The organism is Sphingobium sp. FW305-3-2-15-F-TSA7, assembly GCF_058787155.1.
Genome location: NZ_JBYSZM010000022.1, coordinates 54,598 through 108,997, shown reverse-complemented (window position 1 = coordinate 108,997; position 54,400 = coordinate 54,598). Strand labels below are relative to the sequence as shown.

Here is a 54,400-nt window from a genome sequence, read left to right as displayed (position 1 = left end):
GACGCCGGTATCGCCGCCGACGTCGCGCACCGTGGTGAAGCCCGCGTCGAGCGTCCGCCGCGCATAGGCGACCGACTGATAGGCGGTATCGAGCTCGCTGGTGGTGAAGCGTTCGGCGATCGGATTCTTGCCGCTATATTGGCCGGTGATGTGATCGTGCATGTCGATCAGGCCGGGCAGCACGGTGGCCGACGACAGATCGACGATTTCCGCGCCCGCTGGCGTGACGAAGCCCGCCTGCACGTCGACGATGCGATCGTCCTTGATGACGATCGAGACCTTTTCGCGCGGCTGGGTCGAGGCGCCGTCGATCAGGCGGCCGGCATGGATGACGACATCGCGCGCCAGCGCCGGAGCGGTGATCGTGCACAGCGCAAGCGCCGCGGCGCCGAACCGGAAGGTCTTGGAAACGGTCATGGGAACTCCAGGAAATGGGGGCATCCGGAGATGCCCCCTTATTCGATTGCCGATGATCAGAAGCGGGTACGGAAATTCGCACCGATCGTGCGCGGCGTCGCGCTGTTGACCAAGGTGCGGCTGACCGCGATCGCGCTCGACGTGGCACGGGTGATCGCCGTGCTGTCGAAGAGATTGGTCACGAACAGATAGGCGCCCCAGCGATTGTCCGGCCCCTCGACGCCCAGGCGCAGATTGGCGAGCTGGTAATTGTCGATATAGCGCGTGAAATTGACCGTGGGCTGGCCGCTCGGGCGGAAGTCCGAATAGGATCCGCCGACGGTGTTGGCGTCGATCCGGGCGAAACCCGACAGCGTGTCGCTGAGCGCCCATTGATATTGCGCGGCGATGCCCGCCGAGAATTTGGGCACATAGGGAATACGATCGCCCTTCAGGCCCGGCGCGCTGACATTGGCATTGGCCTGGTTCTCGCGCAGCTTGGCATCGATATAGGATGCGTTGCCGGTGATCGAGAAACCCTCGGCCGGCCGGATCGTCGCTTCGACCTCCAGACCGCGCACACGCGCCTTGCCGGCATTGGTGATGAACGCGAAGGCGCCATTGGGCGTACGTCCGGTGATCTGCATGTCGCTCCAGTCGATCTGGAAAGCGTCGATGTTGAGGGTCAGGCGCCGGTCGAACAGCGTGTTCTTCAGGCCGATCTCGTAGTTCCACAGGCTGTCCGACGTATAGGGCGTCAGTTCCTGCGCCAGACCGATGACCTGGTTGGCGCCGCCCGGGCGGAAGCCCTGCGCGGCCTCCGCATAGAGCATCACGTCGGGCGTGATCTTGTACGAGGCGTTGAACTTGAACGCGGTGCCGTCCTCGGAGGAATCGACGAAGGAAAGCGGGCGAACCACCGCACCCACCAGGATCGACCCGATCGTCGTCTGGCCGCTGATGTCCTTGTCGTACTTGAAGTAGCGCGCACCGGCGGTCAGGTTCAGCTTGTCGGTGACGTCATACGAGAATTCGCCGAACACCGCGACCTGGCGCAGGCTGTCGTCGATGAAGCGGATCGTCGCGATCTGCTGCGGCTCGATGACCCGCCCGGTGACCGGATCGGTATTGACCTGCGGATTGGCGACATGGGTGTCGCGATCCGAGAAGAAGCCGCCGACCGTCCAGTTGAACGGGCCGCTGCCGTCGGAGCTGAGGCGCAACTCGGCCGTCCAGCTCGACATGGTCTGCTGCGGATAGAGCGCCGAGCTCGATTGCGAATCGACCAGCGCGAAATAGTTGGTGAGCTGGGTTGGCGTACAGGCCGCACCGCCGCCGACGCGCGCCGCGCAACCCGCCGCCGTCCGCGTCGAGCGGATGAAGCGCGACACGTCGGATATGGCATCGAGGTCACGCTCGAGATAGGAGACGATGCCGGTCAGCGTCACACCGCCGAAATCGTAATTGGCGGTGAGGCTGTAGAGTTCCAGATCGTCGCGGACCGGCTGGCGGGTCAGCGCGTCCGACTTGAACTTGCCCGAAGTGAGCGTCCAGGCATTGGTGTCGGTGCGCGAGCGGTTGATATAGGCGGCCGCGTCGATCGTCAGATCCTCAGTCGGCCGCAGACGCACGAGCAGGCGCCCGCCATAGCTCTTCTGATCGTTGATATTCTCGATGTTGAGCGTGGTGTTGTCGATATAGCCTTCGGCGTTGCGATAGAAACCGACCGCACGAACCGCGATCTTGTCCTCGACGACCGGCAGGTTGACCATCGCGCTGCCTTCGTAGTTCACGCCGCCGCCGCGCGTGCTCGACAGGCTGACATCGGCCGCCACCTCGGTATCGAATTTCGGCTTTTCGTAGATCACGCGCAGCGTGCCGCCCATCGATCCGGAGCCATAGAGCGTGCCCTGCGGCCCGCGCAGCACTTCGACGCGCTCGACGTCGAACAGGCGCAGTTCGGGGGTCGATCCGCCCGCGTCATTGCCCGCACCGATCGCGCCGGTGACCGGGGTTTCGTCATAATAGGTGCCGACGGTCGGCTCGCCCGCGGCCTGGATGCCGCGGATGACGACGCGGCGGCTCGACGGGCCGCCATCGACGAAGGTCAGACTGGGCACCGACGCGTTCAGATCCGCGATGCTCTGCACACCCGAATTCGCGATCGTGTCTCCGGTCACCGCCGAGATCGAGATCGGCGTTTCCTGGAGATTGGTGCTGCGCTTCAAGGCGGTGACGACGATCTCGTCCTCATAGCCGGTGGTCGCGGTCGCCGTTTCCTGCGCGAATGCCGTGCCGCTCGCACCGGCCATTGCCGTGGCGGCAAGCAGCATGACGCGATAGCGGCCGACACTCACCGATTTGAATCCGATACCCACCATTTGTCTTCTCCCTGTTATCCCATCTTCCGACGGCGGATCGCTCCACCGTCACCTATTCAACCGAGACCGGCACGGCATTGCGCATCGGAGGCGACTGCCCCCAATGGCTCATGATCCGAAACTGTCTGGATTCCCCTCCGGTCGACGACTGCCCAATTCGGACGCCCCATATTGTTCCGACTGAAGACGATGTTCGACCCAGCGCGCCCACGCCCCTGCTGCATCGAGCCTGTCGCAGCCCGATTGGAGGGTCAATATAAATCATGCGGCATCGGCCGCCGATCGATGCCCGGATTGCGCTTTCCGGTTTGTTGAGGACATTTAAGTGCATTCGGGCAACAGTTTTTGCGCCAAACGCAACGGTCCGTGACATGTAACGCAATATCCGCTGCAACATATGCGCACTTGTCTCATTTGTGACGAAAACAAGTTGCGCTCCACGACGGAAACGGGAAACCATCGGACGCCTGACCGATCCCGCGCGGCAGCGTTGCAGCGTGGTGGCCGGCCGGGATCTTCACCGAACGGGTGCCGCCGGCAAAAGGCGCATCATCACGAAAAAAGGGGCAGCGGGTGGCAGGAAAGACAGTGCTGGGTGCAGCAATCGGAGCATTGCTGATGACGACCGCGTCGGCACAGACGGCTTCGGCTCAGACGATGGATCCGGACTTCGCGAAAGCCGTGAAGGACTGGACGACCAAGCCGGAATTCATGAGCCCGCTGGTCGACCATCTGCCCGCATCGACGACCATCCCGTCGCCCAAGGCCGTGCTGGGCAATCATGTCGGCGCGCCGAACACGCTGCATTATTACGACCAGATCATCGGCTATTACCGCGCGCTCGCCGCCAAATCGCCGCGCGTGAAGATCATCGAGATCGGCAAGTCCGAGGAAGGCCGCGAAAATGTGGTCGTGATGATCTCGTCGGAGGAGAATCTGGCGAAGCTCGACAGCTACAAGAAGAATCTCGCGCTGCTCGCCGATCCGCGCAAGCTGAGCGCGGCCGATGCGCCGGGCGTGATCGCGGCGACCAAGCCGATCTATCATCTGTCCGGCGGCCTCCACAGCGCGGAGACCGGCCCGCCCGAAATGTTGATGGAGCTGGCCTATCGCCTGCTGACCGAGGACAGCCCGATGATCCAGGGCATCCGCGACAATCTGGTGGTGGCGATCAGCCCGGTGCTCGAGGCCGATGGCCGCGACCGCTATGTCGACTGGTATTACCGCAACCTGATCGACGAGAAGGACGACCGCAACAAGCCCGGCGGCCCGCCCTATTGGGGCAAATACATTTATCACGACAATAATCGCGACATCAATTTCTCTGACGTCAGCGCCCGCCACCTGATCAAATATTATCTCGAATGGCACCCGCCGATCATGCACGAGCTGCATGAATCGGTGCCCTTCATGTACACCTATAGCGGGCAGGCGCCGCAGAACCCCGACCTCGATCCGATCCTGTTCGGCGAACTGCCCTGGTTCTCCAATTTCGAGATGGCGCAGCTCACCAAATACGGCATGCCGGGCGTTTGGACGCACGGCTTCGTCGATGCGTGGACGCCGGGCTATCTCGCCTTCATGGCATCCAACCATAACGGCATGCTGCGCATGTACGAGACCTTCGGCAATGGCGGCGCCACCACCATGCTGCGCCACGTCGCCCCCGAAGTGCAGAGCAGCGTGCGCGGCGGCGACTGGACCAAGCGCGACTGGTACCGGCCCTCCCCTCCGTACAAGGAGGTCGTCTGGTCGATGCGCAACAACACCAATTACATGCAGACCGGCGTACTCACCGCGCTCGATCTGGCGGCACGCTTTCCAGGCACGATCCTCGAGAATTTCTACAAGAAGAGCGCCAACGGCATCGAGGCCGGCAAGACGAAGGCGCCCTATGCCTATATCATCCCGGCCGGCCAGGCGGATCCGAGCCGCATCGCCTTCGTCACCAATGTGCTGCAGCTCCAGGGTATCGAGATCGGCCGCGCGACCCAGCCGGTGAAGGTGAAGGAAGGCAGCTATCCCGCCGGATCGCTCGTCATCAAGCTCGACCAGCCCTATGGCCGGCTGGCGAAGATGCTGCTCAAGAAGCAGGACGATTACCCGGATGAAAACCTGACCACTTACGACGACGCGGCGTGGACGATGGGCATGATGACCCATACCGACATCGTCGAAGTGGCGGACAAGGCGGCGCTCGATCTGCCGGTGACCCCGGTCGAACGTTTCGTGCCGCAGGGCCGGATGCCCGCGGCCGGCGCACGCACCTATGCCGTGCTCGATCATGGCTCGGTCGGCATGGCGACCTTGCGCTTCCGGTTGAAGGACGCCGGTGTGCGGATCGCCGAGACCGAATTCAAGGCGGGCGGCAAGACCGTGCCCGCCGGATCCTTCCTGGTCGATGGCGCGGCCTATGCCACGCTGAAGCCGGCGGTGGAACAGTTCGGGCTCGAAGCGATCGCGGTTTCGGGAACGCCCGACGTCAAGGCGCATGACAGCGTGTTGCCGCGCACCGCGGTGTTCAGCACCTGGGGATCGAGCGAGAAAGTGGGCTGGCTGCGCTATGCGTTCGACCAGCATGAGACGCCCTATGACCTGATCTACAAGGAACAGGTGCGTGCCGGCGATCTGCGCGCCAAATACGACGTGATCATCCTGCCGACCCAGGGACGCTCGACCAAGGATATCGTGTTCGACGTGCCGGTGAAGGGCAAGCCGCTGGCCTATACCAAGACCGACAAGTTCCGGTATTCGGGCGATTACGGATCGAGCGAGGATATCCGCGGCGGCATGGGCCTGGAAGGCATGGTGGAGCTGCGCAAGTTCGTCGAACAGGGCGGCACGCTGATCACCACCGGCGACGCAAGCGCGGTGCCGGTTGAGTTCGGATTGCTCGATGACGTCACCGTCACCCGGACCGCCGGCAATTTCTATGCGCCCGGCCCGATCGTCACCGCCAAGATACTGCGTCCCGCGAACCCGGTCTTTTACGGCTATGACGAAACGACGATGCCGGTGCGCTGGGCGTCGAACGCCCTGCTGGGGGTGCCGGTGCGGCTGAAGGACCGCGTGCTGATGCAGTTTCCCGGCGGCAAGGAAGGCGTGCTGAGCGGCTTCATGCGCGGATCCGACCAGGTGAAGGACCGCCCGGCGATCATCAACGTGCCGCAGGGCCAGGGCCGCATCCTGATGTTCGCGACCAATCCGATCTGGCGCTGGCAGAATCTGGGCGAGTTCCGGATGCTCTACAACGCCGTGATCAACTGGAAGCAGCTTGGGCTGACCGATGTGGCGCCGCCGGGCCCGCCGCCGATCACCGCACCCTGACGCGAAGCGCGGGGGGGGGGAGGCAATGCTCCGCCCGCGCCCGACGATTGAGAGAGATGGAATGACGGACGATCGCTTCACATTAAACCGGCGCGGCTTCGCGCTGGCCACCGCCGGCCTGGCGGTTGGCGCGCTCGCCCCCGGCGCCGCGCGTGCCGCAGCGGCCGCAACGCCCGCCATTCCACCTGCGATCCGCGCGCTCTACGACAAGGCGATCGTGATCGATGCGCTGGCATCGCCCGACACATGGAACGTCCCCTTCCCGCCGCCCGGCGAGATGACCCAGGCCAAGCTCGACCAGGTGCGTGCATCGGGCATCACCGCGATCAACCTGACCGTGGGCAAACCCGGCAATCTTGCCGCCACGCTGCAGGAAATCGCGACGTGGCTGCAGCATATCGAGCGCCATCCCGATTATTTCCGGCTGGTGAAGACGCATGCCGACATCGCCGCCGCCAAGGCCGAGAAGAAACTCGGCATCATCTTCGGTTTTCAGGGCATGGGCATGATCGGCGACGATCTGAGCCTGATCGACAGCCTGGGCGGGCTGTGGGTGAAGATCATGCAGCTCACTTATAACGACCGCAACTTATTGGGCGCCGGCAGTTCGCTGCCCGACAGCGAGGGACTGACTCCGCTGGGCCGCGAGGCAGTGGCGCGGATGAATGCGCGCGGCATTCTGGTCGATACCGGCCATGCCAATGCGCGCACCGCGCTCGACGCCGTGGCCGCCTCCACCCGGCCGATCACCTGTTCGCACACCGGCGCGCGTGCCATATTCGCCAGCCAGCGCAATCAGCCCGACACGGTGCTGCGCGCGATCGCGGACAAGGGCGGAGTCGTCGGCCTGTATCTGATGCCTTTTCTGGGCAATGACCCCGTCGCGGCGTCACGCGCCCTGTTCGTCCGCCATCTGCGCCATGCGCTGGCCATATGCGGCGAGGATCATGTCGGCATCGGCACCGATCAGAGCATCACCCCGGTCGACATCTCCCCGGCCTATATGGAGATCGTCCGCAAGACCGCCGAGGCGCGGCAGAAAGCGGGCATCGGCGCACCGGGCGAAGGCGACAGTCCGATCGCGGTCCCTGATCTCAACAGCGCACGCCGGATCGAGATCATCGCCGCCGAACTCGACCGCGCCAAATATCCGCCGCGGGTGATCGAGAAAGTGATCGGCGGCAATTTCGATCGGCTGTTCAAGGATATCTGGCAGGCCTGACGCCATGACGCACCCGGCCGTTGCCGGCCGGGTTGCGCCGCGCGAAGCCGTCAGGCCCCGGCCTCAGTCGAGGAACTCGGCGGGCACCTTTCCGCCATTTGCGGCGAGTTCCTGAATCACGCGCCGGTGCAGCCAGATGTTCATTTCGGCACTGCCGTCGAGCGCGCCGGCATAGCAAAGTTCCTGGGCGAGCTCCTTGCGTTCGGCAAGGCTGGCATCCAGGCCGATCAGCTTCATCAGATCGACGATCGATGTTCGCCAGTTGAGCTGCTGGCTGGACTTTGCGGCAAGATCGTTGAGGATCGCCTCGACATCGACGACGCTGACCGCGGGGTTGGCGACGGGCGCGGCCTGGACCACGGGCGCTTCGGCGGGTGCCGCCTGGGGCGCCGGCACAGGTGCTGGCTCGGCCTTCTTTCCGAAAATCGCATCCTTGATCTTGCTGAAGATACCCATTGTCGGTCCTCTCGATAACACGCCCGAGTCTTCGGGCTGGACCAAGTGTGTCGCGCGATTTGATGACAAGCAATCTATCGTCGAAAAAAGACGATGCATGCGCGGCTATCGTCGATATGCTCGCCTCACCCTGATCGAGAGGATTGCCATGAACATCGCCGATATTCTGAAGCAGACCGGCGCGCTGGATTCGATTTCGCGCGAACTGGGTGTCGATACAGGCACCGCCCAGGCCGGCGCGGCGGCGCTGCTGCCGGCGATCCTGGGCGGATTCAAGAACAATGCGCAGGCGCAGCCCGACGGGCTCGGCGGACTGATCGGGATGATCGGCGGCATGGGCGGCGGCGGACTGCTCGAGTCGGTGCTGGGCCAGCAGGCGACTCCGGTCGACCAGGGCAACGACATTCTCGGCCAGATCTTCGGATCGAAGGATGTCAGCCGCCAGGTGGCGGGCAGTGCCGCGGCCTCGACCGGGATCGACCCGGGCATCCTCAAGAAGATGCTCCCGATCCTCGCCATGGCGGTCGCCGGCTATATGTTCCGCCAGAACAATGCGGGCCAGGGCGATGAGACCGCCCAAAGCGGCGGCCTTGGCGGCATGCTCGGCAATGTGCTGGGCGGAATGCTCGGTGGCGGACAGCAGGCGCCGCAGGCCGCACCTGCGGGCGGCGGGCTGGGCGGACTGACGTCGATGCTCGACCTGGACGGCGACGGCAATCCGCTCAACGACATCATCGGCATGGCGGGCAAGCTGCGCGGGTAATACCAAGATGCGATGAGCTTGACTCATCGCATCTTGGTGAAGCCCGCGCGGCGCCTGAGCGTTCCAAGGTGCGGATGCGTCAGCATCCCTGCACCTTGGTACAAGGCGGCGGGCCCGGCCGATGCCGGGCCCTACCGACCTCCGGTTCAGCCCGGCTTCTTCTTCCAGCGATAGAATTCGACGGTGTAGCCGCCGGGATCCTTGACGAGGAAGCCGTTGACGAACGGGTGGGTTCCCTTGGGATCGAAATGCTTGATGAAGTCGGCCTGTTTCGCCTTCATCCGCTCATACCATTGCTCGACCTGATCGGTCTCGATGCTGACCATCACCGCCTTGCCTTCGGTCGCCTTGTGGAAACCGTTCTTGCCGTCGACCAGGCCGACATAGGAATGCTCGGTCACCTGGTAGAATTTGACCCAGGGTTCGTCGAAGGTCTTTTTCAGCCCCAGCACATTGCCGTAAAATGCGTCGGCGGCCGCGACATCGGCATAATAGAGGAAAGTGACCTGGTTGTTGAGCGGCGGGTGCTGCGCTTCGGTGGCGGCGGCATCGCCCTGCGCCAGGGCCGCGGGCATCGCCATCGTCAGCAGCAGGCCGGCGGCGGCGAGTCGGGTAATCGTCTTCATAGCCATTGATCAGAACCTCTTGGTCAGGTTGACGCCAATTTCGCGTGGTCGATTGGTGAACACAATGTCCGAACGCTGCGAGCTCGTGGCGCGCGTGACCTCCGCGCGCTTGTCGAACAGGTTCGCGACGAACAGGGCGGCGCTCCAGTCGCCGCCGTCCAGCCCGGCGCGCAGATTGACCAGCGAGTAAGCGGGCTGGCGACGGTAGTTGACAAGATCGCGCGGATTGAACGCCGTGGTCGAGGATCCGACATAAGCATAGTCGAACCGCAACTGGCCGCGATAATCGGCACCGGGAATATCGAAGCCATATTGCGCCGCGAAATTGCCCGAGAAGCGCGGCTGTCCCGGAACCTTGTCACCCTTGACCCCCGGCACCGTGCCGGGCGGCGGCGTTTCGGTCTGGTTGCGGCTGATCTCGGCATCGGCATAGTTGAACCCGGCGGTGAGATCGAGGCCACGCGCCGGCTGGAAAGCCAGTTCGGCTTCGAGCCCCATCACCCGGATCGAGCCGGCATTGGCGACATAGCTGAAATTGCAAACATCGTCGCGGACGCGCAGCTGCGCATCGGTCCAGTCGGTATAATAAGGCGTGACGTTGAACGAGCCGCGACCATTGGCGAAACCGAGCTTCGCACCCGCCTCGTACGTCCACAGATTGTCCGAACCGAAAGCCCGCAGCTTGAGGCATGAGGGGTTGTTGCTGATCCCCAGCTCGTTATTGCCGCCCGCGCGAAAGCCCTGCGCCGCCTGCGCATAGAGCAGCAGGTCCTTCGATGGTTCATAGGACAGGTTGAACTTGTAATTGATCCCGGAATCGCGCGAGCGTGTCCTGGGGGCAAGGCCGCTGCCGGGCACATTGCCGTTGCAGCAACTGTACAGCAGATTGCTCTGTTCCTCGATCTCGAAGCGGAACCAGCGTGCGCCGCCCGTGACGGTGAGCGTGTCGGACAACGCGTAGGACAACTCGCCGAACGCCGAGTAATTCTCGATGACGCCGTCGATCGTGCGGCCGAGATAGACGATCCGCCCCGCCGAGAGATCGGGCTCGCCAAGCGGCGTCGCGCTTTCGACCACGCTGGTGAAATGGCTTTTCTCTTTCTGGTAATAGAGGCCGGAGATCAGGCTGAACGGTCCGTCCCATGCCGAGGAGAAACGCAGTTCGTTGCTCCAGATGCTGCGGCTCTGCGGCTGGGTCAGGATCGAGCGGACGCTTTCGCGCGGGCGTTTGAGCAGGTCGGCGATGATGATCGTCGCGTCGCTGTTATAATCGATGTCGCGATCGAAATAGGAGGAGGTCGCCAGGATCGATCCGAAGCCCAGGTCGTGATCGAGCGTGACGTTGAAGGCGGTGATCTTATCCTTCCACGGGATCTTCACATAGGACGGGAATTTCAGGTCGCCCACCAACGGATCGAAGCCCGACCGCCCATTCGATTTGGTCTGCTGATAGAGGCCGCTGGCGGTCAGCACCGTCGCCTCGCCCAGCTTGAGCCGCGCGGACAACCGGCCCCCCTGGGTCTTTTCGTCGTTGATGCCCTTGAGGCCCAGCAACGGATTGTCGACGAAGCCGGCTTCATCGCGCAGATAATAGACGCCGCGCAGCGCGAACCGGTCGGTCACGACGGGCAGGTTGATCATCGCATTCACCCGGAAGCTGGCACCGCCATGGCGCGTTCCCGAGACGGTGCCGTCAACCTCGCCTTCGAAACGGTCGAGCTTGGGCTTGTTGGTGATCATCCGGATCGTCCCGCTCATCGAGCTCGCGCCGTAGAGCGTGCCCTGCGGTCCGCGCAGCACCTCGATCCGCTCCATGTCGTAAAGCTTCGGGTCGGGCTGGCGGCCGCCGCCATCCTGCCGGTTGTTCCCGGTCATGACGATCTCGTCGAAATAGAGCGCGGTGGTCGCCGCCCCGACCGACTGGATGCCGCGGATGATGTATTTCTTGTCGCCGGGCCCCTGATCCTGCACCGCGAGGCCGGGCACCGAGCGCGACCAGCCGATAAAGCCGTCGGCGCCCATCTGCTTCAGCCTGTCGCTGCCGATCGCGGCGATGCTCATCGGCACGTCCTGGATCGACTGCTCGCCGCGCTTGGTGGCGGTGACGATGATTTCCTGCGGTTCCGCTTCCTCGGATTGCTGCGCGAACGCCGGCACAGGCGCGAGCATCGTCGAGGCGAGCAGCGCCAATATCGCGCTGCGCTCCGGCCGACAGGGCATGATTGAAGCCATCCTCGTCTCTCCCCTTTTGTATGTATTCTCATATGAATTAGTATGAGAAAAACGGAGAGTCAATTGGGCGGCGACGGCCATGCTCGGTGCCAGAGTCGATCCGGTTCAGATTGAACCGGATCGACTCTGAGTTTCCCTTGTTCGTCGCGATTTAGCTTCGCTGGCCTGCGGCTCCGAGCCGGCAGGTGATTCCACCTGTCTCGAAATCACTCTAGTAAAAGCGGGATTGGAAGGGGTTGCAGTTCGCGCCGCGTCAGGCGGGCTGATCGATCCAGCGAAAGAATTCGACGAAATAGCCGCCGGGATCGCGGACGCGGAACTCGGTGGTGCGTCCGCGGCATCCCGGCTGGAATCCGTCGTCCAGTCCGGCCGAGCCCGCGGCCTTGAGCCGGCTGTGCCATTGCTCGAGCTCTTGGGTCTCGATTGAGAGCGTCGCGCCCTTGTTCAGACCCTGGATGGGACGCTGGCTGCCGCTCACCGCATCGACCAGGCCGAGACTATGGCCGGGGCCGACGCGCATCAGCACCAGCCAGTCCTGGACCAGATAGGGCTCGAATCCGATGACGTCCCGATACCAGCGCACTGCGGCATCGAGATCGTCATAATAGAAGAAGGTGATGGCCCCGGCGATGTCGGGCCTGTCCACCGCCGGACGCGTCATCGCGCCGCTGCTGCGATCATTGGTAGAAATCGATATTCTGTTCGATGCGGTTGAGCGTGACGCGCAGCGTATCGAGTTCGGCGCGCGAGAGCCCGGCCAACGCCTCCTGCTGATGGCGATAGGCGGTCAGCAGGATCGCCTCGAGCTTTTCGATCCCCGCCGGGGTCAGCGTCACTTCGGTCGCGCGCGAATCCTCGGTCGAGACCTGGCGCATCGCGAGTCCGTCGGCCTCCAGCTGCATGATCACGCGGCTGACGGTGGGCTGTTCCATCAATGCCTGTTCGGCGATCTTGCCGATGGTGAGCGTTCCGTAGGAGCGCAGCACGCTCATCACCCGCCAGCGCGACGGCTTGATGCCCTGGCTGCGCAACCGCGTCTGCAATCGCTGGTCAAGCCGGTTGGTCAGCCGATAGAGATGATAAGGAAGATAGTCGTTGAGCCAGCTGTTGCCGGCCTGCGCGTCTTCCTCGATCGATCGCGTATTTTCGCGGGGCTTTTGCGGCTTCGTCACGGCGGGCAACTTATAGCAACTATTGCGCTGGTCAATCGTGCAAACTGTCCTTACAAATCATGAAACATATATAAATGCATATTTATCGGGAGGAATGATGTCGGACGGAACCCCCGCACGCGAACAATGGTCGTCACGCCTGTCGTTCATCTATTCGATCGGTGCCGCTGCCATCGGCCTGGGCACGCTCTGGCGCTTTCCCTATGTTGCCGGCGCCAATGGCGGCGGCGCGTTCGTCATCCTCTATGCACTGTTCGTGATCGCGCTCTGCGTGCCGTTGATGATCGCCGAAATGGCGATCGGCCGGCGTGGCCATGGCAGCGTGATCACCAGCGTCGACCGCGCGATCGCGGCAAGCGGCGGGTCTCGAGGCTGGCGGGTCGTCGGCATGCTCGCGCTGCTGATCCCGTTCTTCGGGCTCAGCTATTACAGCATCGTCGCGGGCTGGGCGATCGACTATAGCATCGTATCGGTAACGCAGGGCTTTGTCGGCTTCGATGCCGAGCGATCGCGCGCCACCTTCGAGGCGCTGACCGCGTCGCCCGTCCGCGGCGGACTGCTCCAGCTCGGCTTCATCATGGCGGCCGCCACAGTCGTGGCGCTGGGCGTGCAGCGCGGGATCGAGACCGTGTCACGGATCAAGATGATCGCGCTGTTCGCGATCCTGATCGGCCTGGTCATCTACAATGCGATCACGATCGGGTTGATGCCCAGCGCCCTGTTCCTGCTGAAACCCGATTTCGCGGCGCTGGGCGCGACCGGCGCACTCACCGCGTTCGGCCAGGCGCTGTTTTCGACCGCGATCGGCGCGGGCGTGCTGATGACCTATAGCGCCTATCTGCCGGCGGGCGCCTCACTGCCGCGCTCGTCCTTCGCGCTTTCGGGCGGCGTGATCGTCGTCGCGCTGCTCACCGGCTTCGCGATCTTCCCCGCCGTGCTCGCCTATGGCCTCAAGCCTGCCGAAGGCCCCAACCTGATCTTCGTCACGCTGCCGGTGGTGTTCGGCCAGATGGCGGGGGGACGGATCATCGCGATCTTCTTCTTCGGGCTCATCGCATTGGGCGCCTTCACCACCGCGGTCGGCATGCTCGAGCCCGTGGTCGCCTGGCTGCGCGAAAAGGTGAAGCTCGGCCGCACGCCGCTCGCCGTCGGCGCCGGGCTGGTGATCTGGCTGATCGGCCTACCGTCTCTGCTGTCGTTCAACATATTGGCGGATTTCCATCCGCTCGCGGCGTTCGGCGCAGAGGGCAAGACGGCGTTCGACCTGCTCGATTTCACCATCGCGAACCTGATGATGCCCGCCAGCGCGCTTCTGCTCGCGCTGTTCGTCGGCTGGCAGTGCAGGGCGATTGTGGGGCCTGAGGAGACCGATCTCGGGGTGAGCGGCTTCAGGCTCTGGGCGTTGATCGTGCGCTATGCCGCGCCCCTCGCCATTCTCGGCCTCGCCATACATCTGCTCGCGTAGAAGATGCTATACATATAGTCATCTTCATATATATATGCATGCATACTGTTCTGATGGAGCAAGAGCCGCATGACTGCTGAAGCCGATTTCGGCCATTTCCGCGCACAGTTTCCGACCACGGAGACGACGGTCTATTTCAACAGCGGATCCTATGGCCTGCTCGGCAACAGCGTCCGCGCGGCGATGGAGACCTATTTGTCGGACCGGATCGAACGGGGTGCCGACTGGGGCGCCTGGGTCGGGCTGGAGGATGATGTCCGCACGCGCGTGGCGCGGCTGCTCGGCGCGCATCCCGACGAAGTGGCGGTGACCGCATCGGCATCGGCCGGGATCAACGCGGTGGCGAGCAGCGTCGATTTCACCGCGCGGCGCAAGGCCGTCGTCAGCAATTACGAATTCCCGACCAGCGCGCAGATCTGGCACGCGCAGGAAAAGCGCGGCGCGCAAGTGGTCCATGTCGCGGAGGCCGAGGATCGCACGATTCCGCTCGCCCATTTCGATGCGGCGATCGATCGCGACACCGCGATCGTCGCGCTCTCGCACGTCTGCTACCGGCATGGCGGCAAGCTGCCCGCCGACCAGATCCGCGAGATCGTCCGGATCGCGCACGATCGCGGCGCGCTGGTGATCCTCGATTGCTATCAGTCGATCGGCACCGAGCCGATCGACGTACGCGCGCTGGGCGTCGATTTCTGCGTCGGCGGCATGCTCAAATATCTGCTCGGCTCGGCAGGCAGTGGCTTCCTGTGGGTCCGCGACACACTGACCTCGGCAATGGCGCCGAGCACCTCGGGCTGGTTCGCGCAGGCGGATACCAATGCGATGGATATCTTCGCGCACGATCCCAGCCCCGACGCGCGACGCTTCCAGGGCGGCACCCCGCCCGTCCCCAGCCTCTATGCCGCCAAGGCCGGGCTCGACCTGATCCTCGATCTGGGCGTCGAGGCGATCGAGGGCCGCGTGCGTGCGCTCACCCGCCTTGCGCTCGACCGGCTGGCGCAGGCGGATATCGCGGTGGCGACACCCGATGACGATGCGTTGCGCGGACCGATGATCGCGATCCCGGTGCGTGACGACGAAGCGCTCGTCACCCAGCTGATCGCGCAGAATATCGTGACGTCGAGCCGCGACGGGAATATCCGCGCCGGCTTCCACGCCTATAATGACGAGGCCGATGTCGAGCGCCTGGTCGAGGCACTCGTCCGCAGCGGCCAGTGCCTCGCGCGTCGGGAATTGGTGGGGTAGCAGGAGCTACTGGTTGATCTGCGACCCCACATACCGATACCACATCGCTCGGAGGTCGAAATGTGGATGCGGATCGGTGCCGGATTATTTGCCGCCCTGTTCTTCTACAGGGTCTGGCGGGCACTGAAGACTGGCGAAATCATCAAAAATGGTGACCCGACCCGCGCCGAACGCCCGGATCAATATTGGTTTGTAATGGGCATGTTCCTGACGATCGGGCTGGCCTCCGCCCTGCGTGCCGCCGGCCTTTAGGGCGACGCATAAGTTGCCGCCCAAAGTGGTTCCGAGGCCGCGGAGCTCACCTGGCGGGTCGGAAATCAAGGATATTCAAAAAATGGCGCGGCGGGCAGTCTTCTTTCCGCCCACCACGCATCACCCGTAACACCGTCTCAGTAGTTGATCCCCGGATTGTCGCCGGGATGGATCAGCCCGACCACGTCCATGCCGTCGGGATGCGTGCATTGCAGCGAATGGCGGTGCTTGCGCGGGAAGAAGATGACATCACCGGTGCGGACGCGCGCACGGACGCCCTCGTTCCAGATAACGCCTTCACCCGACAGGATGATCAGCGCCTCTTCATAGAGATGGCGGTGCATCTCCGCCTTGGACAGCGGGATATGGCCGATGAACTGCGTCGCGGTGGTCGATCCGACCCGTTTGTCGACGAGCATCTGGAAATAGCGCGGCCCCATGGCGTGGCGCTGGCTTTCGTCGACGCCAACGGTGCGATCGGGCCAACCGGCGTCGAAGCCGGTCGGCATCGCCGCCAGTTCGCTGAGCGCATCGGTGGCGGGACAGGCATGGATATGGACGGCGAGCGCATCGTCATCCTGTTGGGTGAAGCGGAATGCCTCGCCGCCGCGAACATAGACGCCCATATCCTTGGCCAAGGCGAAGCTTCGGCCCGAAATCTCGACGCTGCCTTGTCCCGCCATCGTCCAGAGCACGACATCGCCCGTGGGAGAGGCGAGTATGGGAGATTGGCCGCGCCGGAGTTCGCCATAGAATTGCGCCTGATGCTGCGCGCCCATCGCGCTCGACACGATCGTGCGGCACCACCAGTCGCCGGCCGCCTCGGGACGCGTCGCTTCCGCCGCGATCACATAGCAATGGCCATCGAGCGAGCGGATGCCGGCGGCGTCGCTTTCCGCCCAGGGCAGATCCTCGGCCGCCTCGGCTTCCTCGGCATAGCCGCCGGGCAGATTGCTGTGCGCCCCGTCGCAGAACGGGCCGGTCGCGGTCTGCTTGCAGCCGCAGAACAGCACTTCCTCGCCATCGACGGTGCAGTCGTAGCGGATCGGCTCGATGCCGGTGCCTTCATGGGAACGACCGTCGCAAAAGGGCTGGCGCTTCGATCGCCCGCAGGCGCACCAGAGATAGGAACGCCCGGCTTTCAATTCCTTGTAGAACGGCTTGCGGCTCGCCACGACGGCATCGCCCATCGATACTCTCCCTGAACACACGTCTTCGCCGCCCCCGGCCCGGCAGTCGGGATGAGGGCGGCGGTATCATTTCATCTGTTCCGCGATCATTCGAGCCAGAGCGGCCGATCGACCTCGTACCAGATCTCAACTTCCATGTTGCGATGATCCATCACGCCCAGGTGATAGGGATCGTTCTTCTTATATTCGGCATAGGGGCCCGGATAGTCGCCGCGGCGCTTCTTGTACGCCTCGAAGCTCGCCAGATCCTCATATTCCCAGACGATGAAATGGCGCCCGCTATTGGGGCCCGCGATTTCCTTCACATAATAGCGCAGGCTCTTCCATTCCTTGAACAAATGACGGTTGGCGCCCACCCATTTGAGGAAGTTCGTCATCGCGGCTTTGTGTTCGGCTTCCTTGCCCTGGATCGGAAACCAGCTTTCAGCTTCGAAGATCGCCATGTCAGCGTGCTCCCCTGCCGCCGCCGAGCTCGCCGGCGTAAAGGCGCGTGACGCGCGCAAGCTCGGCATCGGTGGGCCGGCGCGGATCGGCGCCCGTCACTGCCGTCGTCGCCGCTGCCGCGACGGCCGGCGCACCGACCGCAACGCCCGCCACCGCGAGCGAGGCAAGCCCCAGCGCCTGGCGGCGGCTGGTGACCAGTTTCTCGTCCATCTCCTGTCCTTTCATGGGGTGATCCAATGGCCCGGAAGTCTAGAATGTGCTGGATTTATGTCAAATCTTTTCATATGAAAACGCATATTAATTGGGAGATCGAGATGCGGAAATTCGGCTTGGCGCTTACTCTGTTGGGAACGGCCTGTGCCTTGCCGGCGGCCAATGCTGAGCGGCCGGCGCCACCGGCCGCGGCCCCGGTCAAAGGGCAGATGACCTTCCTTTATTATAACGACCTGCCGCGCGCCGCGGCCTTTTACGAGAGACTGCTCGGCCAGGCGCCCGAGGATACGCCGCCATGGGTGCGGCTGTTCAATCTGACCGACACCGCCACACTGGGGCTGGTCAATGCGAAGGACGGCACGCTGCGGCCCTCCGACAACAAGCCGGTGATGGTGACGGTTGTGGTCGATGGCGTCGCCGCCGTCGATGCCTGGTATGATCGCGTCCGCGCGCAGGGCATCGCGATCAGCGAAGAGCGCAAGACCACGCGGCTCGACGACACAAGATCGATCCACGCCTTCATCTTCAAGGATCCCGAAGGCTATGCGGTCGAGATATTGAGCTGGACGCCCAGCCAGCCGCGCTGATCGGTCTGCCCCGATCAAGGAAAACCCCCGCCGGCACCTTGCCGACGGGGGTTTTCCTTTGCCATGCAGAGATGGCTGGGATCAGTTCGCCCCGTGTCATCCCCGCGAAAGCGGGGATCCAGCTTTTCCGTGAAGCATCAAAAAGAAGAAGAAGCGGGATTCCCGCTTTCGCGGGAATGACATCGTAGGGCTGTTTCCATACGGATGGGTCAAACCCAACTCAGAATTTGATGCTGCCGCGAAGACCCCAGCGACGAAGCCCGGGCATCACCGCCGCGCCGTTCGCGAAACCGAAGTCGAACGAGGCCGTATAATATTTCTTGTCGAACAGATTCTCGACATAGGCGGCGATGCGGAAACGATCGTTTTCGAGGCCGAGGCGCAGATTGACCTTGCCATAGCTCTTGACGAGATAGGGAAAGAGCGGCTGCCCGGCCATCACCGCCGCGATGTTGTTCACCGTGGTATAGGCATCGTCGGTGTAGAAATATTCGCCGCGGACAAAGGCATCGATGTCGCCCGTCACCGGCGCGGTATATTGCGCGAAGGTCGACAGCGTCCATTCGGGCGCCTTGGGCAGCGGCTTGCCCGACAGGTCGAGCGTGCCGAAATTGGTGCGCGCATCGGTGAATTTGTCGAAGCGCGCCTTGAGATAGCCGATGTTCAGCCCGAGCTCGAGATTGTCGATCGGCGCGGCGAGCAGTTCGAGTTCGGCGCCCTTGCTGGTCGCGCTGGCGGCGTTCGAGATGCCGGCATAGTTGATGATGTTGCCGTTGGCATCACGCCCGACCACGCCCGAGCTGACCTGAACGTCGCTCCAGTCGATGTAGAACAATGCGAGATTGGCGCGCAGCCGGTTGTCGAGCAACGTGCTCTTCACCCCGATCTCGTAGTTCCACAGCGTCTCGGCACCGAAATCGCTGCGCGCACGCTGCGGGTCGAGTTCGAAACCGCCCGACTTCCACCCCTTGGAGATGCTGCCATAGATGTTCACATCGTCCGACGCGGCATATTTGATCGCGAAGCGGGGGGAGACGTCGCTGAAGCTGCGGCTGCCGCGCACGGACTGAAGCGGACCGCCAAATTCGATCTGGTCCTCGAACCGGTCGAGCTTGTCGTGCGAGTAGCGTGCGCCCGCGGTCAGCGACAGCGCGTCGGTGACGTCGAAGGTCGCTTCGGCGAACACCGCCTTGGACGTGATCTTCTGGTTGAAATGCGACAGCTCGATCGGGAAATCCTCGGGCAGGCCGATATCATTCTGCTTGCCCGCCGCGATGAACTCGCCCTCGCGATGCTTGTCGCGCGCATAGACCGCGCCGACGATCCATTTGAGCCGCCTGTTGCCCACCGACTGGACGCGCAACTCCTGCGAGAAGCTCTTGCGATTGTCGTAGTTGAAGCCTTCGCGGAGGAAATCGACGCTCGAGAAATCGAGCTCGCCGCTGCGATTGAACTTCGCCGAGCCATAGCCGGTGATGCTGGTGACGCCGACGGTCTCGCCCGTCCAGGCGATGCGGCCGACGGCGATGTGATATTCGTTGTTCACCACCAGCGGCGCATCATGCGCATAGTTGCGGCGATTGTTCGGATAATAGCCGAGATTGGAATCGACCGGGCACGAGAAGGTGACGCCCGGGCAGATCGACTTGATGAAGTCGCTCAGCACGCCGGTGTGGATCAGACCGAAATCGTCGTCATGCTCCTTGGCATAATTATACGACAGGTCGATCGTCAGCGAATCGGTGGGCGTCGCGCGCGCCGAAAGCCGTGCCGCCTTGTAGTCGCGGCCATTGCCGCCGCCGACGGGGTGCTTGTTGTTGAACTCGCCGTCGGAGGTTTCCCACTTGCCCGCGGCGCGGACGGCGATCGTGTCGCTCAGCGGCACGTTGATCATGCCGCCCAGTTCATAGGTACCGAAGCGGCCGACCATCGCATTGGCCTCTCCCGCGAAGCGCTTCGTATCCGGCTTCTGCGTGTTGAGGCTCATGACGCCACCCGACGCGTTGCGACCGAAATAGGTGCCCTGCGGCCCGCGCAGCACCTCGATCCGCTCCATGTCGATCAGATGCGGGTTGAGTGCGATATGCGAGATGTTGAAATCGTCGAGATAGATGCCGAAGGACGACGCGTTGCCGCCGACATTGGAGATGCCGCGCAGCGCGAGGCCGAGCGCACTGCTCGACACATTGTTGCCGCTGCGGATCGGGCTGTCGGTGATGAAGACGTTGGGCGTGTTCTGGAAATAGGCGCCGACATCCTGGATGTTCGCGCGCTGCAGTTCCTGCGCCCCGAATGCGGTGACCGCAACCGGCACGTCCTGGATGCTTTCGCTGCGGCGCTGGGCAGTGACGACGATATCGTCGAGCCCCTGCGACTCCCCGCCGGTTTCGGTGTCCTGCGCCCGGGCCGGGCCGCTCGTAGCGAGCAGAGCCGCGATCGCGGCGACGCTGCACCCCATCGTGCGCAGCATGTGATTGGTCATCGATTTCATTGATTTACCCTCCCTCTCATCGCCGTGTTCCAGCATCCTTGGGTCGAACTCTCCTGGCCCGTCGTCATCCATATAATTAGTTTATGCCTAAAATAAAATAGAAATCTGGATATGAAAATGAATGAATATCTCCAAATGTGACCGTTGGGACACACCGAACCGCCGCTATCGGCGCGGCGCCAGGATCGCGTCGAGCCGCGCGGGCACGCCAGCGTCGCGCTCGAGCCGGGGATAGCGCAGCCCATGGCACAGCCGACACGGACGTCACGCACGACATCGCTGCGCTTCACGGTCAGGGTCAGCTTTTCCGCCCCGCCCGTGCACGTCGCGATGGCGCGCTTGAGTCCCTCGGCATCATAGGCCCGGCCATTCACCGCAACGATCTGCGTGCCGATCGTCAGCTCCGCGGCAAAGGCCGGCCCGTCCCAGACGACATCGCCGATCCTGCCGCCGCCATCGACGGTCAGCCCGATCGACCAGCCCAGATCGGTGACGCCGCGCTGCGCCTCGTCGCTGCGGAAGAAATCGGTCGGAGTATCGGTAAAGACCAGGCGATAGCCGCCCCGCGCCAGGCCATCGAGCGGCGCGTCGCGCGTGACCTTTTCGACATGGTCGCGGAAATATGCGGCCCAGTCCCAGGGCGCGACCTGGTTCAATGCCGCCACGACGTCATCGAAGGTGTAAGCGACTGGCCGATAGGAACCATCTCCGATCGAGAAGAACGCGCGCACGAAATCGTCGAGGCTGCGCTTGCCGCCCGACAGCGCCCGGATCCGCGTATCGACGTCGAGCCAGATCAGCTGGCCTTCGAGATAATAGTCCGATCCGCGCTGCCAATTGGGCCAGGGCTGCGCGCCCTCGGCATAGATGGAATGATTGGTCGTATCGAGCAGCGGGCGCCATTGCCGGCCCGTGCGATTCTGCATCGTGGCGGCGGTCAGCGCGAAATTGTCGAGCCCCTCCTGCAGGCTGTGCAACCCCGACCGGACCGACAGCACCGCACCCAGATACCGGGTCAGCCCTTCATAGACCCAGAGCAGGCTGTTCTGCATCGGCGTGTCGAGCGTCGGCGTCAGCAGGTCCGCGCCGCGGCGGAATTTGCCGTTCCAGCTATGGACGAATTCGTGCGGCAGCAATTCCCGGCTCGGCGCGGTCGCGGCCCATCGGGTGAAATAATCGGGAACGGTGAAATTCTCGCTCGACCGGCTGTGCTCGGCGCCGAGACCGCCGATCCTGGAGGTCAGTCCGACCAGGAAATCGTAACGATCGAAATGGCGCGAGCCGAACAGCCTGAAGCTCTGATCGATCAACCGCCGATGCGCCTCGATCTGTTCGGGGCTGGCGACGAGGAGTTCCGGCCGGTCCGCGAAGATCGCCAGGGCGACGGGTGCGCCCGTGATCGTGCCGAGTTCATGTCGTTTCGAATAGCGTCCGGCCACGATCGGTGAATCGACCAAGATCTCGTAATCGACCGGCTTGAACCGGATCACGCCGTCGGCAACGGCGTCGGTCGCCAAGGCGGTCGCGAACTGCCAGTCTTCGGGCAGGCGCACCGACGCCTGCACCGTCATGCGGCGCGATGCATAGCCCGCCGGATAGGGCGCGATCGACGTCCATTGCAGGTCGATCATGTCGGGACTGATCTCGATCCGGCCCATCCTCGGATCGGTCGGCGAAAGATATTGGAAGGCGATTTCGACGGTGTCGGCGCCCTCGGGCACGGTGATATGGATCGCATGCATCATCACCGGATCGCGTTTCCATCCGATATCGGTGCCGCCGGCCCGCACGCTCAGCCCGGCGATCCGCGCAATCGGCCCCGACGGCGCGTGATGGCCCGGCACCCAGCGGGGAAAATAGATGGTCATCGGTCCCGCAGCCTGGACGGGCAACGTCATCGTGCCGCGAACGATCGCGCGCGCCACGTCGCGCGCATCGATCGCCAGCCCGATGACGCCCGGATAATCGGCATCGTGAAGCGGCGCGACCGGCTGTACCGGTTGCACGGGCTGTGCCGATACCGCATGCGGCGCCGCCAGGAGCAGCGCCAACGACGCCATCGCCAATCTGCCCATCATATATTCCCCTGCCAGATGCACTCTTAATCCATTATCATATGATAATGTATCAATATCAAGCATGATCGGGAAATGGCGAGGCAGATGATCCAGGTCAGGTGGCGCGGATCAGTCGACGGCAGCGACGCGGCAAGGCGAGGGCTCCGCCAGAAACGCCAGGATCTTGCGGGCAAGCCAGGCGGGCCGCTCGAGGAACAGATGATGGCTGCTGTCCGGAACCTCCACGGCGATGCCGCATCGCCGGCGTGCGAGGAATTCGGCTTGTTCGCGCAGCATCCAGGGTCTCAGCATCCTGATCGAATAATCGACAAAGGCGGTCCGCTGTTCGTTGCTCGCGTCCGGCGGCAATTGTTCGACGACGTCCTTGGACGAATAGAAAGCGAGCGAAGGTGCTGCGATCGCTTGCCATGGCTCCGGCGCGGCGATGTCGCCCGCGAGAATGGCGGCGGCCACCGCATCGCTGGTCCTTGGAACGGCGCCGGCCGTCCCCTGGCGGAGCGTGGCGACGATATCGGCCGCGACCGAAGTCGGCCGCACGCCCAGCGATCGCGCGCGCCATTGGATGAATTTCCGCACATCCGCGCGAATCTCGGCGGGCGGCCCCGGCATCGGAGGCATTGCCGCCATCAAGGCCGGGACCGCCGACCGGTCATATGCCGCGTCGATATAGATCAGGCGCTCGACGCGGCCGGGATGGTCGATACCCAGCGTCGCCAGTTCGCCGCCCGCAATGCTGTGGCCGACAAAGGAGGCGCGGCCGATATCCAGCCGGTCCATCAGGCCGATGACGTCACTCACCAGCGCCGCATTCGAATAATTCCCATCGGCCGCATCGCTGGACTGGCCATAGCCGCGGCGGGTGATCGCCAGGACGCGGTGGCCGCGCCGCAAAAGGGGGGCAAAGCTGTCGAAGATCCGCGCCGAACTTCCCAGCCCGGCAAGCAGGATCAGCGGTGGCCCTTCGCCGCCATAATCGACGAAATGCAGCCGCACGGGCCCGAGCGCGCAGAAACTGTCGCGGCCGATCCCGTCTTGCTCACACGGTGCCGGCGCCTGACCATAAGATGGCGTCAGCGACAGCAGGGCAGCGATCGTCGCCGCGAGCAGGCGCGTCGTCACAAACGATAGTCCAGCGTCAATCCGATGGTCCGCGGGCGGACGAGATACTGGATCGGCCCGCGCACCAGGCCGGAGGTCGATTGCGAGACGCCGCGCGCATCGGCGATATTGTCGACAAAGGCGGCGACGCCGAACGCGCCGATCTGCGCGCCAATGCGCAGATCGACGAGATGATATCCGCCTTGCATCCGGGGCAGGGGCCTGAGTTCTCCCGGTGCGCGCGAGACGTAGCGATGGCTGAGCGAAATGCTCGGCCGATAGGCAATCTCCGCCGCCTCATAGGTGATCGAATCCGAGAGCTGCCAGCGCGATGCCCCCGGCAGGCGAGATCCCGCACGGACAAGGCCGGCCGCGGAGGAGAAATCGCGCTGCAGCTCCCCATCGAGATATGTGACCGAACCCTGGATGGTGAGCCCCCGCGAGGGGCGCAGGCGCGCGCTCGCTTCGAAGCCGCGGTTGCGCGCCTGGCCGGCATTGGCGGTATAGGTGAATCCGCCCGGGCTCGACTGGGTGACCTGGATGTCGCTCCAGTCGATCCAATAGACCGTGCCGTCGAGCAGCAGACGGCCGTCCATGAGCGTGGCGCGTGCGCCGATCTCGTAATTCCACAGCGCATCCGAGTCGAACTGGGGCGGGATGGAGAATTGGGGGTCGGTGGCGATGTTCGGCCCGCCGAACCGGAAACCGCGCGATGCCAGCGCATAGATCATCAGGTCCGGATCGGGCGTCCAGGTCAGCGAAAGCTTGGGCGAGAAGCCGGTCTCGCGGGAATTCCCCCCGGCAATGGTCGTCGCACCGACGAGCGGCCCCGACGTGATCGTCGTCGACGCGAGCCGCGTGCGGAACAGGCGGCCGCCGGCGGTGAGCTTGATCGTGTCGCTAGGGCGCCAGCTTCCCTCTCCGAACAGGGCGCTTTCGCGGCCTTGGACGGGAACGATCGCATCGAGCAGGATCGGCGTTCCGAAATCGCCCGCGGCGGCGGGTGCGTCGAGCTGATTGACGATCCGTTGCCGTGTCCGGTCGTGGAAAAGGCCGACCAGATATTCGAAACGCTGGCCGGTCGGCGATGTCAGCCGCGCCTCGACCGTCTCGCCGCGGATCGTGCCCGGTTCGAGAAACGCGATCGGCGCATAGCCCGCCAGCGCGCCGCCTGCGAAGCTCGGGAAATCCTGCTGCCCGGAAAATATCTTGGCGCGGCGTGTCGCGGTCACGGTCAGCGACGCGAACCCCAGATCCTGATCGAGCCGCAGATTGTGGATGGTGGTGGCATAGCGGAAGGGTTCGGGAATCAGCGTCCGTTTTTCGTACGGACCGATCGCCGGTTCGGTCGATCCGATATCGCGGGTGCGCTGGACCTGGCGCAGGAAGAGATAGTTGATGGTGGTACCCTCTGCAGGTCGGAACGCCACCTGGACACGCCCGCCATTAATCGTCGTCCGATTGGAATCGTCTTCACCGGTACCGAGATTGTCGACGAAACCGCCGATCCGGCGGTGACCGAAAACGCCCCTGATCGCGAGCTTGTCCGAAATGACTGGCAGGTTCAGCATCGCATTGGCAGAATAACCGTCCTCGCCGCGGCGCACCGTTTCATAAGTGCCGCGGATATGGGCCTCGATCCCGGCAAGATTGGGACGACGCGCCTGATAGTTGATCGCGCCGCCGAGCGAGGCCGATCCGAACAAGGTGCCCTGCGGGCCGCGGAGGATGGCGACAGTGTCGACGTCGAACGTGTCGATGTCCGGGATGCCGCCCGAATAGAATGGATCGGTCATCGGCACGTCGTTGATGAAATAGCCGGTAGTGCCCTGGGCCTGGGCGATGCCGGTGGTGGTGGCGACGCCGCGAATGATCGCCGCCGAATTTCCGGGCACGGTCTGGTTGAAGACGACACCCGGCGTGCGGGTGAGATAGTCGGCGAGGCTGCGCGCACCGACGGTCTCGAGCGCGGCTTCGTCGAACGCGCTGACCGATCCGGAAATGTCGCGAACGCGTTCCGCGCGCTTCGCCGCCGTCACCACGATCTCGCTCCATTCGGCATCCGCGCCGGTTTCGGTTTGCGCCTGCGCAGGAACCGCAAGCGCTGCGACAATGGCGAAAGTGCCGCCCGCCAGCCCGGCGTGCACGCCGATTTTCCGCTTTTCCATCTCTTCCCCCTGGGTCGCTCCGCGCCACAAAATGAACTCATCAGTCATTTTGTCAACGGGCATTGCACCGGGAGGGGCAATGGCTAAACTTGGCGCCATGCCGAAAATCAGGCCAGAAACCGCCGCAAGACGTCGCTCCGAGATCCTTCAGGCCGCGCATCGTTCGCTCAATACGCATGGCATGACCGTGACGGTGGAACAGATCTGCGTGGAGGCGGGTGTCAGCAAAGGCACATTTTACGGCTATTTCGAGAGCAAGGACGCCGTGATCCTCGCCATCGCTGGCGAGCATGGCTCCGATATCCTTTCACTCGAGCAGATCGATCGAGCCGACGCGCTGGCGTCACGCCTGCTGTCCTACGGCCATCGCGGCAATGCCTCGTCGAGCCGGTTCGAACTGGAGGCATGGACCTACAGTCTTTCGCAACCCGAACTGCGTGCGATCTTTCAGAAGAATCTCGGTCAGCTCGACAGGTCGATCGCGCAGAGCCTGCTGCATCTGCAAGCATCGGACGAAGCGCTGCCGCAGGTCTCGACGGCGGATGCCGCCTATATATTGCGGATCTTCACGGCGGGCATGATGGCGACCACCGCGATCGGCGAGAAGGCCGATGTCCTGCAGCTCCAGAAAGCCACCGGCCTGCTGGTGCGGCTGCTCGCAGATGCCGGCATCCCCGCCACCGCGAAGGACGGCGAAGCGTCGCTGACGTCATAGCGCGTTGCATCAATGCCCGGGGAAGCGGGTCAGGCCTCGGCCCGGCGCCATCCCAGCACGCACAATGCGAGCATCACCGCATTGCCGAGCGCATCGAGCAGCCCGACCCAGGTGAAGACCGGGTCGACGAACGTGAACCAGGCATTGAACGCGAAGAAGGGAATGAGCGCGACGCCATAAGCGAGGAAGGTGGTGCGGGTGAAACGGCTGAAGGCCGCGAATAGCCCGGAGATCATCGCCTGCGCACCGAAACAGGCAATGGCGAAGGGCAGGATCGCCGTGCCCGTCCGATATTCGGGTAGGAAGCACAGGTCGATCACGCTGCGTGGCGCCAGCAATGCCCATCCGCCGAGGATGAAGAACACCGATGCGATGCCCAATTGTATCCGTTTTGGCGTCATGGCTGCCTCCCCCCGTCCAGCGCCATGCTATAGCCGCTGACGCGGCAGGGGATGCTTCGATGACCGAAGGTCTTTCTCCACCGAACGGATCCGCGCGACCTATCCGCCTGGTCTGATGCCTCACCGCTTGCGCACGAACTCCGCACGCAGCACCAGGCCCTTGATCCCGTCGTGGCGGCAGTCGATCTCCTGCGGGTCGCCAGTCAGGCGGATCGACTTGATCAGCGTGCCGCGCTTGAGCGTCTGGCCGGCGCCCTTCACCTTGAGGTCCTTGATCAGCGTCACCTGATCGCCATCGGCAAGCAGATTGCCGACGGCGTCGCGCACCTCGACGCCCTCGACCGGCGCACGCGCCGCCGCCTCGTCGGCACTGATCCATTCGCCGCTCGCCTCGTCATAGACGAACGCGTCTTCTTCCGCCGCCATAGCCGGCCCCTTCAGCTCTTGATCGTCACCAGGCCGACGGGGCCGGGCTTGGTCGAGGGATTGGACGCATTGAGCTTCTTGGGTTTCTCCGCCTTGGGTTTGCGGATTTCCTTGTTCGATTTCTTCTGGCTCTTCGCCATGACATGTTCCTTCGCGAGGCAGGCGCCTCTGTGTCGTCCATAGCGCGAAGCCCGGCCGATCCGGGCATCAATTCGCACGATTCGCTCAGAAGGAACCCGGTACTTCCCTTTGCGCGGTGGACGGCCGGTCAGGAGTCAACAGTTCGAACCGCGCGGGACCGCCACGGAATGCCTGGGCGCTCGGCCCCGGCGCGATCGGCGTGCAGCTTCGCCCGGCGAGGAAATCGAGCGCCCGCGCGACCGATTGTTCCTGCGGATCGCCGAGCGGGCGGGTGAGGTCGTCGGCCGCCTGGCAGCTTGCCTCCATCTTACCCGCCAACCCGTCATAATAATCGCCCTGGCGCGCGCTGTTCTGCGTCGCGAAGGCGATCACGCGCAGCCGATCGTCGCAGGCCGCACGGTCGAGCGCGATCTGGCCCACGGGTTTGCCATAGGTGTTGGTACCGATCAGCGCAGCGCGGGCGTGCAGATAGGGAATGAAGGCATTGATGACGAGTTCGCTGGCCGAGGCCGTCCCGCCCGTACCGATGAATGCGATCCGCGTCGGCGCGACCGATTGCGGCTGCGGCCGGAAATTGCGGGTCTCGTTCTCGGCCGATTTTTCGGGGCGGAAGACGGTGTAGGACATGACATCCGAGGTGAAGCGATCGCGCCCGAGCAGATCGCCGAACAGCTCGGCGATCGAGACCAGACCGCCGCCATTATAGCGCAGGTCGACGATGACGTCGGTGACGCCCTGCGCCCGGAAATCGGCAAAGGCGTTGCGCAGGGCCGGATCGGCAGTGGTGATGAAGGTGCGCAGATTGACATAGCCGACCTTGCGGCCGCCATCGTCGATGACCCTGGCGCCGTAGCGCGCGGAGACCGGCGTCAGCGAATAATCGGCCTTGGCCATCGTCACCGTCCGCGTGCCGGCGCCATCGACCACCCGGAAGGTCCGGCTGACGCCCGCGGTCGACGCGCCCAGAGCATTGGTGACGCCGGCGCTTCCTTCGGCGGCGATGATATCGCTGACCGTCCGCAACGATGCCGCGCTGGCGCCGATCGCGAGAATCTCGGTGCCGCGATCGATCCCGGCGGAGAGCGCCGGTGCGCCCTCGAACGCCTCGGCGATGATCACGCGGCGCTGCGCGGTATCGGTCGACAGGCGGAATCCGAAGCCCGCGCTGGCGCCCGATGCGTAATAGGCGTCCTCCTCCGCGATCGAGGTCAGATAGGTGAAGAAACGGTCGCGGCGCTGCGACCGCGCGGTCGCGGTCAGCGCATCGATATAGGCATCGACGGTCGGATAGGGGGCCGGATCGAGCGTGGCCGGCAAAGTCTCAGGAAACAGATACCATTCGCGCAATTGAGCCGCCGCCCAGGTCTGGCGGTCGCGTAGCGAACATGCGGTTGGGGTGGGAGTCGGGGTAGGCGTCGGTGTCGGTGTCGGCGTGACGCCGCCGCTCGCTCCGCCACCCCCACCGCCGCCACAGGCCGACAGCAGTGCGAGCACGCCCAACGCCGTTCCCAACCGCCGCTGTCTCATCGTCCTACTCCACGCTGCTTCAGATGCTAGACCAGCTTGGTGATCGGAACCAGCAGGTTCAGATCCATCCCGGCGCATGGACGACCTCCAGCTTCATCCCGTCGGGATCCTCAAAGAACACCGCATAATAATCGCCCCAATATTCGGGATAATGCGCCGGGGCATCGAGCACCGTCACGCCGTGTTCGACCAGCAGATCGTGCAGCGCGTCGACATCGGCCCGGCTCTGCGCGCGCCAGGCGAGATGGTGCAGCCCCGGTGCGTAGCGGCGATGGACATGGTCGCGCAGCGCCGGATCGCAGGCCTTGAGGCCCAGCGCGGCACCGTGCCCGTCGCCGGCAAGATCCCATTCGCAGCCATCGGCTTCGTCCTTCACCAGCCGATAGCCGAGAAATTCGAGCAGCAGGCCATAGACGCGCCGCGATGCCGCGAGGTCGCTGACGTTGAGGTCGATATGGTGGAATCCGCCTCGGATAATCTCGTTCATGATTGCGTTTCCTTGTTTGATCGGGGTTCAAATGTTCCTTATATGTTCTATAATGAAAAGCCCGCGCCCGACTCGTTGGACGCGGCTGGGTCAATCGTCGCGATGTGTATGCCGCCGGGTGGTCCCGCCCGACCTGACGTCGCTCCAGGGGTCTCCGCTATGAATCGGCATCGCCGTCATCGGGTGTATTTCTTCCTGCCGCCGCCGCCGGCCGTGCGACGCGAAATCGCGCATTGGTGCCTGCCGTCGATGGTAGGAACGCCCGTGACCGAGGACAGGCTCCATGTGACGATCGGGACCGGCGGCGGTTACGACGAGACGCCGCATGGCGTGATCGCGCTGATCGTCGACGCGCTTGCCGATCGGACGCTGCCGTCGTGCGCCCTGATATTCGACACGATCATTGCCGCGGGCAGTCGCGCACTGCTGAAACCGAGCGAGCCGTTGCGCGGATTCAACGTGCTGCAAGTGGAGATCGCGACCGCGATCGGCCTCAACCCGGCACTCTGGTCGCCTTTCAAGCCGCATGTCACGCTTGGCTATGGCGGCAAACGGGCACCAGCGCAGCCGATCGATCCGATCAGCTGGAGTGCCGACCAGCTCTGGCTGGTCGAGAGCCTCCATGGGCAGACGCGGCATATCATCCATAAATGCTGGCCGCTGACGGCCGGTCCGCAGCCTCACGGCCCGGGACATTCGCCCGCCAGCGGACAGCCCCGGCAATAGGGCGAACGGTGATGGCAGTGGCGCTGTCCGAGCCGCTTCATCGCGATATGGAGCAGGAGCAATTCCTCGCCCGACCAATGGGGCAGATCGGCGGTCACCGCCTCGCTCGCTTCGGGATAATCGGCGACGGATCGCACATAATGGAGGCGCCGAAGGACGCGCAGTACATGCGTATCGACGATGAAGACGGGGCGGCGCAGCGTGCTGGCATTGAGCACCGACGCCGCGACCTTGCGCCCGACGCCCGGCAATTTCTCGAGATAGGCAAGCGCGTCGGCCAGCGGCACGCCACCCAGAAACTCCAGCCGATAATCGGGCCGGTCGCGCCCGATGGCCTGCAATGCGCGGGAAAGCCAGTCCGCCTTGATCGCGGGATGGTTCACGCCGGCGATCACCGGTTCGATCTCGACGGCCGTCGCATTGGCCAATCGCCGGGGCGACCGAAACCAGCGTACGATATTCTCGTAGGCCGCAAGCGAGTCGGCATCGAGCGTCCGGCCGCTGATCATCGCCTTGATGAGTTCGCTTGTCGGGCGACGCGGCGGACGCAATGCCACGTCCACCAGAAACGGCGCCAGCTTTTGCCGCCAGCGCTCGAGATCGGATCCGCCGAAATCGAATCGAGTCTGCATGGCCCGAGATTAGAACAAACAGCGAACAAATGGGAAGACCGATTCGATGCCGCCGCCACCCGAAACCCGGCCAATACAGGCGATCGGGTTCGACCGCGGGCCGAGAGCCCGATTCACGCTTTCGCCGGGAACGCTTCGCGCTTCCACCTCAACCGATCAGGCTCTAAAGCATGCCGCTCGCGTATCGGGAGACGGGGTTTGCGCAAGACTGGAATGACCGCACGCTGGCTGGGCGCATTGGCGCTGGCGCACGCCGCCATGGGCACGGCGATGGCATGCGGCGCGACCTACACCATCGACGCCAGGGAACTGGCGCGGACGGTGAACAAACAGGGCAAGACCAAAAGCGTCACCTGGTCGCTCAGGGCCACCCACCCCTTCGGCCAGGCCGGACGGACACGGATGATCGGCGGGACGCCCGAAGCGAGCTGGGTCCGCTTTTCCAGCGACGGACGCTGGACCGCACGGATCGGGATGGAGAACGACCTGCGCGTCAGGCCGGTCGAGATGAAGGTGGCGTTCGGCTTCTCGGTCGGCGACACGGGCCGTTCGGGCCTCATCCCGACGGCATGGTCGGAAGAAATCATCGTGCCGAAACGCGGCGCCCGCTGGGTCGATGCGGGCGGCAAGCGCGGCCCCAAGGGCGTGACGTACGACATGATGCTCCAGGGCAATGTCGCACCGCTCTGGATGGTGAGCTGCGCCGTGCACGGCTGAACGAGGGAGACGGAATGATGAGCGCCGGACGCATCAGGGTCGGAATCGGTGGATGGACCTATGAGCCATGGCGCGGCACTTTCTATCCCGACAAGCTGCCGCATGCGCGCGAACTCGAGCACGCCGCCTCGCGCATGAGCGCGATCGAGATCAACGGCACCTATTACAGCAGCTTCAAGCCCGAGAGCTTCCGCAAATGGGCCGACGCCGCGCCCGAGGATTTCGTCTTCACGGTGAAGGCCTCGCGCTTCTGCACCAACCGGCGCGTGCTGGCCGATGCCGGCGAATCGATCGCCAAATTCGCCAATCAGGGGCTGTCGGCGCTTGGCGACAAGCTTGGCCCGATCCTCTGGCAGTTCATGCCGACCAAGAAGTTCGATCGCGAGGATTTCGGCGCCTTCCTGAAATTGCTGCCGGCCAGCGTCGATGGCGTGACGCTGCGCCACGCACTCGAGGTACGGCATGAAAGCTTCGAGGATACGGCGTTCGTCGATCTGGCGCGCGATGCCGGCGCCGCGATCGTCTTCGCCGACAAGGCGGGCTATCCGACCATCGACGAGGCCACCGCCGATTTCGCCTATGCCCGGCTGCAAAGTGCCGAGGAGGAGATCGAGACCGGCTATTCGGCCGCCGCGCTCGACGATTGGGCGCAGCGGGCAAGGGCATGGGCACAGGGCGATCGCGACACATTCGTCTTCATGATCAACGGCGCCAAGGTCCGCGCGCCCGCGGCCGCCGAGGCGCTGACCGCGCGGCTGGGCTGATGTTCGTCGCCGTCTATTGGTGGCGCGTCCATCCCGGCAAGGAAGAGCAGTTCCGCGAAGCCTGGCGTCGCGGCACGCACGCGATCACCCGCATCTATGGCAGCTATGGATCACGCCTTCACCGCGACCGCGATGGCCGTTTCGTCGGCTATGCGATGTGGCCCGACGAGGCGAGCTGGCAGGCGGCGATGGACGTGAAGATGGTCTATGACGACGCCGAGGCGCGCGCGATGTTCGTCGATGCCGTCGCCGAGACGCCACCGGACCACGTCCCCGTCTTCACCATGACGGTGACCGACGACCTGATCGTCGATACGCCCGGCGGGTGACGGCATGGCCGATGCCGACCATGCGCTGATCTTCGTCTATGGCACGTTGCGACCGGGCGGATCGGCCGAAGCGCGGATGACCGGGCATGGCCGCTGGCTTGGCCCCGCATCGGCACCGGGCAGGCTCTATCGCATCGCGCATTATCCCGGCCTCGTGGCGGATGCGGACGCCGGCGAGCCGGTGCACGGCGCCTTGTTCGAAGCGGCCGATCCCGACGCCCTGCTGGCGTCACTCGACATCTACGAACGCTGCAGCCGCGATGACGCGGAACCGCACGAATATCGCCGCGCACGCATCGCCGTAACGCATGACGGGCGGAGCCGCATGGCCTGGACCTATGTCTATGCATGGCCGGTCGATGCCGCGAAACGGATCGAAAGCGGCGACTTTCTCGCTGAGCTCGCCTGATGTTCTCTTTTTGTTCTTGATGGCGGCACCGGATCCCGTTAGGACGGGTGAGGTTGGAGGTGGATCATGACCAATCGCGGAAGCTGCCATTGCGGGAACGTCGCATTCGATGTCGACGCACCGCTCGACGAGGCGATGGAATGCAATTGCTCGCATTGCTCACGAAAGGGCTATCTGCTCGCCTTCGTGCCGCGCGGCGTGCTGACGCTCGATCCGGTCGAGGGTGAGCTGCACACCTATCGCTTCAACAAACACACCATCGCGCACCATTTCTGCGGCACCTGTGGTTGCGCGCCCTATGCCGAAGGCACCGGCCCCGACGGCTCGGAGATGGCGGCGGTCAATCTGCGCTGCATCGAGGGCATCGACCTGAGTGCCGTCAGAATCACCCAGGTCGACGGCCGCAGCTTCTAGCAATCGGCCCATGCTGAGTCGAAAATGGTGATCTCCGAGAACCGGCGCACAGCGTATTTCAGTACGTGAGCACCGGAAGCGCAGGGGAGCGCCATTTGCAGACCAGCATGGGCCGATTGACTGTACCTTCAGCGCTTGTGCTTGGCCTTCCAGGCCTGAACCGCGGCGAGCGTGTTCTTCACATGGTCGGCCGGGTTCATTTCCGAATGGGCGTAGAGGATCTTGCCGTTGGGCGCGATCACATAGGATGTGCGATCCGAAAATTCGGGCTTGGCGGCGAAGACGACGTCATAGGATTTGATCACCGCCGGGCTGGCGGAGGCGACCGCGAACTTGTCGCGGCATTCCTTGCGCGAGAATTCGTTGAGCACGTCGATCTTGTCGGCGGAGATCCCGATCACGGTCGCACCCGCCTTCGCGAAATCGGCGGTTGCCTCGGCGAACATGTTCGCTTCGATCGTGCAGCCCTTGGTGAAGGCCTTGGGATAGAAATAGAGCACCACCGGCCCCTTTTTGAGCGCGCGCGACAGGCTGAAGCTGAACGGCTTTCCGGCAAGCGAAGCCTGGGTGGTGAAATCGGGCGCCCTGGCACCGGGGGCGAGCGCGGCCTGGGCAGGGGCGAGCGCAAGCAACGCGGCGGCGACAATGGCAATGCGAAGCGTCTTCATGGAACGGCACCTTCTCCCCGGGGGCGGATGCGGCAACCTACGCGCAAATCATCCGGCTTTGAAGCGGCTAGCTGAAGGTCCTTATGATCGCATCGCCTGGTGCGAACGATTCGCGCTTCCTTAACGCTTGCCGCCCTAAGCAAGAATGGAAGTCGCGCAACCGCGTCGGGGGAAAGATTTGCTACGGGTTTATGCCTGTATCGTGGAACAGCACGATCATCGGCTGGTCATTTTAGCGGCGATCATCTGCGCGCTCTCAACCGTCCTTGCGATGCTCGTCGCCAGGCGCGCATCGGCGCTGCGCCATAGCCGGCGGCCGCAATGGATCGCGCTTGCCGGCCTCGCCACCGGCCTCGGCATCTGGTCCACCCATTTCATCGCGATGGTCGCCTATGAGCCGCGGTTGCCGGTCGGCTATGACGTCACGCTGACTCTGCTCTCGATCGTCGCGGCGGTCGCGATGAGCGGCCTCGGCTGGTGGCTGGAGCTGCGCACGCGGCGGCGTTCGCTTTCGCCATTGCCTGCGCTCGTGCTCGCCGCGGGCATCGCGACGATGCATTATGTCGGCATGGCCGCATTGCGCGTGCAGGGTCATGTCGGCTGGGACGCGCAGATCGTGCTTGCCTCGCTGATCGTCGGCGCAGGCTTTGCGTGGCTCGCGCTGATCGCCCGGCGCAGGCTGCGCCGCTGGTCGGTGCCGGCCAGCGCTCTCCTCTTCACCCTCGCCATTTGCGGGCTCCATTTCACCGCGATGTCCGCCGCCGGCATCACCCCCGACCCGCGCATCGCCGTGCCGGCCGACGCCATGCATTCCGACACGCTCGTCATGCTGATCGGTGCCGGCGCCTTCATGCTGATCCTGGTCGGCGGCATGCATTTGTGGTTCGACCATCGCCTCGCCCTGGGGCGCATCGCCGAACAGCAGCGCGTGACCGATTTCGCCAACGCCGCGATCGAGGGACTGGCGGTGGTCGAAGGCAGCCGGATCGTCGACGTCAACGCGGCATTCCGCACGCTCGCGGGCTGGCCCAGGATCGCGATCACGCCGCTTGCGGCCACGCTGCCCGCGCTCGCCGATCCGCGGTCGCTCACCCAGCTCATCGAATCGGGCCAGACCCGCGAAATGATGCTGAGCGCACAGGATGGCGAGACGATCGACGTCGAGGTGACGGCGCGGCCGATTTCCTGGCGCGGCAAACCGCACACCGTGCTCGTGATCAGCGATATCCGTGCCCGCAAGGAAGCGGAGCAGCGCATCCACCATCTCGCCTATCACGATCCGCTGACCGGCATCGCCAACCGTTCGCTGTTCAACGCCAGCGTCGCCACTGCCGCCACCGAGCGCGGCCCCGGGGACGAGGTCGCGATCTTCTGCTTCGACCTCGACCGCTTCAAGACGATCAACGACATTTACGGCCATCCGGTCGGAGACGAGCTGCTGCGCCATGTCGCCGACCAGCTCAGGGACCTGTCGATGCCGGGCATGCTGCCGGCGCGGCTGGGCGGCGACGAATTCGCGATGATGTGCAAGATGCGCGACATCGACATCGACGTCGCTTCGATCGCGCGGCGGGTCCTGGCACGGCTCAACCGGCCGGTCACCATCGACGGTCAGGTGCTGCGCATCTCCGCCAGCCTGGGCATCGCGATGATCCCGAGCGACGCGGAGGAAGGGGCTGTCGCGCTTCGCCATGCTGATCTGGCGCTCTATCGCGCCAAGGCCGACGGGCGCGGCGTTTTCCGCTTCTTCGAGCCTGCGATGGACGCGATGGCCCGCGGCCGTGCGGCGCTGGAGGCCGATCTTCGCATCGCCATCGCGCTTGGCGAACTGCATATCGACTATCAGCCGCTGGTCGGGATGGAGACCGGGCGTGTCGAGGGCTTCGAAGCGCTCGTACGCTGGAATCATGCGGAACGCGGGCTGATGATGCCCGACGATTTCATCCCGATCGCCGAGGATAGCGGCCTCATCATCGAGCTTGGCGAATGGGTGTTGCGGACGGCCTGCGCCGAAGCGGCGCGCTGGGATCCACCGCTCAAGCTGTCGGTGAATCTGTCGCCCGCGCAATTCGCCTATGCCGATCTCTGCGATACCGTCGCACACGCGCTCGCCGATGCCGGGCTGCCGCCCGAGCGGCTCGAACTCGAGATCACCGAAGGCGTTTTTGTCCAGGATGCCGAACGCGGGGTCGAGATCCTCGGCCGCCTGCGTGAAACCGGCGTGCAGATCGCGATGGACGATTTCGGAACGGGCTATTCCAGCCTGAGCTATTTCCGGCAATTCCCGTTCGACAAGGTCAAGATCGATCGATCCTTCATCGCGGACATGCTGCACAACAGCCATGCCCGCTCGATCGTCCAGGCGATCATCTCGCTCGGCCGCGGGCTCAATCTCGAGGTTGTGGCGGAAGGTGTGGAGACCGAAGAGCAGCTCGACCAGTTGCGGCTGCAGGGCTGTACCCAGGTCCAGGGCTATCTGATCAGCGAACCCCGCCCGATCGGTCAGTTCGAGGGTTCGGTGCTTGCGGATCCCGCGCGGTCCGAGGGATTGCGCGCGCGGTCGCGCTGAGCGGCGCGGCGCGAGGGCGTCAGGCGTTCGGCGCGATCATGCCGACGATCAGATAGAGGATGATCGTCGATCCAACGCCGAGCAGCGTCAACGCCACAGCCGCGATGCGGACGATCGTCGGGTCCATGCCCGTCCAGCGCGCGAAGCCGGCGCAGACGCCCATCACCTTGGCGTTGGTCTTGTCGAGAGCGAAGCGGCCGGTCATGTCTGCGGTTTCCTGTCAGAATATGATGTGATGCGTCCGGGGTCGGACGCCGGTCCTCAACGGACCGGCGTGACGACGACTGCAGCCTGGGCTTCGGACGGCGCCACAGCGGTGCCGACGAAGACGGTGGCGAGGAACAGAGCGCCAACCAGCGAAACCGCGGCGCGCTGGACGTTGGAAAGGTCGATGGACATTTGATCACTCCCTGAGTTTTCAGCGTTCCGCCCGACCATCGAGCGGAGATGCCAGCAACATTGCATGGAGCGTGCCAGTTTCGCGATTCCGCGGAATCACGGCGTTTTTCTCTTTAAATCCGAAAAATGGCGGCGAATATATCCACTAATATTGGCGGATTTTACCAATCCATGGCGCACGGCGCGCCCAATCCGGACGGTCCCGAGCGGTCGATCATTCTTTTGACCGATTCCGGACAGTCCCCCGCCTTCGAAGATCGCGTCAGCCGGGCCGGGTCACCGCGGCCGGCCGGATCGTCTTGCGGCAATCAACACGCAACAACGGATAATCGAGATCGGTATGTGCCATCAGCGCGGTTTCCGCCGCGGCACGGCAGGCCGCGGCGCTTGCATAACGCGTGGGCGGCGTCCGGACTGCCTGACAGCCGGTACCGGCATCGCCGCATCCCAGGATCGCCATCACATAGAAGATCGTCTGCATCGCGAATCGCCCCCTGCCGGCAATGCTGATGCCCGCTCGGCACCGGCCGCGCTGTGGTCTGGGTCACAGCCTCTGTTCGCACCGGATTCGAGTCGCTAGAGTCGATCCGGTTCAGGTTGAACCGGATCGACTCTAGACGTCCTTTGTTCTCCGTGATTTCCGAGTCGGCAGGTGATTCCACCTGCCTCGAAATCACTCTAGATTAAGGTCCGGACCCAAAGGGCCAAAGGATGACTTCCATGCTCGACACCCCCGCCTCCGCCGTCCCGCCGCTGTCGCTCGCCGACGAAGAGCGCGACCCCGAAGCGTTCGCGCGCGATTTCGGCGCCTCGTTCGAGCGTTACGGATTCGCGGTGATCGCCGATCATGGCATCGATCCGGCGCTGATCGATCGGGCCTGGGCATTGACCAAGGCGTTCTTCGACGAGCCCACCGCGTACAAGAAGCAATATTATCTGCCCGGAAAGGCCGGCGCGCGTGGCTATACCCCGTTCGGGACCGAGATCGCCAAGGATGCCAGCGAGCATGACCTGAAGGAATTCTGGCATGTCGGCCGCGACCTGCCCCCGGGCCATCGCTACCGCGCGACCATGCCCGACAATCTCTGGCCCGACCGGCCCGAGGGATTCCACGAAACCTTCACCGAACTTTATGCGGCGTTCGACCGGGTCGGTGCGCGGCTGCTTTCCGCGATCGCGCGGCACCTCGGCCTGGCTCCGGACTGGTTCGTCGATCCGGTCGACCTGGGCAACAGCGTGCTGCGCCTGCTCCATTATCCGCCGGTCTCCGCCGAAGCGCCTGGCGTGCGCGCCGGCGCGCATGAGGATATCAACCTCATCACCCTGTTGCTCGGCGCCGAGGAATCGGGGCTGCAATTGCTCGACCGCGATGGCCGCTGGTTGCCGATCAAGCCGCCCGAAGGCGCGATGGTGGTCAATGTGGGCGACATGCTGCAGCGGCTGACCAATCATGTGCTGCCGTCGACCACGCATCGGGTGGTCAATCCGCCGCCCGAACGCCGCGGCGTGCCGCGCTATTCGATGCCCTTTTTCCTGCATCTGCGTTCGGACTTCGAGATCCGGACCCTGCCCGGCTGCATCAGCGCGGAAAATCCCGACCGCTATCCCGAGCCGATCACCGCCGACGACTATCTGTTCCAGCGCCTGCGCGAGATCGGCTTGCTGAAATAAGAGGCCGGCATTCCCCCGTCAGGCTTTGACTGTCTCCCCTCAGACGAGACCGTCCCACAGCAGCTTTGCGCCGACCAGAAGCATCAGCACGTAGATCGCGCGATAGAAGCGATCGGCCGAGACATGCCGGATCAGCTTCACGCCGCCAAAGGTCGACAGGATCGCGACGGGCATCAGCACCGCGGCGGTCATCAATGTTTCATGGTTGAACTGGCCGAGCGCCCAATAGGCCGGCACCTTGATCCAGTTGACCGCGGCGAAGAAGATCGCTGTGGTTCCCGCGAACGTCAGATGATCGAGCCGCCTGGGGATCACCCACATCTGGAAGGGCGGCGCACCGGCATGCGCGATCTGGCTGGTGAAACCCGATACGAGGCCGAACAGCGCGCCGATCCACGCCGGAGCATTGGCCGCCGCCGCGATCGTGCCGTGCCGCTCGACCCAGAGGCGCTGTGCGGCGAACACGATGGTGATCGCGCCGAGCGCCGCCATCACGGCCTTCACCGAGACCTGGGCGGCGAGCAGCCAGCCAAGTCCGATCCCGACGATCGCACCGGGCAGCAGCTCGGCGATGATCCGACCGCTCCATTCGCGACGGAACGACCAGACGCTGACGGCATCCTGCACGATCAATATCGGAAGCAGGATCGCCGCCGCCTGGATCGGCGAGATCACCAGCGCGATCATCGGCAGCGAGACCGTCCCGAGCCCGGCAAAACCGCCCTTGCTCAATCCCAGCAGGATCACCGCCGGGATCGCCAGCGCGTAGAAGGCAGGATCGGTCAGCAACGATCCGTCCGCCATGACGTCATATCGATGCGGATCGCCGGATTTGTTCGGCCATTCCGCCCGAACGATCGAGCAGCGATGCGATCTCCTCGAAGCTCCGCGCCACGGCATCCACGCCCAGCGCGCGCAGCCGGGCGTCATGGTCCGCCGCGCAATGCTGCCCCGCGCACAGGCCGACGACATAGCCGCCCGACGCCACGGCGCCGGTCACGCCGACCGGCGAATCCTCGATGATCAGCGTGCGGCGGATATCGACCCCGATCGCCTGGGCGGCATGGAGGTAGAGATCCGGTGCCGGCTTGCCGCGCGCGACATGTTCGCGGCCGCTGAAGATATTGTCGCCGAACGCGGCGCCTATGCCGAGATGGTCGAGATGCGCGGCGATCCAGCGTGTCGAACTCGACGAGGCGATGGCGCGGGGTACCGACGGCGGCAGGCTGTCGACGAAGTCGATCGCGCCCGCGACCGCGGCGATCCCGTCGCGGATCGCGCGATCATCCTCCTCGGCGCGAATGACATGGAAAGCGTCGGGAACGGGCCCGCCGATCCAGGCGGAGACCGCGCCGAGGAAATCGGCGCCCGCCAGCCCCATGAAATTGGCCATCGAATCCTCGACGCTGGTCGGGTGGCCCAATGACGTCAATGTCTCGGCGAGATGACGATTGCCGGCATATTCGCTTTCGAGCAGCACGCCATCGAAATCGAAGATGATGCCCTCAAACCTCATCCGCGCTTGCCGAACAGCGCGGTGCCGACGCGGACATGGGTGGCGCCGATCATGATCGCGGTCTCGTAATCGCCCGACATGCCCATGCTCAGCCCATCGAGTCCGTTGTCGCGCGCGATCCTGGCGAGCAGCGCGAAATAGGGCGCCGGCTCGACATCGGCGGGCGGCACGCACATCAGGCCGCGAACGGGCAGCGCCGCGGCGCGCGCCTCCGCCAGCAATGCCGGCAGGTCGGCGATCGCACAGCCGCCTTTCTGTTCTTCCGCACCGATATTGACCTGGACGAAGCAATCGGGACGCCGCCCGGCCTTGTCCATCGCCCGTGCCAACGCCCCGACCAGCGAGGACCGGTCGACCGAATGGATGGCATCGAACAGCGCGACCGCCGCCTCGGCCTTGTTGGACTGGAGCTGGCCGATCAGATGCAGCGACAGCGCCTCATCGCCTTCGCGCAATGCCGGCCATTTCGCTTCGGCTTCCTGGACGCGGTTTTCGCCGAACACGCGCTGGCCGGCATCGATCAGCGGCTGGATCGCATCTGCGTCGTGCGTCTTGGAGACCGCGATCAGCGTGACCGCGTCGGCGGGCCGGCGTGCAAGCGCCGTGGCCTTCGCCATGGCAGTGCGGACCGCGGCGAGGCGCGTCGCCGCATCATCGGGGCTTTCATGGATCGTCATGCCGGCTGCTATAGAAAGCGCGATGCGCCGCCGCCACCCCCGATCCCGATCTTCCCACGCACTGCCGCGTCTCTGGCTGATGACCGACGAGCGTCAGGGCGATCTGCTCTGGCGCGCGCTCGACGCATTGCCGCGCGGCAGCGGAATCGTCTTTCGCCATTACAGCCTTTCACCGTCCGCGCGGCGGATGCTGTTCGATCGGGTCAAGCGCGTCGCGCGCCGGCGCGGCCTGATGCTGCTGCTCGCCGGGCCACCGTCCCGGGCCGCCGCCTGGGGCGCGGACGGCGCGCATGGCCGCTTTTCGCGCATCGGCGCGGGATCGATGATCGTGAGCCGGCCCGTCCATGATGCGGCAGAGCTTCGCGCCGCGCACCATGCCGATATCGTCTTTATCTCACCGGTCTTCGCGACCCGCTCGCATCCCGGCACAAAAACGCTGGGCCTGGGCGGATTCGCCGCGCTGCTCGCTCAGGCGCCAATGCCGGCGATCGCGCTGGGCGGACTCGACGCCAGGCGCGCGAAGCGGCTGCTTGCAATGGGAGCATATGGCTGGGCGGGAATCGACGGGCTCACGCCCGACCGGGTTCAGAACTTGAACGCAGTTCCGAGATAGACAGCCTGGCTGTCGCGGCGGTTGTCGGCGAGCGGCTGGAGCCGGTCACGCTCGTCCATCCGGTAACGCACGCCCGCGGTCACATCGAGATTGCGCGTCAGGCGATAGCTGCCACCGACATCGAGCGAATAGCTCTTCTCCGGCGTGATCATGCGCGGCTGGATGCCGATGCCGCGATCGGCATCGAGCTGAACGCGGCCGCTCCACTTGGGCGCGGTATAGCTGGCGCCGGCGCTGACGAGCTCACGCCCGCCCGGGATCAGGCCGGTATCGACCCGCGCGACATCGCCCGAAAGCGCGAAGCGCTTCCAGCCGATCGAGGCGCCGAGATTATAAGCGGACGGCGTGACGCCCAGCGACGCGATGGTCGGCGCATCGGTGCGCAGAGTCAGCGCCGAGCTCATGCCCAAGGTCACGCTGCGGGCGCGGACGGCCACGGTGACCTGGCGACTCTTGCCCGATTCGCCCGACGGCGTGAATCGGAAGATCGCGCCCGACAAGGATGTCCGCGCGAGCAAGGCGGCCAGTTTGGGATCGGCGGCGGCCGGGGTGAACGATCCGACTCCGCCACGCGCACTCAACGAAACCCGCGGCATTGAGCCATTTTCTGCGGTTTCGCGAGCGGCGAGAATCGCAGGCGACAGCGCGAGGCCGGCGACGGCAATAACCGCGCCTATTCCTCCCAGAGCTGTGCGACTCGCGACCATGTGTTGGGCATTCCTCTGCTTACCATTGCCCATATCACGCTCTCGCCGGGATTTTCCAGCGCTTCGCGTCCTTTTTCGGTCATCTGTTGCACATCGCACACAGGGGCAGCCTGAACAGGCCCATAAAGTCCCGAATCGCACGGTCAAACGCGCGCTTGCGGGCGACGCCGGAGCATCTATAACGGCCCGGTCAAATACCAGCGTATATCAGGATTTTCACATGGCCCGCCCGTCCCGCATCGCGATTGCGATCGCTCTCGCCGCCTCGCTCTCCGCCTGCACCGCGATCAAGAAGGATCTGAGCAAGGGACTGTTCGGCCTCGGCGCGTCGGAAGACGCGGTCTCCGACACCAAGCGCGCCGACCTGGCCGCATCCAAGGTCATGACGATCGGCGTCAACAGCTATTTGTGGCGCGCCAGCCTCGATACCTTGTCGTTCATGCCGCTGCTGCAGACCGACTCCAATGGCGGCGTGATCGTGACCGACTGGTACGCCAATCCGCAGAATCCGTCGGAGCGGATGAAAGTGACCGTCACTATCCTCGACCAGGATCTGCGCGCCGACGCGCTGCGCGTCTCGGCTGCCCGTCAGGTCAGCCAGGGCGGCGGCTGGGTCGATGCTCCCATCCAGGCCGCGACCGTCCAGAAGCTCGAGGAGATCATCCTCACCAAGGCGCGCGACCTGAGGCGCAGCGCGATCCCGGGATAAGCCAGCCCCATGCGCTTTAACCCGCTCGCCGCGGATGCGCGCTGGCAACAGGTCTGGGACGAACGGCAGACCTTCCGAGCCGACGACGCTTCGCCGAAACCGAAATCCTATGTGCTCGAGATGTTCCCCTATCCGTCGGGGCGCATCCATATGGGGCATGTCCGCAATTATACGATGGGCGACGTGCTTGCGCGTTTCCGGCGGATGCGCGGCATGGAAGTGCTCCACCCGATGGGCTGGGACGCATTCGGCATGCCCGCCGAAAATGCGGCGATGGAACGCAAGGTCCATCCCGGCAGCTGGACGCGCGCCAATATCGAGGCGATGAAGGCGCAGTTGAAGCGCCTCGGCTTCGCGCTCGACTGGAGCCGCGAACTCGCCACCTGCGAACCCGATTATTACGGGCATGAACAGGCGCTGTTCATCGATCTCTACAATGCCGGCCTCGTCTATCGCAAGGAATCGGCGGTCAACTGGGATCCGGTCGACCAGACCGTGCTCGCCAATGAACAGGTGATCGACGGCAAGGGCTGGCGTTCGGGCGCGCTCGTCGAAAAGCGCAAGCTGAGCCAGTGGTTCCTGAAGATCACCGATTTCGCGGACGATCTGCTCAAGGGTCTGGGCACGCTCGACCAATGGCCTGACAAGGTCCGGCTGATGCAGGAAAACTGGATCGGCAAGAGCCGCGGCATGCGGATCACTTTCCATTTCGCCGGCCGGCCCGGCGGATTCGAGGTGTTCTCGACGCGGCCCGACACCATCTACGGCGCCAGCTTCACCGCGATCGCCGCCGATCACCCGATCGCGCAGGAACTGGCGACGCACAGCCCCGAGCTTCAGGCGTTCATCGAGGATTGCAAGCGGACGGGCACCGCCGCGGCCGATATCGAGACCGCGGAAAAAAAGGGTTTCGACACCGGGCTGCGCGTTGCGCATCCGCTCGATCCGAACCTGCATCTGCCGCTCTACGTCGCGAATTTCGTGCTGATGGAATATGGCACCGGCGCGGTAATGGGCGTGCCGGCGCACGATCAGCGCGACCTGGATTTCGCGCGCAAATATGATCTGCCCGTCGTCCGCGTCGTCGCGCCCGACGGCGACAATTCGGATATCGGCAACGAAGCCTATACCGGCCCGGGCCGCATGGTGAATTCGCACTTCATGAACGGCATGGAGGTGGAGGAAGCCAAGGCGGCGGTGATCGCGCGCGCGCAGCACGAACATTGGGGCACGGGCACGACGGTCTGGCGGCTGCGCGACTGGGGCGTCTCGCGCCAGCGCTATTGGGGGACCCCGATCCCCTTCGTCCATTGCGAGGGCTGCGGCGTCGTGCCGGTGCCCAAGAGCCAGCTTCCGGTGACCTTGCCCGAGGATGTCAGCTTCGACATTCCCGGCAATCCGCTCGACCGGCATCCGACCTGGAAACATGTCGACTGCCCGAAATGCGGCAAGCCGGCGCGGCGCGAGACCGATACGCTCGACACCTTCGTCGATTCGAGCTGGTATTTCATCCGTTTCGCCAGCCAGCCGGACGACCGGCCGTTCGACAAGGCGGCGGTCGAAAGCTGGCTGCCCGTCGGCCAGTATATCGGCGGCGTCGAGCATGCGATCCTGCATCTGCTCTACGCCCGCTTCTGGACGCGCGCGCTCCAGCATATCGGGCTGATCGACGTGAAAGAGCCCTTCACCGGCCTGTTCACCCAGGGCATGGTGACGCACGAGACCTATAAGGCGCCCGATGGCCGCTGGCTCGCGCCCGACGAGGTCGAGAAGCGCGAGGGACAGATAGTCATCGTCGAGACCGGTGAGGCGGCAACGCCCGGCCGGGTCGAGAAGATGTCGAAATCGAAGCGCAACACCGTCGATCCCGGACCGATCGTCGATCAATATGGCGCCGATGCGGTGCGCTGGTTCATGCTGTCGGACAGCCCGCCCGAGCGCGACCTGCCCTGGAGCGAGTCGGGCATCGAGGGCGCGTGGCGCTTCGTCAACCGGCTGTGGCGCCTGATCGACGGCATCGAGGATGCCGAAGGCGAGGACCGCGATCTCGACCGCAAGCTGCACAAGACCATCGCCGGCGTTGCCGAGGACGTGGAATCGCTCGGCTTCAACAAGGCCGTTGCGAAGCTTTACGAGCTGACCGGCGCGATCGAGAAAGCGAGACCCTCCGCGTCGCGAACCAATGCGATCCGGACCATCGTCAGGCTCGTCGCCCCGATGGTGCCGCACCTGGCCGAGGAAGGCTGGGCGCAACTGGGCAATAGCGGGTTGGTCGCCGACGCCGCATGGCCCGATGTCGACCCGGCCTTGCTGGTCGACGACGAAGTGACGATCGCGGTCCAGATCAACGGCAAGCTGCGCGATACGCTCATCGTCGCCAAGGGCACCGATCGCGCCTTGCTCGAGACGCTGGCGCTTGCCGCGCCGAACGTGGTGCGGCAACTTGACGGCGCCGTACCCAAAAAGGTGATCGTCGTGCCCGACCGGCTCGTGAACCTCGTCGCATGAGACGCGTGCCCGCCTCGCTGCTGATCGGGCCGCTGCTGCTGGCTTCGCTGACGCTGGCGGGCTGCGGGCTGAAGCCGCTTTACGGCAACGGTTCGCGCGGCGCGGTTGCGCAGGCGCTCGGCCAGATCGAGGTCGCGCCGATCGAGGGCAAGGCCGGCTGGCTCGTCCGAAACGCCATCGTCGACCGGCTGGCGGCAGCCCCGCAGGGCACACCGACTTATCGCCTCAAGGTCGAACTGGACGATCAGATCACCGGCTTCGGCATCCGCGCCGACGATTCGGTGACGCGCGAACGGCGGACGCTGCGCGCGCGCTATCAGCTCGTCGAGGCGGGACGCGGCACGGTGGTGCTCGACGCCACCGCCGGATCCGATGCGGGCATCGACATCGTCAGCTCGGAATATGCGACCATCGCCGCCGAGAATACCGCGCTCGAGAATCTGTCGCAGGTGATTGCCGACCAGATCGTCGCCAGGCTCGCCCTTTACGCACAGCGCACGAACGAGGCGCCGCCGCCGTGAAGGCCAATAAGGGCCAGATCGAACGGGCGCTCGACGCGCCGCCGACCGATATCCGCCTGTTTCTGCTCCATGGCCCCGACGAAGCGGGTTCGCGCGCGCTCGCCGAACGGCTCGAACGTGCAATGGGGCCCGAGGCCGAACGCATCGATCTCGATTCCGCCACGCTCAAGGGCGATCCCGCGCGCCTGGCGGACGAAGCCGCATCGATCTCGCTGTTCGGCGGCGCGCGCCACATCCGCGTCGCCATCACCAGCGCCGACGACAGCCTGCCCGCGGTCGAGGCACTGCTCGCCGCCAATGTCGCCGGCAATCCCGTGGTCGCGATCGCCGGCACGCTGAGGGGAACGAGCGCCCTGCTCAAGCGCGCTCTGGCCGAACCCGCGATCATGGTGTTCGCCAGCTATGCGCCCGAGGGACAGGATGCCGAGCGGCTCGCCCAGGCGATGGCGCGCGATGCCGGTCTTCGCCTCGCATCGGTCGACGTGGCGCGACGGCTGACTTCAGCGGCCAATAACGACCGCGCGGTGCTCGCGCGCGAGATCGAGAAGTTCGCAGCCTATCTCGACGCGGCGCCCGATCGCCCGGCCGAACTCGATCATGCCGCGCTCGACGCATTGTCCGCCGATGCCGATGAGGGCGACATGTCGCGGCTGGTCGACGCGGTGATGGGCGGTGAGCCGGGTGCCGCCGCCGCGGAACTGGCGCGGCTCGGCAGCGTCGGCATGGAAGGGATTCCTTTGATCCGCGCGGTGATGAAGCGCGCCCAGCTTCTCGGTCAGCTTCGCGCCGAAGTCGAACAGGGCAACAGCGTCGATGCCGTCATGACGTCATCGGGCAAGGCGATATTCTGGAAGGAAAAGGCGTCGGTTCAGCGCCAGCTCCAGCGCTGGAGCGCGGAACGCCTCACCATCGCGCAAACCAGGCTGCTGGATGCCGAGCGGGCGATGAAATCCTCGGGAACGCTCGGCGCGGTCGCGGTCGAAGCGGAATTCATCGCGATCAGCCGCGCCGCACAGCGCGCGCGTTGAAATCCAATAATTTAGGCCGATCGACCCCAGAGTTTGATCCATCTGAGTCGAAGCGCCACCCATGATGTCATTCCCGCGAAAGCGGGGGACGTAGTCGACCGTAGGTCAATCCAGCTTCTTCTTCTTTCTGATGTTTCACGGAATAGCGGGATTCCCGCGTTCGCGGGAATGACAAGATGAGTTAATCTAGCCGGATCAGACTCTAGTTCCAGACACACGCTGCCGCGGTGCTGCGTGCATAGTCCGCGAAGTCGCGTGGCGGACGTCCCAGCGCGTCCTCCACGCCGGATGCGGTTTGCGTGCTGCGCCCGTCGAGAACGACCGTGAACAATTCGGTGAGGAGTTCGATGACATCGGCGGGCACGGCGGCGGCGCGCATCCCGTCGGCGAAGGTCTCCGCGGGGATCTGCGTATAGCGTATGGGCCGTCCCGTCGCGGCGGCGATTTCGGCGACGGCTTCGGCGAAGGTCAATGCGCGTGGCCCCGTCACTTCGTAGAGCTTGCCCAGATGACGGTCGTCGGTCAGCGCGGCGACGACCACATCGGCGATATCGTCGACATCGATGAACGGCTCGGCGACCGGCCCGGCCGGTAACGCGACCTCACCGGCGATGACGCTGTCGACCAGATAGCCTTCCGAGAAATTCTGGTTGAACCAGCTCGCGCGCACGATGGTCCAGGGGATGCCGGAGGCTTGCAGGGCCGCCTCCGCCCGTGGCGCGCCCGGCTCGTTGCGGCCGGAGAGCAGGACGATATGCCGCAGCCCGTTCTCGCGGGCCAATGCGGCAAGCGCCGCGATCGCCTCCGCCGCGCCTTCGACCGAAAGATCGGGCTGATAGGTCACATAGGCCTTGTCGACCCCGACAAGCGCGGCGGGCCAGCTTTCGGGCCTGAGCCAGTCGAAGGCGGTCGGAGTCGAGCGCGAAACCGGACGTGTCGGAATATCCAGCGCCCGCAATCGCGCATCGACGCGCGCGCCCGATTTTCCGCTGCCGCCGACGATCAATATGGGAGACTGCACCATGATTCACTCCATTGCCTGTGCCGGGGATCGCCGATGTCCAAGTTTCCGCATCGGCCGGAAGCGGACCAGATACAGGTCCATTGTCCGGGCGCCGTCGCCCTGCGCCGACCAGAGGAGGCGGTTCGGCACCGACCAATCGATCATCGCGCCATAGCTGTCCTTGTCCCCGCTATTGACGCCCTGCGGCAAAGGCCGGCCCGGATCGTAAAGGCCAAGGCGAGACCCTGCTTCGTACAGCGCGACCCGATCGGTCCGCATGTTGCCGGCGCGCGCGAAGATGATCGTCATATTGTCGGGAAGAAAGGTCGCGTCGAATTCGTCGGCGGGCGTGTTGATGCCGCCGGGCAGCGCCGTGGCGGGCGCGAACCGCCTACCCTTGCGGCGCGAGACCATGAGGTCGTGGCGGCCCGCGCCGCCGGGGCGATCGCTGGAGAACAACAGGCGCTTGCCGTCGGGCGAAAGCATCGGGGCGAATTCGTTGGCGGCGCTGTTGACGTTCGGGCCCAGATGTTCGGGTCGGGCAAAGCCCGTCTCGGTCACCGCGACGCGCCAGATATCGTCCCCACCCAATCCACCGGGACGGTCGGAACAGAAATAGACATGCGCACCATCGCGTGAAAAGGCCGGATCGAAATCGCGTCCGGGCGCATTGAAGGAAACCGGCAAGGCCGTTGACCATCCGCTCGTGCTGCGCCGCGACATCCAGATGTCGTAGCCGCCCGGCCCACCAGGGCGGTCGCGGCTGAACCAGAGCGCGGTCCGTCCGTCGGGACTGATCGTCAAGCGGATTTCGGCATATCCGGTCGTGGACGCGATGCCCGGCGCGAATATTTCGGCCGCATCGGCGATCTCGAACTGGGGGGAGGCGCCGGTCAGCAGCAGCCAGGACAGGGCAACGATCATGCTCACGCCCCCCTTCGCCGGAAATCGCTGACCCAATTGACCTCCCAGGTCACGCCTCCGTCCGGCGACAGAGCCTGCTCCCACCGCGCGGACTGCCCGGTGATCTGCGACCAGACGACCCGTGAAACGACTCTCCGTCCGTCATGTTCGTCATCGGCGAAAAAGCGTCCGATGCCATTGGCGAAGGCGCCACGCAGCGGCTTGCCGATATTCGCCGGATTGCAGCCATCGAGCCACCAGCTCGACCATTGCCGCGTCACGCCATCAAAGGTGCGAAATCCCACACCGCGATAGGAGCCGGCGGGGAAATGCATCACATTGTCCCCGACATTGCCATATCCGCCAAGCACGGGCCAATTGACGAGCGTGCCGGCAAAGACGTCCCATTCGGTGCTGCCGGCCAGCCGCTTTCTCAATCGGCGATGGCGGACATCCCAGCGTCCGGCCAGAAAATCGAAATCGTGCGGCGCGTCGGGAGCGACAGGCAACAACGCCGGAATGCGGGCGGTCCGTGAGAAGGCGTTGGTGAAATTCATCTCCCAGGTGGCGCCGTCATCGACGGAGAAGGACTGATCCCAATGCGGCCGTGCGCCATGAATATCGTGCCAGCGAAAGCGCACTTTGACCGGTCGGCCCTTGTGCACATCCTCACCCAGGAAGACGCCCTCATCGCCATCGAAATTTCCGCGCACCGGGGGATCGATGACGGTGGGATTGCGTCCGCTTATCCACCAGATCGCCCATTGCCGGCGGACGGGATCGAAGGCGCGGATGCCCAGTCCGCGATAGACGCCGTCGGGCATATGCCAGACATTGTCGTCGATGGTGCCGAGGCCCCCGATCGTCGGCCACATGGCGCTCCTGCCGGGAAATGCCTCCCATTCTGTGCTGCCGGCCAATCGCGCCTTCAGTCGCCGATTGGCGACATCCCAATTGCCGACAAGCCATGCCCAGTCGTCGGTCGGCGATCTGGTCGCGGCGCCGCCGGCGACGAGCCTGGCCGGCGCGGCAAGCGAAACCATGCCGCCCGCGATGCAGAGGGTCGAGAGCATGTCGCGGCGGCTGGATCGGTGCGTGAAAACCGGCATCGCAGTCTCCCTTCCATGGGATTGGTCGCATCCGCGGCATATTCTGGCTAGCCGAAGCTCGCGGCTCGAGGCTAAGTCAGACTTATGGTCGAGCCGCAGCGCTTTCCGTCCCTGGCGTCGATCCGGGCATTCGAGGCGGCCGCACGTCTGGGCGGGTTCGCAAAGGCGGCGCAGGAGCTTGGAACCACCGCCGCATCGGTCAGCTATCATGTCCGCCAGCTCGAGGCCGAGATCGGCGTGATGCTGTTCCTGCGCCAGGCGCACCGCGTCGAACTCACCGAAGCGGGGGCAATTGTCGCTCAGGAGGCGACCGCCGCCTTCGCAGCCCTCCGCGCCAGCTTTGCCAGCGCTAAGGATATCGATCAGAGCCGGATTGCGCTGACGACGCTGCCGACGCTGGCCGCCGCGTGGCTGACTCCGAAACTCGGCCGGTTCTGCGCCGAACATCCCGGACTCAGCGTCGATCTGGATTTGTCGGTGGATGCGGAGGATCTGAGCACGGGCCGCTTCGATGCCGCAATCCGCAATGGTCATGGAAGCTGGCCGGGCTTGCGCGCGATCAGGCTCTTTCCCGCGATCTTCATGCCGCTTTGCGCGCCGGCGCTGAAGAATGCCGTCCTCGGCTTCGGCGATCCGGATCATCGATCCGATGTCCCGCTGCTCGGGCGCCCGGACTGGTGGGCGCTCTGGAGTCAGGCCCTTGGTGCGGCGGCCCCCGCGCCCGACCGCTTTGGCGCGCGGCTTTCGGCGGAGCATCTCGATGTCGCGATGGCGGTCGCGGGACATGGCATCGTCATCGCCTCGCCCATCCTCTTCCACGACGAGATCGCGACCGGACGCCTCATGCCCGTACATGATCTGGTCGCGGGCGACGGGCGCGCCTTCTGGTTCACCTATCCGATCACGCGTCAGCGGACCGAAAAGATCGGAAAATTGCGCGACTGGCTCGCCGGGGAAGCCGCGCGGAGCTGCGATGCCGCAGAAGAGCTGATCCGCCGTGCCATCATCATGGAACCGCCGTCCGGCGCGTGAGCGGCTCTTGTCCGGTGTTTCGCGGAAAGGGTGCGGGCCATATCGACGACCTTCGCGCTCTCGCGTCTTCACGTGAAACATGCGGGTTCGGCAGCTGGCACAGGGCCACCCGGTTCACGCGAAGACGCGAAAGCGCGAAAAGAAGAAGTGACGATGCTGAATCCGTCCGGCCCCGCCGGACGGGATCAAACCCTAGATCTTCTCGCCGCTCAGCCGCTGGCAGATCATGTCGAGCTGATCGAGCGAATGATAGGCCAGCGTCACCGTTCCGCTCTTGAGCTGATGCTGGATTCGCACTTTGAGGCCGAGCAGATCGCCCAGCTGGCGTTCGAGCGCTTCGATATCGGCGTCGCCACCCTTCTGGCCCGACGACGAGCTGCGCATGCCGCCGCCACCGCCGGGCTTCGCCTCACGCGCCAGGCTCTCGGTTTCGCGCACCGACAGGCCGCGGCGGATGACCTGCTCGGCCAGGCTTTCCGGATCGGGCGCGGTGATCAGCGCGCGGGCATGGCCCATCTGGAGCTGGCCGTCGGCCACCCAGTCGCGCACACGTGCCGGCAGGTCGAGCAGCCGCAGCAGATTCGCGATATGGCTGCGCGACTTGCTGACGAGCTTGCCGAGCGCCTCCTGGCTATGGCCGAATTCGGTGGCGAGCTTGCGATAGGCTTCCGCCTCTTCGATCGCATTGAGGTCCTCGCGCTGGATATTCTCGATCAGCGCGATTTCGAGCGCTTCGGAATCGTCGAAATCCCGAACGATTACCGGAACTTGATGGATATGGGCGCGCTGCGCCGCACGCCAGCGGCGTTCGCCGGCGACGATCTGGAAGCCGCTGCCATTGGGGCGCACGACGATGGGCTGGATCACACCGCGCTTGGCGATCGATCCGGCGAGCTCGTCGAGCGCGGCCTCATCGAAATGGCGGCGCGGCTGTTCGGGATGCGGCGCCAGATCGGACACCGCGACCATCTGGATGCCGGCGCGCGGTCCCATCCCGCCCGAGGATGCCGCAACCGGTTCCTCGCGCGCGACTTCACCGAGCAATGCGCTCAATCCACGACCGAGACCGCTCGGGCGGCGCTTCGGCGCGGCGGCGGCGGTCGCCGCATTGTCCGGCTGATCGTCGCTCATGCCGCCTTCGCCGCGCGCGGCAGCCGTCCGATCAGCTCGCGCGCCAAGGCGATATAGGCTTCGGAGCCAGCGCAGCGCATGTCGTAGATCAGCGCGGGCATACCATGGCTCGGTGCTTCGGACAGGCGGACATTGCGCGGGATCACCGTTTCGAACACGACCTTGCCCAGGCAGGCGCGGACGTCCTGCGCGACTTGCTCGGTCAGCTTGTTGCGGCGGTCATACATGGTCAGGGCCACGCCCAGGATCGACAGGTCTGGATTGAAGCGCGCGCGGATCCGTTCGACCGTGCTGAGCAGCTGGCTGAGCCCCTCGAGCGCGAAGAATTCGCATTGCAGCGGAACGAGCAGGGATCGCGCCGCGACCATCGCATTGATCGTGAGCAGACCGAGCGAGGGCGGGCAATCGATCAGGCAAATGTCCCAACGCCCGGGCGTCGCACCGTCGAGCGCCTGTTTGAGGCGGTCGGTCCGTTCCTCATAGGAGACCAGCTCGATCTCCGCACCCGACAGGTCGACGGTCGAGGCGATGATGTCGAGCTTGGGCACTTTGGTGTGGATGACCGCGTCATCGAGCGAGCAATCGCCGGTGAGCAATTCATAGGAGGAATTGACGCGCTCGGCCTGGTGCACGCCAAGCCCGGTCGAGGCATTGCCCTGCGGATCGAGGTCGATCAGCAGCACGCGCCATCCCGTCGCCGCAAGCGCGGTGGCGAGATTGATCGCCGACGTGGTCTTGCCCACCCCGCCCTTCTGGTTCGCAACCGCAATCCGGATCATCGGTTTCCCCGCCGCACGTTGCGCGCCACGATGATCGCTGAATCCGGATCGGTGACGCTCTGTTTCACGTGGAACACACCTTGCCACGTCCCCAGCGCGACTTCCAGTTCGGACTGCGCACTGCGCCCTTTTGGCAGCAACCAGACGGTCCCGGAACGGGAAAAGCGATGAGCGACGGTGAAAAGACGATCGAGCGGTGCAAAGGCGCGCGCGCTGATGACGGCCGCGGCGGTTCCGGACGGCAACACTTCCACCCGTCTTCCCTCGACGCTGATCTGCGACCCCCGCCCCATCGCGGCCGCCGCCGCCTCCAGGAACTCGACACGCTTGCGGCGCGATTCGATCAACATCACCGGCCGATCGGTGATGGCGGCAACGACGAGCCCCGGCAGACCCGCGCCCGATCCGAGATCGATCCAGCTGCCGTTCGGCGCCTCGCTCGCCAACGGAACGAGCTGCGCAGAGTCCACGATATGGCGTGCCCAGATATGATCACGCGTTGATTCGGCGATGAGATTCTGCCGGGTCGCCTCGTCGAGCAGGAGCGTCACATAGCGCTCGAGCACCGTCATTGTTTCACGTGGAACACCAAGCGTCGATGTCAGCCAGTGACGCGCCTCCTCCTCGGTCATGCGGCCTGACGCTTTGCCTGGACGAGGATTGCCGACAGGGCCGCCGGCGTGATGCCACGAATACGTGAAGCGGCGGCGAGCGTCGCCGGCCGCGCCGCCTCCAATCGCTCGGTCATCTCGTTCGAAAGTCCAGCGATCGCGCGATAGTCGAAATCGGGATCGATGCCGATATCCTCATTGGCGCGCAATGCCCGGATCTCCGCATCCTGCCGTGCCAGATAAGGCGCGTAGCGGGCATCTTCGGCAATCTCTTCGGCCAGGCCGGATTCGACATGGTCGAATGCCGGGGACAGGCGAGACACTTCAGCCACGCCGACCTGCGGAAAACGCATCCATTCGATCAGCGGACGGCGCGAACCATCGGCCGAGACCGGGATTCCCGCTTCGACGAGCAAGTTGGCTGAGACGACTTCGGACAAAGCCGCGACCACGCGCGCGCGGACATCTTCCCGATCGAGGAAATGACGCCGCCGTTCCGCACCGACACAGCCCGCCGCGATCGCGAACGGCGTCAGCCGGGTCGGTGCATTGTCGGCGCGCAGGCGCAAACGATATTCCGCGCGTGCGGTCAACATCCGATACGGCTCGGTCACGCCCTGCAGGACAAGGTCGTCGATCATCACGCCGATATAGCTCGTCGCCCGATCGAGGATCAGCGGCGCCTTGCCGGCGGCAAATGCTGCCGCGTTGAGTCCGGCGATCAGACCCTGCGCCGCCGCCTCTTCATAGCC

57 protein-coding genes (2 of these 57 running past the window's edge) are annotated in these 54,400 nt (G+C 64.6%); 22 read left to right on the top strand and 35 right to left on the bottom strand.

Features of this window, described 5'->3' with window-relative positions:
• Together AC3WN8_RS17945 and AC3WN8_RS17940 are read right to left on the bottom strand one after the other, a co-directional pair.
• On the bottom strand, positions 1-417 hold the 5' end (the start) of the coding sequence (locus AC3WN8_RS17945) for an amidohydrolase family protein (protein ID WP_492670832.1). Its footprint begins 897 nt before the window's first position; 417 of the gene's 1,314 nt are visible here — the first part of the coding sequence; the start codon lies at positions 415-417; its stop codon lies off the left edge, out of view.
• Positions 418-473: 56 nt separating this feature from the next.
• Entirely contained in the window at positions 474-2,777 is a 2,304-nt protein-coding gene (locus AC3WN8_RS17940; protein ID WP_492670831.1) for a TonB-dependent receptor, read from the bottom strand.
• Positions 2,778-3,395: 618 nt separating this feature from the next.
• Between AC3WN8_RS17940 and AC3WN8_RS17935 the strand changes: the two genes are divergently transcribed.
• Together AC3WN8_RS17935 and AC3WN8_RS17930 are read left to right on the top strand one after the other, a co-directional pair.
• Positions 3,396-6,104, top strand: coding sequence for a M14 family zinc carboxypeptidase (locus AC3WN8_RS17935; protein WP_492670830.1), 2,709 nt, complete (start codon positions 3,396-3,398; stop codon positions 6,102-6,104).
• Between the two features lie 61 nt (positions 6,105-6,165).
• Entirely contained in the window at positions 6,166-7,326 is a 1,161-nt protein-coding gene (locus tag AC3WN8_RS17930) for a dipeptidase (RefSeq protein ID WP_492670829.1), read from the top strand.
• Positions 7,327-7,389: 63 nt separating this feature from the next.
• On the opposite strand, the gene AC3WN8_RS17925 is transcribed toward AC3WN8_RS17930, so the two are convergent.
• A complete protein-coding gene (locus AC3WN8_RS17925; protein WP_492670828.1) occupies positions 7,390-7,782 on the bottom strand; it encodes a DUF3597 domain-containing protein in 393 nt (130 codons plus the stop codon).
• Between the two features lie 148 nt (positions 7,783-7,930).
• Between AC3WN8_RS17925 and AC3WN8_RS17920 the strand changes: the two genes are divergently transcribed.
• On the top strand, positions 7,931-8,545 hold the full coding sequence (locus AC3WN8_RS17920; protein ID WP_492670827.1) for a DUF937 domain-containing protein: 615 nt from the start codon (positions 7,931-7,933) through the stop codon (positions 8,543-8,545).
• A 146-nt stretch (positions 8,546-8,691) separates the two neighbouring features.
• Here the strand turns inward: AC3WN8_RS17920 and AC3WN8_RS17915 are convergent, their stop codons facing one another.
• From AC3WN8_RS17915 to AC3WN8_RS17900, 4 genes are all read right to left on the bottom strand, one after another.
• Positions 8,692-9,177 (bottom strand): VOC family protein, encoded by a 486-nt coding sequence (locus tag AC3WN8_RS17915; RefSeq protein ID WP_492670826.1) that lies wholly within the window; start codon positions 9,175-9,177, stop codon positions 8,692-8,694.
• A gap of 3 nt (positions 9,178-9,180) precedes the next feature.
• Positions 9,181-11,403 (bottom strand): TonB-dependent receptor, encoded by a 2,223-nt coding sequence (locus tag AC3WN8_RS17910; RefSeq protein ID WP_492670825.1) that lies wholly within the window; start codon positions 11,401-11,403, stop codon positions 9,181-9,183.
• Between the two features lie 253 nt (positions 11,404-11,656).
• Positions 11,657-12,064, bottom strand: a complete 408-nt coding sequence (locus tag AC3WN8_RS17905; protein ID WP_492670824.1) for a VOC family protein — start codon at positions 12,062-12,064, stop codon at positions 11,657-11,659.
• Between the two features lie 16 nt (positions 12,065-12,080).
• Positions 12,081-12,575, bottom strand: coding sequence for a MarR family winged helix-turn-helix transcriptional regulator (locus AC3WN8_RS17900; RefSeq protein WP_492670823.1), 495 nt, complete (start codon positions 12,573-12,575; stop codon positions 12,081-12,083).
• Positions 12,576-12,672: 97 nt separating this feature from the next.
• Here AC3WN8_RS17900 and AC3WN8_RS17895 point away from each other — a divergent pair, with 97 nt between their 5' ends.
• The 3 genes from AC3WN8_RS17895 (at position 12,673) to AC3WN8_RS17885 (ending at position 15,537) form a co-directional block, all read left to right on the top strand.
• Positions 12,673-14,040 carry a sodium-dependent transporter gene (locus AC3WN8_RS17895; protein ID WP_492670822.1) on the top strand — a complete coding sequence of 456 codons (1,368 nt, stop codon included), beginning with the start codon at positions 12,673-12,675 and terminating at the stop codon, positions 14,038-14,040.
• 69 nt (positions 14,041-14,109) lie between these two features.
• Entirely contained in the window at positions 14,110-15,285 is a 1,176-nt protein-coding gene (locus AC3WN8_RS17890; RefSeq protein ID WP_492670821.1) for an aminotransferase class V-fold PLP-dependent enzyme, read from the top strand.
• Positions 15,286-15,345: 60 nt separating this feature from the next.
• Positions 15,346-15,537, top strand: a complete 192-nt coding sequence (locus AC3WN8_RS17885) for a hypothetical protein (protein ID WP_492670820.1) — start codon at positions 15,346-15,348, stop codon at positions 15,535-15,537.
• Positions 15,538-15,674: 137 nt separating this feature from the next.
• Here the strand turns inward: AC3WN8_RS17885 and AC3WN8_RS17880 are convergent, their stop codons facing one another.
• From AC3WN8_RS17880 to AC3WN8_RS17870, 3 genes are all read right to left on the bottom strand, one after another.
• Complete coding sequence (locus AC3WN8_RS17880; protein WP_492670819.1) at positions 15,675-16,727, bottom strand: cupin domain-containing protein; 1,053 nt, start codon at positions 16,725-16,727, stop codon at positions 15,675-15,677.
• Positions 16,728-16,813: 86 nt separating this feature from the next.
• Positions 16,814-17,170, bottom strand: coding sequence for a hypothetical protein (locus AC3WN8_RS17875; protein ID WP_492670818.1), 357 nt, complete (start codon positions 17,168-17,170; stop codon positions 16,814-16,816).
• A 1-nt stretch (position 17,171) separates the two neighbouring features.
• Positions 17,172-17,396, bottom strand: a complete 225-nt coding sequence (locus AC3WN8_RS17870) for a hypothetical protein (RefSeq protein WP_492670817.1) — start codon at positions 17,394-17,396, stop codon at positions 17,172-17,174.
• 89 nt (positions 17,397-17,485) lie between these two features.
• On the opposite strand from AC3WN8_RS17870, the gene AC3WN8_RS17865 reads away from it, so the two are divergent.
• Positions 17,486-17,971: a VOC family protein gene (locus tag AC3WN8_RS17865; RefSeq protein ID WP_492670816.1), complete on the top strand. Its 486-nt coding sequence runs from the start codon at positions 17,486-17,488 to the stop codon at positions 17,969-17,971.
• A 220-nt stretch (positions 17,972-18,191) separates the two neighbouring features.
• On the opposite strand, the gene AC3WN8_RS17860 is transcribed toward AC3WN8_RS17865, so the two are convergent.
• The 4 genes from AC3WN8_RS17860 to AC3WN8_RS17845 all read right to left on the bottom strand — a co-directional run bounded on the left by AC3WN8_RS17860 (position 18,192) and on the right by AC3WN8_RS17845 (position 25,806).
• Positions 18,192-20,462 carry a TonB-dependent receptor gene (locus AC3WN8_RS17860; RefSeq protein ID WP_492670815.1) on the bottom strand — a complete coding sequence of 757 codons (2,271 nt, stop codon included), beginning with the start codon at positions 20,460-20,462 and terminating at the stop codon, positions 18,192-18,194.
• On the bottom strand, positions 20,459-22,540 hold the full coding sequence (locus tag AC3WN8_RS17855; RefSeq protein ID WP_492670814.1) for a M61 family metallopeptidase: 2,082 nt from the start codon (positions 22,538-22,540) through the stop codon (positions 20,459-20,461). Before AC3WN8_RS17855 ends, AC3WN8_RS17860 begins: the two co-directional genes overlap by 4 nt.
• Before the next feature lie 108 nt (positions 22,541-22,648).
• Positions 22,649-23,659 carry an alpha/beta fold hydrolase gene (locus tag AC3WN8_RS17850; protein ID WP_492670813.1) on the bottom strand — a complete coding sequence of 337 codons (1,011 nt, stop codon included), beginning with the start codon at positions 23,657-23,659 and terminating at the stop codon, positions 22,649-22,651.
• Positions 23,656-25,806 carry a TonB-dependent receptor gene (locus tag AC3WN8_RS17845; protein ID WP_492670812.1) on the bottom strand — a complete coding sequence of 717 codons (2,151 nt, stop codon included), beginning with the start codon at positions 25,804-25,806 and terminating at the stop codon, positions 23,656-23,658. The genes AC3WN8_RS17850 and AC3WN8_RS17845 overlap by 4 nt, the downstream gene beginning before the upstream one ends.
• Before the next feature lie 79 nt (positions 25,807-25,885).
• Here AC3WN8_RS17845 and AC3WN8_RS17840 point away from each other — a divergent pair, with 79 nt between their 5' ends.
• Positions 25,886-26,521, top strand: coding sequence for a TetR/AcrR family transcriptional regulator (locus tag AC3WN8_RS17840; RefSeq protein ID WP_492670811.1), 636 nt, complete (start codon positions 25,886-25,888; stop codon positions 26,519-26,521).
• A 29-nt stretch (positions 26,522-26,550) separates the two neighbouring features.
• On the opposite strand, the gene AC3WN8_RS17835 is transcribed toward AC3WN8_RS17840, so the two are convergent.
• The 5 genes from AC3WN8_RS17835 to AC3WN8_RS17815 all read right to left on the bottom strand — a co-directional run bounded on the left by AC3WN8_RS17835 (position 26,551) and on the right by AC3WN8_RS17815 (position 29,503).
• Positions 26,551-26,922, bottom strand: coding sequence for a hypothetical protein (locus tag AC3WN8_RS17835; protein WP_492670810.1), 372 nt, complete (start codon positions 26,920-26,922; stop codon positions 26,551-26,553).
• A gap of 120 nt (positions 26,923-27,042) precedes the next feature.
• Complete coding sequence (locus AC3WN8_RS17830) at positions 27,043-27,348, bottom strand: alkylphosphonate utilization protein (protein ID WP_492670809.1); 306 nt, start codon at positions 27,346-27,348, stop codon at positions 27,043-27,045.
• Between the two features lie 11 nt (positions 27,349-27,359).
• Positions 27,360-27,488 carry a hypothetical protein gene (locus AC3WN8_RS17825; protein WP_492670808.1) on the bottom strand — a complete coding sequence of 43 codons (129 nt, stop codon included), beginning with the start codon at positions 27,486-27,488 and terminating at the stop codon, positions 27,360-27,362.
• A gap of 85 nt (positions 27,489-27,573) precedes the next feature.
• Positions 27,574-29,016 carry a S41 family peptidase gene (locus AC3WN8_RS17820; RefSeq protein ID WP_492670807.1) on the bottom strand — a complete coding sequence of 481 codons (1,443 nt, stop codon included), beginning with the start codon at positions 29,014-29,016 and terminating at the stop codon, positions 27,574-27,576.
• A 58-nt stretch (positions 29,017-29,074) separates the two neighbouring features.
• A complete protein-coding gene (locus tag AC3WN8_RS17815; RefSeq protein ID WP_492670806.1) occupies positions 29,075-29,503 on the bottom strand; it encodes a VOC family protein in 429 nt (142 codons plus the stop codon).
• 264 nt (positions 29,504-29,767) lie between these two features.
• Between AC3WN8_RS17815 and AC3WN8_RS17810 the strand changes: the two genes are divergently transcribed.
• Positions 29,768-30,229, top strand: a complete 462-nt coding sequence (locus AC3WN8_RS17810; protein WP_492670805.1) for a 2'-5' RNA ligase family protein — start codon at positions 29,768-29,770, stop codon at positions 30,227-30,229.
• Here the strand turns inward: AC3WN8_RS17810 and AC3WN8_RS17805 are convergent.
• Entirely contained in the window at positions 30,184-30,861 is a 678-nt protein-coding gene (locus tag AC3WN8_RS17805) for an endonuclease III domain-containing protein (protein WP_492670804.1), read from the bottom strand. The genes AC3WN8_RS17810 and AC3WN8_RS17805 overlap by 46 nt on opposite strands.
• 198 nt (positions 30,862-31,059) lie before the next feature.
• On the opposite strand from AC3WN8_RS17805, the gene AC3WN8_RS17800 reads away from it, so the two are divergent.
• From AC3WN8_RS17800 to AC3WN8_RS17780, 5 genes are all read left to right on the top strand, one after another.
• On the top strand, positions 31,060-31,578 hold the full coding sequence (locus AC3WN8_RS17800) for a hypothetical protein (protein ID WP_492670803.1): 519 nt from the start codon (positions 31,060-31,062) through the stop codon (positions 31,576-31,578).
• A gap of 17 nt (positions 31,579-31,595) precedes the next feature.
• The gene (locus AC3WN8_RS17795; RefSeq protein ID WP_492670802.1) at positions 31,596-32,342 is read left to right on the top strand and encodes a DUF72 domain-containing protein; all 747 of its coding nucleotides are present in this window, start codon (positions 31,596-31,598) and stop codon (positions 32,340-32,342) included.
• Positions 32,342-32,671, top strand: coding sequence for an antibiotic biosynthesis monooxygenase family protein (locus AC3WN8_RS17790; RefSeq protein ID WP_492670801.1), 330 nt, complete (start codon positions 32,342-32,344; stop codon positions 32,669-32,671). Before AC3WN8_RS17795 ends, AC3WN8_RS17790 begins: the two co-directional genes overlap by 1 nt.
• A gap of 4 nt (positions 32,672-32,675) precedes the next feature.
• Complete coding sequence (locus tag AC3WN8_RS17785; RefSeq protein ID WP_492670800.1) at positions 32,676-33,080, top strand: gamma-glutamylcyclotransferase family protein; 405 nt, start codon at positions 32,676-32,678, stop codon at positions 33,078-33,080.
• A gap of 66 nt (positions 33,081-33,146) precedes the next feature.
• Positions 33,147-33,494: a GFA family protein gene (locus tag AC3WN8_RS17780; protein WP_492670799.1), complete on the top strand. Its 348-nt coding sequence runs from the start codon at positions 33,147-33,149 to the stop codon at positions 33,492-33,494.
• A 128-nt stretch (positions 33,495-33,622) separates the two neighbouring features.
• Here the strand turns inward: AC3WN8_RS17780 and AC3WN8_RS17775 are convergent, their stop codons facing one another.
• Positions 33,623-34,162, bottom strand: a complete 540-nt coding sequence (locus AC3WN8_RS17775; protein WP_492670798.1) for a peroxiredoxin — start codon at positions 34,160-34,162, stop codon at positions 33,623-33,625.
• 202 nt (positions 34,163-34,364) lie between these two features.
• On the opposite strand from AC3WN8_RS17775, the gene AC3WN8_RS17770 reads away from it, so the two are divergent.
• Positions 34,365-36,731 (top strand): putative bifunctional diguanylate cyclase/phosphodiesterase, encoded by a 2,367-nt coding sequence (locus AC3WN8_RS17770; protein WP_492670797.1) that lies wholly within the window; start codon positions 34,365-34,367, stop codon positions 36,729-36,731.
• 19 nt (positions 36,732-36,750) lie between these two features.
• On the opposite strand, the gene AC3WN8_RS17765 is transcribed toward AC3WN8_RS17770, so the two are convergent.
• The 3 genes from AC3WN8_RS17765 to AC3WN8_RS17755 form a co-directional block, all read right to left on the bottom strand.
• Entirely contained in the window at positions 36,751-36,936 is a 186-nt protein-coding gene (locus AC3WN8_RS17765; RefSeq protein ID WP_492670796.1) for a PspC domain-containing protein, read from the bottom strand.
• A gap of 56 nt (positions 36,937-36,992) precedes the next feature.
• Positions 36,993-37,130 (bottom strand): hypothetical protein, encoded by a 138-nt coding sequence (locus AC3WN8_RS17760; protein ID WP_492670795.1) that lies wholly within the window; start codon positions 37,128-37,130, stop codon positions 36,993-36,995.
• Between the two features lie 262 nt (positions 37,131-37,392).
• Positions 37,393-37,611, bottom strand: coding sequence for a hypothetical protein (locus tag AC3WN8_RS17755; RefSeq protein ID WP_492670794.1), 219 nt, complete (start codon positions 37,609-37,611; stop codon positions 37,393-37,395).
• Positions 37,612-37,850: 239 nt separating this feature from the next.
• On the opposite strand from AC3WN8_RS17755, the gene AC3WN8_RS17750 reads away from it, so the two are divergent.
• Positions 37,851-38,801 (top strand): isopenicillin N synthase family dioxygenase, encoded by a 951-nt coding sequence (locus AC3WN8_RS17750; RefSeq protein ID WP_492670793.1) that lies wholly within the window; start codon positions 37,851-37,853, stop codon positions 38,799-38,801.
• 39 nt (positions 38,802-38,840) lie between these two features.
• Here AC3WN8_RS17750 and AC3WN8_RS17745 read toward each other — a convergent pair whose 3' ends face one another.
• From AC3WN8_RS17745 to AC3WN8_RS17735, 3 genes are read right to left on the bottom strand one after another with little or no spacing between them, the layout of a single operon-like run.
• Complete coding sequence (locus tag AC3WN8_RS17745) at positions 38,841-39,605, bottom strand: sulfite exporter TauE/SafE family protein (RefSeq protein WP_492670792.1); 765 nt, start codon at positions 39,603-39,605, stop codon at positions 38,841-38,843.
• Between the two features lie 4 nt (positions 39,606-39,609).
• Positions 39,610-40,317: an HAD family hydrolase gene (locus tag AC3WN8_RS17740; protein ID WP_492670791.1), complete on the bottom strand. Its 708-nt coding sequence runs from the start codon at positions 40,315-40,317 to the stop codon at positions 39,610-39,612.
• The gene (locus AC3WN8_RS17735; protein ID WP_492670790.1) at positions 40,314-40,994 is read right to left on the bottom strand and encodes a YggS family pyridoxal phosphate-dependent enzyme; all 681 of its coding nucleotides are present in this window, start codon (positions 40,992-40,994) and stop codon (positions 40,314-40,316) included. Before AC3WN8_RS17735 ends, AC3WN8_RS17740 begins: the two co-directional genes overlap by 4 nt.
• Before the next feature lie 79 nt (positions 40,995-41,073).
• Here AC3WN8_RS17735 and AC3WN8_RS17730 point away from each other — a divergent pair, with 79 nt between their 5' ends.
• Positions 41,074-41,607 carry a thiamine phosphate synthase gene (locus AC3WN8_RS17730; RefSeq protein ID WP_492670789.1) on the top strand — a complete coding sequence of 178 codons (534 nt, stop codon included), beginning with the start codon at positions 41,074-41,076 and terminating at the stop codon, positions 41,605-41,607.
• Here the strand turns inward: AC3WN8_RS17730 and AC3WN8_RS17725 are convergent.
• A complete protein-coding gene (locus AC3WN8_RS17725) occupies positions 41,580-42,203 on the bottom strand; it encodes a porin (protein WP_492670788.1) in 624 nt (207 codons plus the stop codon). The two genes, AC3WN8_RS17730 and AC3WN8_RS17725, sit on opposite strands and share 28 nt — an antisense overlap.
• Positions 42,204-42,534: 331 nt before the next feature.
• On the opposite strand from AC3WN8_RS17725, the gene AC3WN8_RS17720 reads away from it, so the two are divergent.
• Genes AC3WN8_RS17720 through holA form a run of 4 tightly spaced genes read left to right on the top strand, consistent with a single transcriptional unit; the run spans position 42,535 to position 47,080 of the window.
• On the top strand, positions 42,535-43,023 hold the full coding sequence (locus AC3WN8_RS17720) for a DUF3576 domain-containing protein (protein WP_492670787.1): 489 nt from the start codon (positions 42,535-42,537) through the stop codon (positions 43,021-43,023).
• 9 nt (positions 43,024-43,032) lie between these two features.
• Positions 43,033-45,531 (top strand): leucine--tRNA ligase, encoded by a 2,499-nt coding sequence (gene leuS / locus AC3WN8_RS17715; RefSeq protein ID WP_492670786.1) that lies wholly within the window; start codon positions 43,033-43,035, stop codon positions 45,529-45,531.
• The gene (gene lptE / locus AC3WN8_RS17710) at positions 45,528-46,052 is read left to right on the top strand and encodes an LPS assembly lipoprotein LptE (RefSeq protein ID WP_492670785.1); all 525 of its coding nucleotides are present in this window, start codon (positions 45,528-45,530) and stop codon (positions 46,050-46,052) included. The genes leuS and lptE overlap by 4 nt, the downstream gene beginning before the upstream one ends.
• Entirely contained in the window at positions 46,049-47,080 is a 1,032-nt protein-coding gene (gene holA, locus AC3WN8_RS17705) for a DNA polymerase III subunit delta (RefSeq protein ID WP_492670784.1), read from the top strand. Before lptE ends, holA begins: the two co-directional genes overlap by 4 nt.
• 202 nt (positions 47,081-47,282) lie before the next feature.
• Here the strand turns inward: holA and AC3WN8_RS17700 are convergent, their stop codons facing one another.
• From AC3WN8_RS17700 to AC3WN8_RS17690, 3 genes are read right to left on the bottom strand one after another with little or no spacing between them, the layout of a single operon-like run.
• Positions 47,283-48,104 (bottom strand): NmrA family NAD(P)-binding protein, encoded by an 822-nt coding sequence (locus tag AC3WN8_RS17700; RefSeq protein WP_492670783.1) that lies wholly within the window; start codon positions 48,102-48,104, stop codon positions 47,283-47,285.
• A gap of 3 nt (positions 48,105-48,107) precedes the next feature.
• Entirely contained in the window at positions 48,108-49,013 is a 906-nt protein-coding gene (locus AC3WN8_RS17695; RefSeq protein WP_492670782.1) for a TolB family protein, read from the bottom strand.
• Positions 49,010-50,095 carry a hypothetical protein gene (locus AC3WN8_RS17690; RefSeq protein WP_492670781.1) on the bottom strand — a complete coding sequence of 362 codons (1,086 nt, stop codon included), beginning with the start codon at positions 50,093-50,095 and terminating at the stop codon, positions 49,010-49,012. The genes AC3WN8_RS17695 and AC3WN8_RS17690 overlap by 4 nt, the downstream gene beginning before the upstream one ends.
• 84 nt (positions 50,096-50,179) lie before the next feature.
• Between AC3WN8_RS17690 and AC3WN8_RS17685 the strand changes: the two genes are divergently transcribed.
• The gene (locus tag AC3WN8_RS17685) at positions 50,180-51,127 is read left to right on the top strand and encodes a LysR substrate-binding domain-containing protein (RefSeq protein ID WP_492670780.1); all 948 of its coding nucleotides are present in this window, start codon (positions 50,180-50,182) and stop codon (positions 51,125-51,127) included.
• A gap of 192 nt (positions 51,128-51,319) precedes the next feature.
• Here the strand turns inward: AC3WN8_RS17685 and AC3WN8_RS17680 are convergent, their stop codons facing one another.
• The 4 genes in view from AC3WN8_RS17680 to mnmG are tightly spaced (each overlapping or abutting the next) and all read right to left on the bottom strand, a layout consistent with a single transcriptional unit that may run on beyond the window.
• On the bottom strand, positions 51,320-52,258 hold the full coding sequence (locus tag AC3WN8_RS17680) for a ParB/RepB/Spo0J family partition protein (protein ID WP_492670779.1): 939 nt from the start codon (positions 52,256-52,258) through the stop codon (positions 51,320-51,322).
• Positions 52,255-53,037, bottom strand: a complete 783-nt coding sequence (locus AC3WN8_RS17675; protein WP_492670778.1) for a ParA family protein — start codon at positions 53,035-53,037, stop codon at positions 52,255-52,257. The genes AC3WN8_RS17680 and AC3WN8_RS17675 overlap by 4 nt, the downstream gene beginning before the upstream one ends.
• Complete coding sequence (rsmG, locus tag AC3WN8_RS17670; RefSeq protein WP_492670777.1) at positions 53,034-53,669, bottom strand: 16S rRNA (guanine(527)-N(7))-methyltransferase RsmG; 636 nt, start codon at positions 53,667-53,669, stop codon at positions 53,034-53,036. The genes AC3WN8_RS17675 and rsmG overlap by 4 nt, the downstream gene beginning before the upstream one ends.
• A protein-coding gene (gene mnmG / locus AC3WN8_RS17665; RefSeq protein WP_492670776.1) for a tRNA uridine-5-carboxymethylaminomethyl(34) synthesis enzyme MnmG crosses the window boundary here: on the bottom strand, positions 53,666-54,400 show its end. 1,119 nt of this gene lie beyond the right edge of the window; the window shows 735 of its 1,854 coding nt (coding positions 1,120-1,854); the start codon falls outside the window, past its right edge — the gene reads right to left on this strand; its stop codon occupies positions 53,666-53,668. The genes rsmG and mnmG overlap by 4 nt, the downstream gene beginning before the upstream one ends.

Excerpts from the sequence above, each read along its gene's own strand:
- AC3WN8_RS17820 (WP_492670807.1), bottom strand. The coding sequence starts at position 29,016 with ATGAGACAGCGGCGGTTGGGAACGGCGTTGGGCGTGCTCGCACTGCTG.
- AC3WN8_RS17745 (WP_492670792.1), bottom strand. The coding sequence starts at position 39,605 with ATGGCGGACGGATCGTTGCTGACCGATCCTGCCTTCTACGCGCTGGCG.
- AC3WN8_RS17930 (WP_492670829.1), top strand. The coding sequence starts at position 6,166 with ATGACGGACGATCGCTTCACATTAAACCGGCGCGGCTTCGCGCTGGCC.
- AC3WN8_RS17725 (WP_492670788.1), bottom strand. The coding sequence starts at position 42,203 with ATGCCGCGGGTTTCGTTGAGTGCGCGTGGCGGAGTCGGATCGTTCACC.
- AC3WN8_RS17700 (WP_492670783.1), bottom strand. The coding sequence starts at position 48,104 with ATGGTGCAGTCTCCCATATTGATCGTCGGCGGCAGCGGAAAATCGGGC.
- AC3WN8_RS17920 (WP_492670827.1), top strand. The coding sequence starts at position 7,931 with ATGAACATCGCCGATATTCTGAAGCAGACCGGCGCGCTGGATTCGATT.
- AC3WN8_RS17915 (WP_492670826.1), bottom strand. The coding sequence starts at position 9,177 with ATGGCTATGAAGACGATTACCCGACTCGCCGCCGCCGGCCTGCTGCTG.
- rsmG (WP_492670777.1), bottom strand. The coding sequence starts at position 53,669 with ATGACCGAGGAGGAGGCGCGTCACTGGCTGACATCGACGCTTGGTGTT.
- AC3WN8_RS17870 (WP_492670817.1), bottom strand. The coding sequence starts at position 17,396 with ATGAAAGGACAGGAGATGGACGAGAAACTGGTCACCAGCCGCCGCCAG.
- AC3WN8_RS17735 (WP_492670790.1), bottom strand. The coding sequence starts at position 40,994 with ATGACGATCCATGAAAGCCCCGATGATGCGGCGACGCGCCTCGCCGCG.
- AC3WN8_RS17690 (WP_492670781.1), bottom strand. The coding sequence starts at position 50,095 with ATGCCGGTTTTCACGCACCGATCCAGCCGCCGCGACATGCTCTCGACC.
- AC3WN8_RS17760 (WP_492670795.1), bottom strand. The coding sequence starts at position 37,130 with ATGTCCATCGACCTTTCCAACGTCCAGCGCGCCGCGGTTTCGCTGGTT.
- AC3WN8_RS17825 (WP_492670808.1), bottom strand. The coding sequence starts at position 27,488 with ATGGCGAAGAGCCAGAAGAAATCGAACAAGGAAATCCGCAAACCCAAG.
- AC3WN8_RS17805 (WP_492670804.1), bottom strand. The coding sequence starts at position 30,861 with ATGCAGACTCGATTCGATTTCGGCGGATCCGATCTCGAGCGCTGGCGG.
- AC3WN8_RS17845 (WP_492670812.1), bottom strand. The coding sequence starts at position 25,806 with ATGGAAAAGCGGAAAATCGGCGTGCACGCCGGGCTGGCGGGCGGCACT.
- AC3WN8_RS17780 (WP_492670799.1), top strand. The coding sequence starts at position 33,147 with ATGACCAATCGCGGAAGCTGCCATTGCGGGAACGTCGCATTCGATGTC.
- AC3WN8_RS17840 (WP_492670811.1), top strand. The coding sequence starts at position 25,886 with ATGGCTAAACTTGGCGCCATGCCGAAAATCAGGCCAGAAACCGCCGCA.
- AC3WN8_RS17905 (WP_492670824.1), bottom strand. The coding sequence starts at position 12,064 with ATGACGCGTCCGGCGGTGGACAGGCCCGACATCGCCGGGGCCATCACC.
- AC3WN8_RS17675 (WP_492670778.1), bottom strand. The coding sequence starts at position 53,037 with ATGATCCGGATTGCGGTTGCGAACCAGAAGGGCGGGGTGGGCAAGACC.
- AC3WN8_RS17765 (WP_492670796.1), bottom strand. The coding sequence starts at position 36,936 with ATGACCGGCCGCTTCGCTCTCGACAAGACCAACGCCAAGGTGATGGGC.
- AC3WN8_RS17730 (WP_492670789.1), top strand. The coding sequence starts at position 41,074 with ATGACCGACGAGCGTCAGGGCGATCTGCTCTGGCGCGCGCTCGACGCA.
- AC3WN8_RS17830 (WP_492670809.1), bottom strand. The coding sequence starts at position 27,348 with ATGGCGGCGGAAGAAGACGCGTTCGTCTATGACGAGGCGAGCGGCGAA.
- AC3WN8_RS17720 (WP_492670787.1), top strand. The coding sequence starts at position 42,535 with ATGGCCCGCCCGTCCCGCATCGCGATTGCGATCGCTCTCGCCGCCTCG.
- AC3WN8_RS17860 (WP_492670815.1), bottom strand. The coding sequence starts at position 20,462 with ATGAAATCGATGACCAATCACATGCTGCGCACGATGGGGTGCAGCGTC.
- AC3WN8_RS17890 (WP_492670821.1), top strand. The coding sequence starts at position 14,110 with ATGACTGCTGAAGCCGATTTCGGCCATTTCCGCGCACAGTTTCCGACC.
- AC3WN8_RS17925 (WP_492670828.1), bottom strand. The coding sequence starts at position 7,782 with ATGGGTATCTTCAGCAAGATCAAGGATGCGATTTTCGGAAAGAAGGCC.
- AC3WN8_RS17775 (WP_492670798.1), bottom strand. The coding sequence starts at position 34,162 with ATGAAGACGCTTCGCATTGCCATTGTCGCCGCCGCGTTGCTTGCGCTC.
- AC3WN8_RS17865 (WP_492670816.1), top strand. The coding sequence starts at position 17,486 with ATGCGGAAATTCGGCTTGGCGCTTACTCTGTTGGGAACGGCCTGTGCC.
- AC3WN8_RS17750 (WP_492670793.1), top strand. The coding sequence starts at position 37,851 with ATGCTCGACACCCCCGCCTCCGCCGTCCCGCCGCTGTCGCTCGCCGAC.
- AC3WN8_RS17880 (WP_492670819.1), bottom strand. The coding sequence starts at position 16,727 with ATGGGCGATGCCGTCGTGGCGAGCCGCAAGCCGTTCTACAAGGAATTG.
- AC3WN8_RS17875 (WP_492670818.1), bottom strand. The coding sequence starts at position 17,170 with ATGGCGATCTTCGAAGCTGAAAGCTGGTTTCCGATCCAGGGCAAGGAA.
- AC3WN8_RS17940 (WP_492670831.1), bottom strand. The coding sequence starts at position 2,777 with ATGGTGGGTATCGGATTCAAATCGGTGAGTGTCGGCCGCTATCGCGTC.
- leuS (WP_492670786.1), top strand. The coding sequence starts at position 43,033 with ATGCGCTTTAACCCGCTCGCCGCGGATGCGCGCTGGCAACAGGTCTGG.
- AC3WN8_RS17785 (WP_492670800.1), top strand. The coding sequence starts at position 32,676 with ATGGCCGATGCCGACCATGCGCTGATCTTCGTCTATGGCACGTTGCGA.
- AC3WN8_RS17855 (WP_492670814.1), bottom strand. The coding sequence starts at position 22,540 with ATGATGGGCAGATTGGCGATGGCGTCGTTGGCGCTGCTCCTGGCGGCG.
- AC3WN8_RS17835 (WP_492670810.1), bottom strand. The coding sequence starts at position 26,922 with ATGACGCCAAAACGGATACAATTGGGCATCGCATCGGTGTTCTTCATC.
- lptE (WP_492670785.1), top strand. The coding sequence starts at position 45,528 with ATGAGACGCGTGCCCGCCTCGCTGCTGATCGGGCCGCTGCTGCTGGCT.
- AC3WN8_RS17815 (WP_492670806.1), bottom strand. The coding sequence starts at position 29,503 with ATGAACGAGATTATCCGAGGCGGATTCCACCATATCGACCTCAACGTC.
- AC3WN8_RS17885 (WP_492670820.1), top strand. The coding sequence starts at position 15,346 with ATGTGGATGCGGATCGGTGCCGGATTATTTGCCGCCCTGTTCTTCTAC.
- AC3WN8_RS17935 (WP_492670830.1), top strand. The coding sequence starts at position 3,396 with ATGACGACCGCGTCGGCACAGACGGCTTCGGCTCAGACGATGGATCCG.
- AC3WN8_RS17790 (WP_492670801.1), top strand. The coding sequence starts at position 32,342 with ATGTTCGTCGCCGTCTATTGGTGGCGCGTCCATCCCGGCAAGGAAGAG.
- AC3WN8_RS17910 (WP_492670825.1), bottom strand. The coding sequence starts at position 11,403 with ATGGCTTCAATCATGCCCTGTCGGCCGGAGCGCAGCGCGATATTGGCG.
- AC3WN8_RS17755 (WP_492670794.1), bottom strand. The coding sequence starts at position 37,611 with ATGCAGACGATCTTCTATGTGATGGCGATCCTGGGATGCGGCGATGCC.
- AC3WN8_RS17680 (WP_492670779.1), bottom strand. The coding sequence starts at position 52,258 with ATGAGCGACGATCAGCCGGACAATGCGGCGACCGCCGCCGCCGCGCCG.
- AC3WN8_RS17795 (WP_492670802.1), top strand. The coding sequence starts at position 31,596 with ATGAGCGCCGGACGCATCAGGGTCGGAATCGGTGGATGGACCTATGAG.
- AC3WN8_RS17895 (WP_492670822.1), top strand. The coding sequence starts at position 12,673 with ATGTCGGACGGAACCCCCGCACGCGAACAATGGTCGTCACGCCTGTCG.
- AC3WN8_RS17740 (WP_492670791.1), bottom strand. The coding sequence starts at position 40,317 with ATGAGGTTTGAGGGCATCATCTTCGATTTCGATGGCGTGCTGCTCGAA.
- AC3WN8_RS17685 (WP_492670780.1), top strand. The coding sequence starts at position 50,180 with ATGGTCGAGCCGCAGCGCTTTCCGTCCCTGGCGTCGATCCGGGCATTC.